This window comes from Actinomadura sp. NPDC023710 (assembly GCF_040639875.1).
GTDB lineage: Bacteria > Actinomycetota > Actinomycetes > Streptosporangiales > Streptosporangiaceae > Spirillospora > Spirillospora citrea.
In genome coordinates this window covers 1-56729 of record NZ_JBFAGB010000046.1, presented here as the reverse complement: position 1 = coordinate 56729, position 56729 = coordinate 1, and the positions used below count along the sequence as shown (strand labels likewise).

General features: G+C 72.3%; 50 protein-coding genes and 1 riboswitch (1 of these 51 running past the window's edge). Of the genes, 34 read left to right on the top strand and 16 right to left on the bottom strand.

What is annotated here, in order from left to right:
• Window positions 1-1301 carry the 5' portion of a hypothetical protein gene (locus tag AB0H37_RS37630; RefSeq protein ID WP_179837600.1) on the bottom strand. The gene continues 145 nt to the left of window position 1, outside the view, so 1301 of the gene's 1446 nt are visible here — the first part of the coding sequence; its start codon is at window positions 1299-1301; its stop codon lies beyond the left edge, outside the window.
• 365 nt (window positions 1302-1666) lie between these two features.
• On the opposite strand from AB0H37_RS37630, the gene pcrA reads away from it, so the two are divergent.
• Entirely contained in the window at window positions 1667-3922 is a 2256-nt protein-coding gene (gene pcrA, locus AB0H37_RS37625; RefSeq protein ID WP_360617387.1) for a DNA helicase PcrA, read from the top strand.
• Between the two features lie 157 nt (window positions 3923-4079).
• Window positions 4080-4700, top strand: a complete 621-nt coding sequence (locus AB0H37_RS37620; protein ID WP_360617386.1) for a dihydrofolate reductase family protein — start codon at window positions 4080-4082, stop codon at window positions 4698-4700.
• Between the two features lie 34 nt (window positions 4701-4734).
• Here AB0H37_RS37620 and AB0H37_RS37615 read toward each other — a convergent pair whose 3' ends face one another.
• Window positions 4735-5685, bottom strand: a complete 951-nt coding sequence (locus tag AB0H37_RS37615) for a helix-turn-helix domain-containing protein (protein ID WP_360617385.1) — start codon at window positions 5683-5685, stop codon at window positions 4735-4737.
• 71 nt (window positions 5686-5756) lie between these two features.
• Between AB0H37_RS37615 and AB0H37_RS37610 the strand changes: the two genes are divergently transcribed.
• Window positions 5757-6089, top strand: coding sequence for a cupin domain-containing protein (locus tag AB0H37_RS37610; RefSeq protein ID WP_179837597.1), 333 nt, complete (start codon window positions 5757-5759; stop codon window positions 6087-6089).
• A 78-nt stretch (window positions 6090-6167) separates the two neighbouring features.
• Here AB0H37_RS37610 and AB0H37_RS37605 read toward each other — a convergent pair whose 3' ends face one another.
• Window positions 6168-7004: a class I SAM-dependent methyltransferase gene (locus AB0H37_RS37605; protein ID WP_360617384.1), complete on the bottom strand. Its 837-nt coding sequence runs from the start codon at window positions 7002-7004 to the stop codon at window positions 6168-6170.
• A gap of 93 nt (window positions 7005-7097) precedes the next feature.
• Here AB0H37_RS37605 and AB0H37_RS37600 point away from each other — a divergent pair, with 93 nt between their 5' ends.
• Window positions 7098-7727, top strand: coding sequence for a helix-turn-helix domain-containing protein (locus AB0H37_RS37600; RefSeq protein WP_360617382.1), 630 nt, complete (start codon window positions 7098-7100; stop codon window positions 7725-7727).
• Between the two features lie 34 nt (window positions 7728-7761).
• On the opposite strand, the gene AB0H37_RS37595 is transcribed toward AB0H37_RS37600, so the two are convergent.
• Window positions 7762-8331 (bottom strand): DUF6817 domain-containing protein, encoded by a 570-nt coding sequence (locus AB0H37_RS37595; protein ID WP_360617381.1) that lies wholly within the window; start codon window positions 8329-8331, stop codon window positions 7762-7764.
• 347 nt (window positions 8332-8678) lie between these two features.
• On the opposite strand from AB0H37_RS37595, the gene AB0H37_RS37590 reads away from it, so the two are divergent.
• Window positions 8679-9506: an alpha/beta hydrolase gene (locus tag AB0H37_RS37590; RefSeq protein WP_179837594.1), complete on the top strand. Its 828-nt coding sequence runs from the start codon at window positions 8679-8681 to the stop codon at window positions 9504-9506.
• Window positions 9507-9524: 18 nt separating this feature from the next.
• Here the strand turns inward: AB0H37_RS37590 and AB0H37_RS37585 are convergent, their stop codons facing one another.
• Window positions 9525-10268, bottom strand: coding sequence for a helix-turn-helix transcriptional regulator (locus AB0H37_RS37585; protein ID WP_179837593.1), 744 nt, complete (start codon window positions 10266-10268; stop codon window positions 9525-9527).
• A 133-nt stretch (window positions 10269-10401) separates the two neighbouring features.
• On the opposite strand from AB0H37_RS37585, the gene AB0H37_RS37580 reads away from it, so the two are divergent.
• Window positions 10402-11532 (top strand): MFS transporter, encoded by a 1131-nt coding sequence (locus AB0H37_RS37580; RefSeq protein ID WP_360617379.1) that lies wholly within the window; start codon window positions 10402-10404, stop codon window positions 11530-11532.
• On the opposite strand, the gene AB0H37_RS37575 is transcribed toward AB0H37_RS37580, so the two are convergent.
• From AB0H37_RS37575 to AB0H37_RS37565, 3 genes are read right to left on the bottom strand one after another with little or no spacing between them, the layout of a single operon-like run.
• Window positions 11533-12027 (bottom strand): MaoC family dehydratase, encoded by a 495-nt coding sequence (locus AB0H37_RS37575; RefSeq protein ID WP_360617377.1) that lies wholly within the window; start codon window positions 12025-12027, stop codon window positions 11533-11535. It abuts the gene before it with no gap.
• Between the two features lie 4 nt (window positions 12028-12031).
• Complete coding sequence (locus tag AB0H37_RS37570; RefSeq protein WP_360617375.1) at window positions 12032-12553, bottom strand: PH domain-containing protein; 522 nt, start codon at window positions 12551-12553, stop codon at window positions 12032-12034.
• A 7-nt stretch (window positions 12554-12560) separates the two neighbouring features.
• The gene (locus AB0H37_RS37565) at window positions 12561-13181 is read right to left on the bottom strand and encodes a TetR/AcrR family transcriptional regulator (RefSeq protein WP_360617373.1); all 621 of its coding nucleotides are present in this window, start codon (window positions 13179-13181) and stop codon (window positions 12561-12563) included.
• A 51-nt stretch (window positions 13182-13232) separates the two neighbouring features.
• Here AB0H37_RS37565 and AB0H37_RS37560 point away from each other — a divergent pair, with 51 nt between their 5' ends.
• Window positions 13233-13778 (top strand): GNAT family protein, encoded by a 546-nt coding sequence (locus AB0H37_RS37560; RefSeq protein WP_179837588.1) that lies wholly within the window; start codon window positions 13233-13235, stop codon window positions 13776-13778.
• A 106-nt stretch (window positions 13779-13884) separates the two neighbouring features.
• A complete protein-coding gene (locus tag AB0H37_RS37555; protein WP_360617372.1) occupies window positions 13885-14652 on the top strand; it encodes a TSUP family transporter in 768 nt (255 codons plus the stop codon).
• A 10-nt stretch (window positions 14653-14662) separates the two neighbouring features.
• Here the strand turns inward: AB0H37_RS37555 and AB0H37_RS37550 are convergent, their stop codons facing one another.
• Complete coding sequence (locus AB0H37_RS37550; protein WP_360617371.1) at window positions 14663-16177, bottom strand: glycoside hydrolase family 15 protein; 1515 nt, start codon at window positions 16175-16177, stop codon at window positions 14663-14665.
• Between the two features lie 300 nt (window positions 16178-16477).
• Here AB0H37_RS37550 and sucC point away from each other — a divergent pair, with 300 nt between their 5' ends.
• The 3 genes from sucC to AB0H37_RS37535 all read left to right on the top strand — a co-directional run bounded on the left by sucC (window position 16478) and on the right by AB0H37_RS37535 (window position 20647).
• Window positions 16478-17659, top strand: a complete 1182-nt coding sequence (gene sucC, locus AB0H37_RS37545) for an ADP-forming succinate--CoA ligase subunit beta (protein WP_360617369.1) — start codon at window positions 16478-16480, stop codon at window positions 17657-17659.
• Between the two features lie 2 nt (window positions 17660-17661).
• Complete coding sequence (sucD, locus tag AB0H37_RS37540; RefSeq protein WP_179837585.1) at window positions 17662-18549, top strand: succinate--CoA ligase subunit alpha; 888 nt, start codon at window positions 17662-17664, stop codon at window positions 18547-18549.
• Window positions 18550-18727: 178 nt separating this feature from the next.
• Window positions 18728-20647, top strand: coding sequence for a DUF6350 family protein (locus tag AB0H37_RS37535; RefSeq protein WP_360617368.1), 1920 nt, complete (start codon window positions 18728-18730; stop codon window positions 20645-20647).
• A 25-nt stretch (window positions 20648-20672) separates the two neighbouring features.
• Here AB0H37_RS37535 and AB0H37_RS37530 read toward each other — a convergent pair whose 3' ends face one another.
• Window positions 20673-21173: a hypothetical protein gene (locus AB0H37_RS37530; RefSeq protein WP_360617367.1), complete on the bottom strand. Its 501-nt coding sequence runs from the start codon at window positions 21171-21173 to the stop codon at window positions 20673-20675.
• A gap of 173 nt (window positions 21174-21346) precedes the next feature.
• On the opposite strand from AB0H37_RS37530, the gene purN reads away from it, so the two are divergent.
• From purN to AB0H37_RS37510, 4 genes are all read left to right on the top strand, one after another.
• Window positions 21347-22075 (top strand): phosphoribosylglycinamide formyltransferase, encoded by a 729-nt coding sequence (purN, locus tag AB0H37_RS37525; protein ID WP_329085490.1) that lies wholly within the window; start codon window positions 21347-21349, stop codon window positions 22073-22075.
• The gene (gene purH / locus AB0H37_RS37520) at window positions 22056-23621 is read left to right on the top strand and encodes a bifunctional phosphoribosylaminoimidazolecarboxamide formyltransferase/IMP cyclohydrolase (RefSeq protein WP_360617366.1); all 1566 of its coding nucleotides are present in this window, start codon (window positions 22056-22058) and stop codon (window positions 23619-23621) included. The genes purN and purH overlap by 20 nt, the downstream gene beginning before the upstream one ends.
• A 285-nt stretch (window positions 23622-23906) precedes the next feature.
• The gene (locus AB0H37_RS37515; RefSeq protein ID WP_360617365.1) at window positions 23907-24533 is read left to right on the top strand and encodes a GAP family protein; all 627 of its coding nucleotides are present in this window, start codon (window positions 23907-23909) and stop codon (window positions 24531-24533) included.
• A 224-nt stretch (window positions 24534-24757) separates the two neighbouring features.
• A complete protein-coding gene (locus tag AB0H37_RS37510; protein ID WP_179837580.1) occupies window positions 24758-24934 on the top strand; it encodes a hypothetical protein in 177 nt (58 codons plus the stop codon).
• 30 nt (window positions 24935-24964) lie between these two features.
• On the opposite strand, the gene AB0H37_RS37505 is transcribed toward AB0H37_RS37510, so the two are convergent.
• Complete coding sequence (locus AB0H37_RS37505; RefSeq protein WP_329085495.1) at window positions 24965-25558, bottom strand: GNAT family protein; 594 nt, start codon at window positions 25556-25558, stop codon at window positions 24965-24967.
• Window positions 25559-25686: 128 nt separating this feature from the next.
• Window positions 25687-25772, top strand: a riboswitch (ZMP/ZTP riboswitch).
• 64 nt (window positions 25773-25836) lie between these two features.
• Here AB0H37_RS37505 and AB0H37_RS37500 point away from each other — a divergent pair.
• Window positions 25837-26709 (top strand): bifunctional methylenetetrahydrofolate dehydrogenase/methenyltetrahydrofolate cyclohydrolase, encoded by an 873-nt coding sequence (locus tag AB0H37_RS37500; protein WP_360617363.1) that lies wholly within the window; start codon window positions 25837-25839, stop codon window positions 26707-26709.
• Window positions 26710-26893: 184 nt separating this feature from the next.
• Here AB0H37_RS37500 and AB0H37_RS37495 read toward each other — a convergent pair whose 3' ends face one another.
• A complete protein-coding gene (locus tag AB0H37_RS37495) occupies window positions 26894-27625 on the bottom strand; it encodes an FHA domain-containing protein (RefSeq protein ID WP_179837577.1) in 732 nt (243 codons plus the stop codon).
• 295 nt (window positions 27626-27920) lie between these two features.
• Here AB0H37_RS37495 and AB0H37_RS37490 point away from each other — a divergent pair, with 295 nt between their 5' ends.
• The 5 genes from AB0H37_RS37490 to AB0H37_RS37470 all read left to right on the top strand — a co-directional run bounded on the left by AB0H37_RS37490 (window position 27921) and on the right by AB0H37_RS37470 (window position 35589).
• The gene (locus AB0H37_RS37490) at window positions 27921-28361 is read left to right on the top strand and encodes a DUF3017 domain-containing protein (protein ID WP_179837576.1); all 441 of its coding nucleotides are present in this window, start codon (window positions 27921-27923) and stop codon (window positions 28359-28361) included.
• Window positions 28362-28499: 138 nt separating this feature from the next.
• Complete coding sequence (locus tag AB0H37_RS37485; protein ID WP_179837575.1) at window positions 28500-29717, top strand: NADP-dependent isocitrate dehydrogenase; 1218 nt, start codon at window positions 28500-28502, stop codon at window positions 29715-29717.
• A gap of 254 nt (window positions 29718-29971) precedes the next feature.
• A complete protein-coding gene (locus AB0H37_RS37480) occupies window positions 29972-30961 on the top strand; it encodes a malate dehydrogenase (RefSeq protein ID WP_329085501.1) in 990 nt (329 codons plus the stop codon).
• 211 nt (window positions 30962-31172) lie between these two features.
• Entirely contained in the window at window positions 31173-32948 is a 1776-nt protein-coding gene (locus AB0H37_RS37475; protein WP_360617361.1) for an HSP90 family protein, read from the top strand.
• Entirely contained in the window at window positions 32935-35589 is a 2655-nt protein-coding gene (locus AB0H37_RS37470) for a hypothetical protein (protein WP_360617360.1), read from the top strand. The genes AB0H37_RS37475 and AB0H37_RS37470 overlap by 14 nt, the downstream gene beginning before the upstream one ends.
• On the opposite strand, the gene galK is transcribed toward AB0H37_RS37470, so the two are convergent.
• Both galK and galE read right to left on the bottom strand, forming a co-directional pair.
• Window positions 35582-36751 (bottom strand): galactokinase, encoded by a 1170-nt coding sequence (galK, locus tag AB0H37_RS37465; protein WP_360617358.1) that lies wholly within the window; start codon window positions 36749-36751, stop codon window positions 35582-35584. The genes AB0H37_RS37470 and galK overlap by 8 nt on opposite strands.
• Window positions 36727-37680 (bottom strand): UDP-glucose 4-epimerase GalE, encoded by a 954-nt coding sequence (gene galE, locus AB0H37_RS37460; RefSeq protein ID WP_179837571.1) that lies wholly within the window; start codon window positions 37678-37680, stop codon window positions 36727-36729. The genes galK and galE overlap by 25 nt, the downstream gene beginning before the upstream one ends.
• A 99-nt stretch (window positions 37681-37779) precedes the next feature.
• Here galE and AB0H37_RS37455 point away from each other — a divergent pair, with 99 nt between their 5' ends.
• The 4 genes from AB0H37_RS37455 to AB0H37_RS37440 all read left to right on the top strand — a co-directional run bounded on the left by AB0H37_RS37455 (window position 37780) and on the right by AB0H37_RS37440 (window position 41764).
• Window positions 37780-38802: a hemolysin family protein gene (locus AB0H37_RS37455; RefSeq protein ID WP_329085511.1), complete on the top strand. Its 1023-nt coding sequence runs from the start codon at window positions 37780-37782 to the stop codon at window positions 38800-38802.
• A gap of 18 nt (window positions 38803-38820) precedes the next feature.
• Entirely contained in the window at window positions 38821-39897 is a 1077-nt protein-coding gene (trpS, locus tag AB0H37_RS37450) for a tryptophan--tRNA ligase (protein ID WP_179839073.1), read from the top strand.
• A complete protein-coding gene (locus AB0H37_RS37445; protein WP_360617357.1) occupies window positions 39887-40537 on the top strand; it encodes a 2'-5' RNA ligase family protein in 651 nt (216 codons plus the stop codon). Before trpS ends, AB0H37_RS37445 begins: the two co-directional genes overlap by 11 nt.
• Before the next feature lie 93 nt (window positions 40538-40630).
• Window positions 40631-41764 (top strand): YihY/virulence factor BrkB family protein, encoded by a 1134-nt coding sequence (locus AB0H37_RS37440; protein ID WP_360617356.1) that lies wholly within the window; start codon window positions 40631-40633, stop codon window positions 41762-41764.
• Between the two features lie 39 nt (window positions 41765-41803).
• Here AB0H37_RS37440 and AB0H37_RS37435 read toward each other — a convergent pair whose 3' ends face one another.
• Together AB0H37_RS37435 and AB0H37_RS37430 are read right to left on the bottom strand one after the other, a co-directional pair.
• Window positions 41804-42256, bottom strand: a complete 453-nt coding sequence (locus tag AB0H37_RS37435) for a nuclear transport factor 2 family protein (protein ID WP_360617354.1) — start codon at window positions 42254-42256, stop codon at window positions 41804-41806.
• A 119-nt stretch (window positions 42257-42375) separates the two neighbouring features.
• A complete protein-coding gene (locus AB0H37_RS37430; protein WP_329085519.1) occupies window positions 42376-43650 on the bottom strand; it encodes a D-alanyl-D-alanine carboxypeptidase in 1275 nt (424 codons plus the stop codon).
• Between the two features lie 531 nt (window positions 43651-44181).
• Here AB0H37_RS37430 and AB0H37_RS37425 point away from each other — a divergent pair.
• From AB0H37_RS37425 to AB0H37_RS37385, 9 genes are all read left to right on the top strand, one after another.
• Window positions 44182-45348, top strand: a complete 1167-nt coding sequence (locus AB0H37_RS37425) for a glutamate--cysteine ligase (RefSeq protein ID WP_179837567.1) — start codon at window positions 44182-44184, stop codon at window positions 45346-45348.
• Window positions 45349-45718: 370 nt separating this feature from the next.
• The gene (locus AB0H37_RS37420) at window positions 45719-46981 is read left to right on the top strand and encodes a M20 family metallopeptidase (RefSeq protein ID WP_179839070.1); all 1263 of its coding nucleotides are present in this window, start codon (window positions 45719-45721) and stop codon (window positions 46979-46981) included.
• A 270-nt stretch (window positions 46982-47251) separates the two neighbouring features.
• Complete coding sequence (locus AB0H37_RS37415) at window positions 47252-48307, top strand: BMP family ABC transporter substrate-binding protein (protein WP_179837566.1); 1056 nt, start codon at window positions 47252-47254, stop codon at window positions 48305-48307.
• Window positions 48308-48471: 164 nt separating this feature from the next.
• Window positions 48472-50010, top strand: coding sequence for an ABC transporter ATP-binding protein (locus AB0H37_RS37410; protein ID WP_360617353.1), 1539 nt, complete (start codon window positions 48472-48474; stop codon window positions 50008-50010).
• Complete coding sequence (locus tag AB0H37_RS37405; protein ID WP_360617351.1) at window positions 50007-51407, top strand: ABC transporter permease; 1401 nt, start codon at window positions 50007-50009, stop codon at window positions 51405-51407. Before AB0H37_RS37410 ends, AB0H37_RS37405 begins: the two co-directional genes overlap by 4 nt.
• A complete protein-coding gene (locus tag AB0H37_RS37400) occupies window positions 51404-52762 on the top strand; it encodes an ABC transporter permease (protein ID WP_179837564.1) in 1359 nt (452 codons plus the stop codon). Before AB0H37_RS37405 ends, AB0H37_RS37400 begins: the two co-directional genes overlap by 4 nt.
• A gap of 83 nt (window positions 52763-52845) precedes the next feature.
• On the top strand, window positions 52846-53250 hold the full coding sequence (locus AB0H37_RS37395) for a cytidine deaminase (protein ID WP_179837563.1): 405 nt from the start codon (window positions 52846-52848) through the stop codon (window positions 53248-53250).
• 57 nt (window positions 53251-53307) lie between these two features.
• Complete coding sequence (locus tag AB0H37_RS37390) at window positions 53308-54582, top strand: thymidine phosphorylase (protein ID WP_360617349.1); 1275 nt, start codon at window positions 53308-53310, stop codon at window positions 54580-54582.
• A gap of 90 nt (window positions 54583-54672) precedes the next feature.
• Complete coding sequence (locus AB0H37_RS37385) at window positions 54673-56526, top strand: Xaa-Pro dipeptidyl-peptidase (RefSeq protein ID WP_329085530.1); 1854 nt, start codon at window positions 54673-54675, stop codon at window positions 56524-56526.
• Window positions 56527-56729: the final 203 nt, after the last annotated feature.

The following is a 56729-nucleotide window of genomic DNA, read 5'->3' as shown; positions in this document are numbered from 1 at the left end:
TGGGCTGCCAGCAGGCTCGCCGAGTTCTCGTCGTGCGGCTCGACCTCGGTGACGTCCTGCCCGTCCCCGGTGTAGGCGGCCTCGGTCATCGCCATCTGCCCGGTCATCAGGTCGCGCAGCGGCGTCGCCGCCGTCGTGACCTCCCGGACGGCGAACCGGTTGCGGATGAACGTCCGGTAGACGGCCGGGTCGCCGCGGTCCGCCGACGCCTGCAGCATCTTGTTCGCCACGTCCACGTACCGGGCGTCGGTCGCGGGGGACGCGACGATCGCGTCGAACACGAGCCTGCACAGTGCGGACGCCGTCTCGATCAGCACGACCGTGGCGTCCTTCGTGCGCTGCTGCCGGCTCAGCTCGAAGGTGTAGACGTCGGCGAGGATGTCGTAGATCGCGCCGGTGAACACCTGCGAGATCGAGTGCACCTCGTTGCCGACCTCGCTGAGCTTGAGGTCGTTGTCGGCGTTGCGGAGCCCGGACGGCATGCCGAGCGCCTTGCCGAACTGCTCCGCCATCTCCGCCAGGAACGACCTGTCGTGCAGGTTCGCCTTGGTGAGCGCGACGAGCGCCTCCGCCTGGTCCGGTTGCGCCAGGGCCAGGAAGATCGCCGTGATGTCGCCGAACGCCTCGTGCAGGCCGCCGGTCTGCGGCGGGGCGTCCGCCGAAAGCCAGCCGGGCTTGAGGCCGTCCAGGATCGCGTGGCCCGTCTCGTGCGCGACGATGTCGAAGGACTGGCACGTGAAGAGCACGTTCGACGCGGGCTGTCCCTTCGGCGTGAAGAAGAGGAACTTCAGCGCCTTGGCCGTCCGCGAGTAGAACGCGTTCGCGCCCTCGGCGGCGTGCGGGAACACCGTGACGCGCTCGGTGTTGCCCCCGACGTTCCACGCGAACGGGATCGGGACCCCGCCGTTGTGCCGCTCGTACATGGCCATCGTCTCCCTGACGACGGCGAAAGTGTGCGCGCAGTCGAACTCCGGGGTGCCGGCGGTGAACACGAAGTCGCCGCTGATGTTGCGCGCGATCGGGGTGACGCCCTGCAACTCGGTCTGGACGCGCACGTCCATGGGGCCGTTCAGCACCACGGTGGGGATGTAGGTGAGCCGCGAGCCCAGTTCGGCGACCGACGGGTCCTGCTTGTAGATCAGGAACCTGTGGCCGGGCTGCGCCGGTACCGGAACCGGCACCGGCCTCGGGACGGAACGCGGAAGCGGCGGCGGCGCCGCCTGGGACGCCCGTCCCGGCCACTGCGCGGGCACCACGACCTCGGCGTCGAACTGCGTCTGGAGTTCCTGCTGGTGGGTCATCAAAGCCACCTCCCCTGTGACAGTGCGCGAGTCCTGTTGACTCTGCGTCGCTGTACGCGGACATGCGGGCATGCAATACGGGGACTTGCATTCCGAGTACGGGCCGGGCCCGGGGCCCGACCGGCGTCCGCTCTACCTCCAACGTCAGTCGCGACGTGAGATCGAGTCAACCCACCGTGTCCAAAAGGCGCCCCATCTGTCCACATGCAGCCGCCGGGCCCCTGATCAAGCTCACAGGGGGTATCGGCCGGACGCGGAGGCGGCGCCCGCGGGGGGCGTCCGGCGCGCGGGCGGGCGGGGCCGGGACGCCCCCGGCTCGGCGGACGCGCCGAAAACGTCCGCGCAGCGCCGTAGACTCGCACGTGATGTCGAAGACCGAAGCTCACCCCCTGCTGGACGGCCTCAACCCGCAGCAGCGCGCCGCCGTCGTGCACTCCGGCAGCCCCCTGCTGATCGTCGCCGGCGCCGGCTCGGGCAAGACCCGGGTGCTCACCCACCGCATCGCCCACCTGCTCGGCGAGCGGGAGGTGCACCCCGGCCAGATCCTCGCGATCACCTTCACCAACAAGGCCGCCGCCGAGATGAAGGAGCGGGTGGACGCCCTCGTCGGGCCGCGCTCGCGGGCCATGTGGGTGATGACGTTCCACTCCGCGTGCGTCCGGATCCTGCGCCGCGAGGCCAAGCGCCTCGGGTTCCCCACGAGCTTCTCGATCTACGACCAGGCCGACGCGAACCGGCTGATGGCGCTCGTGTGCCGCGAGCTCGACCTCGACCCGAAGCGCTACCCGCCGAAGTCGTTCAGCGCGCAGGTCTCCAACCTGAAGAACGAGCTGATCGACTACGAGTCGTTCAAGACGCGGGCGTCCACGCACATGGAGCAGACGCTCGCCGAGGCCTACGAGATGTACCAGGCGCGCCTGCAGCAGGCCGGCGCCATGGACTTCGACGACCTGATCATGATGACGGTCAACCTGCTGCAGGTGTTCCCCGAGGCCGCCGAGCACTACCGGCGCCGCTTCCGGCACGTCCTGGTGGACGAGTACCAGGACACCAACCACGCGCAGTACGAGCTCGTCCGCGAGCTGACCGCGCCCGTGGAGGGCGTCGGGGCCGCCGAGCTGTGCGTCGTCGGCGACGCCGACCAGTCGATCTACGCGTTCCGCGGGGCGACCATCCGCAACATCCTCGAGTTCGAGCGCGACTACACCGACGCCACCACGATCCTGCTGGAGCAGAACTACCGCTCCACGCAGACGATCCTGTCCGCCGCGAACGCCGTCATCGAGCGCAACGCCGACCGCAAGCCCAAGAAGCTCTGGTCCGACCAGGGCGAGGGCCACAAGATCATCGGCTATGTGGCCGACAACGAGCACGACGAGGCCGCGTTCGTCGCCCGCGAGGTCGACCGGCTCACCGACGACGGCGAGGCCCGTCCCGGCGACGTCGCCATCTTCTACCGCACCAACGCGCAGTCCCGTGTCTTCGAAGAGGTCTTCATCCGGGTCGGGCTGCCGTACAAGGTCGTCGGAGGCGTCCGGTTCTACGAGCGCAAGGAGATCCGCGACGCGCTCGCCTACCTGCGCTGCCTCGCCAACCCCGAGGACACCGTCTCCCTGCGCCGCATCCTGAACGTCCCCAAGCGGGGCATCGGCGACCGCGCGGAGGCCTGCGTCGAGGCGTACGCGTCCCGCGAGCGCATCTCGTTCTGGCAGGCCCTCCGGACGCCCGAGGACGTCCCCGGCATGGCGACCCGCTCGCTCAACGCCGTCCGCGACTTCGTCGCCCTGCTGGACGAGCTGCGCGCCGCCGCCGAGTCGCTCGCCCCCGCCGACCTCGTCGCCGAGGTGCTGAAGGCCAGCGGCTACCTCGCCGAGCTCCAGGCGTCCAAGGACCCGCAGGACGAGACCCGCATCGAGAACCTCCAGGAACTCGAAGCCGTCGCCCGCGAATTCGAAGAGCGCCTCGACGGCGAGTCCGCCGAGGGCCGCCTCCCCGAGTTCCTGGAACAGGTCGCCCTGGTCGCCGACGCCGACTCCATTCCCGGGGGCGCGAAGGGCGCGCCCGTCCCGCCGGGAGAGCAGCCCGAAGAAAGCGAGCACGGCGTCGTCACCCTGATGACGCTGCACACCGCGAAGGGCCTCGAGTTCCCGGTCGTCTTCCTCACCGGCATGGAGGACGGCGTCTTCCCGCACCTGCGCGCCATGAGCAACCCCAAGGAACTCGAAGAGGAACGCCGCCTCGCCTACGTCGGCATCACGCGCGCCCGGCAACGCCTGTACGTCTCCCGGGCCACGATGCGCAGCTCGTGGGGAGCGCCGCAGGTCAACCCGCCGTCGCGCTTCCTCGGGGAGGTCCCGAAATCCCTCGTCGAATGGGAACGCGAGGCGTCCTCCACGTCCGGCTCCGCCATGTCGCGGATGGCGGAACGCCCGGGGACCCGCTCACCGGGCAACCGCCCCGTCCCGTCCTTGTCCCCGGGCGACAAGGTCACCCACGACGCCTTCGGACTGGGCACCGTCGTCTCCGTCTACGACAAGGGCGAGAAGGCCAGCGTGGATTTCGGCGGCGACTACGGCGTCCGCACCCTGGTCCTCCGCTTCGCCACCATCGAGAAACTCTGACGCTCACCCGAGCGCAGACCTGACGGGCCCGGTGGCACCGGGGCTCAGGGGCACCACCGGCGCGGCATGGGTTATGGCCAGAACGATGAGTTCCGGTGGCGGCGCCGGTCGAACCTGGTGAGCACCATGGTCGTCAGGCTATCGAAGGAGTCTCAGGATGCGGAAGATCACCGCAGGGTTGTTCATCTCGCTCGACGGAGTCGTCGAAGACCCGCAGGACTGGCATTTCCCGTACTTCAACGAGGAGATGGGTCAGGCCGTCGACGCCCAGATGGGGTCGGCCGACACCCTCCTGCTCGGCCGCAGGACCTACGACAGCTTCGCGGGCGCGTGGCCGGACCGTGAGAAGGCCGGCGGCGAGGACGCCGGCTTCGCCAAGAAGCTCGGAGACGCCCGCAAGATCGTGGTGTCCGGCCAGGACCTCGCCTTCACCTGGCGCAACTCCGAACGGCTCCAGGGCGATCTCATCGAGGCCGTGACCGCGCTGAAGAAGGAGCCGTCCACGTCGGACATCGCGATGAGCGGTTCGGTCTCGGTCGTCCGCCGGCTTCTGGCGGCAGGTCTTCTGGACGAGCTGCACCTGCTCGTCCACCCGATCGCCGTGCGCAAGGGAATGCGGTTGTTCGAGGACGCCGACGCGCCGCTGCCGCTGAAGCTCGTCTCCTCCAAGACCTTCACGACCGGTGTCGTCCACCTCGTCTACCGCCTGGATGACGAGGCTCCGGTCGGCGACTACGAGAAGGCCAAGGCGAGCCTCCCGCAATCCGACGACGACTAGTGTTCCGCGCCCGTGCGAGGGGCGGGGAGCCCTGTCATCGTGGCTTCGCGCGGAAGGTGCGGCGGTAGGCGCCCGGCGTCGTGCCCAGGGTGTTGAGGAAGCGTCTGCGCAGGTTGGTGGCCGAGGAGAGGCCGACGCGGCGGGCGATGGCGTCCAAGGGGAGGTCGGAGGACTCCAGCAGGTCCTGGGCCGCGGCGATTCGCTGGGTGAGCAGCCACTGGCCCGGGCTCGTGCCGAGCTGCTCGGCGAACCGGCGGGCGAGGGTGCGCGTGGAGACGCGTGCGTGCGCGGCCATGCTCTCGATGGTCACCGGCTCGCCGAGCCGCTCGGCGAGCCAGTCCAGCAGCGGCGCCAGGGTGCCGTCGATCTGGGCGGGGTGCGGCGGCGCCGAGTACTGCAGTTGGCCGCCCTCGCGGTGGGGCGGCATGACCATGGTCCGTGCGACGTGGGCGGCGTACCGGGCGCCCTGGTCGGTGCGGACCAGGTGCATGCACAGGTCGATGCCGGCTCCGGCCCCGGCGCTGGTGGCCACGTCACCGTGGTCCACGTACAGCACGTCCGGGTCGACCTGGATGTGCGGGAAGCGTGCGGCGAGCTCGTCCGCCAGGGCCCAGTGGGTGGTCGCCTTCCGTCCGTCCAGCAGACCGGCGTGCGCCAGGGCGAAGGCGCCGGAGCAGATGCTGACCACTCGGGCGCCGCGGGAGTGCGCGCGGCGGAGGGCCTGGACCACCGCGGGGGACGGGGGCTTCCTGGCGGGAAGCCAACCCGGGACGACCACGGTGTCGGCCCCGTCGAGCACGTCCAGCCCGTCGGTCACGAGCATGTCGTACCCGGCCAGCGTCGCGACGGGGCCGGGGCGCTCCGTGCACACGCCGAAGGTGTACCGGTCCGGGAGCCCGGCTCGCTCGATCCCGAACATCTGGGCCGCGCAGCCGAGCTCGAAGGTCGACTGAGGAGGGCGCACGAGCGCCGCGACGCGATGCATGGCATGAAAGTACCGCATCATGTCTTTCCTGACACTCGGCCGGCTGGGGCGCCGGTCGTCAGGCTGGTCCCATGACGACGGAACAGAGCACGCCCGGCTATGTGTGGTCCACCGTTCAGGACGCCCCGGTCCGCGAACTCTTCCCGGGCATCCGCCTCCGGCCGCTGTGGAACGGGGACAGCGGCGCGAAGGCCTTCGTCCTGGAGATGGACGCGAACACATGCTGGGAGGGAGTCGACGTCCACGAACCGGGCCCTGAGGAGGTTTTCGTGGTCTCCGGGACCTTCAACGACGGCGACCGGGACTACCCGGCCGGCTCGTTCATTCACGCCCCCGCGGGCTCTTCCCACGTCCCGCAGACGTCGACCGGCTGCACCCTGTTCCTCTTCTTCCCGGAAGGCTGACTTCGCCTGGGACTTGTTGGCTGGACGTTCCCCACACGTCTCCGGGGGTGTGTTCGCGTAACGGGCCAGGGCCCGGGGTCAAGGACGGATGGCGCTCACCAGCCATACGGAGCCGCGGATCCGGACGCCGCCCGGAGTCTCGAAGGCCGCGAGTGCGGCCTGGAGGTCGCGCTGGACGCGGGTGGCGGTGGCCTGGTCCGCGTCTTGGAGGTTGTAGCGGACCGGGCCCTGGCTGAGGATGAAGTTCGCGGCGTCGCCGGCGTCGCGGCCGTAGTCCATCGGCGCATGGACCGGGGTCGCGTTCACCTGCGTCAGGCCCGCTTGGTGCAGTACCTGGCGGACACGGTCGGGGTCGGACAGCGAGCCCATGCCACGGGCCGCGGGTGAGGGACGGCGCATCAGCGGCGCGAGAGCGGCGGTGGCCTTGGCGTACTCGCTGTCGGGGGCACCGGCCTGCGGGACGATGAACACCATCCGGCCGCCGGGCCGCAGCGCGCGGGCGATGTTGGCGAACGCGGCCGTGGGGTCGGAGAAGAACATGACGCCGCCGCGACTGACGACGACGTCGAAGCCGCTCTCCTCGAAGGGGTGGACCTCCGCGTCGGCCTGGTCGAACCGCGCGTTGGCGATGCCCTGCTCGGCCGCGTCGGCGCGGGCGCGGGTCAGCATGGGTTCGGAGATGTCGACGCCGACCGCCTGCGCTCGGACCGTCCGGCGTGCGGCCAGCAGGGTGAGTTGTCCGGTGCCGCATCCGACGTCCAGGACGGTCTCGTTCTCGCCGATCGCGGCGCGGTCCAGGAGCGGCCGGTTGAAACCGCCCATCATCGCGTCGTACCGCGGGGCGTTGTCGGCCCAGGCCGTCCCCTCCCATCCGTTCCATGCTTCGGCCTGCTGGACGTTGACGACTTTGTGCATCCCATCTCCTTTGCCGGGGGTGCGGCCGGGCGGCCCACCCATCGGTTTTTAGAGGTGAACTCTAGTGATGAACTCTAGAGATATACTCCCGCCATGGACACCGTCAAGCGGCCGGACAAGCGGGCCGAGCGCTCGCGCCGCACTCGTGGGAAGGTCATCGAGGCGGCGCGGGAGCTGTTCGTCGCGCAGGGCTATGGGGCGACGAGCCTGCAGGAGGTCGCCGACCGGGCGGGGGTGGCCGTCCAGACGGTCTACTTCGTCTTCGGCAACAAGCGCACGCTGTTCAAGGACGTCGTGGACTCGTCCGTCGCCGGGGACGTCGAGCCGGTCGCCACCATGGACCGGGAGTGGTTCCGCGCCGCATGCGCCGCGCCCACCGCGGCCCGCCAGCTGCGCGCGCACGTGCGCGGCACCGGCGAGATCCTCGGCCGGGTCGCCCCGATCGTGCCGATGATCGCGGCCGCCGGTGCCACCGACCCGCAGATCGCCGCGCAGTGGCCCGACGGCCCCGATCCGCGCTACACCGTGCAGCACGCCGCGGCCGAAGTGCTGGTCGGCAAGCCCGGCGCGCGCCCCGGCGTCTCGGCCGCGATGGCCGCGGACGTCCTGTTCGGCCTGCTCAGCCCCCAGCTGTACCTGCTCTTCGTGCAGGACCGCGGCTGGTCGCCGGACGCCTGGGAAGAGTGGGCCTACACCACCTTGGCCGCTCAGCTGTGCAACTGACTCTGAGCGGTGAGGACCGCCGGCGGAACGGCGATCAGGCGAGGAGCGTGCTCCGGCGGGCGTCTTCGACGGCGTGGAAGGCGGGGGCGCTCAGCAGGGATTTCCAGGTGACGAACAGGTCCAGAAGTCCGGTGATCTGGGATCTGTCCAGGTTGGCCGTGCGCACGACGTCCAGTTCGTTGGCGACGGTGAGTTCGGCGAGGTCCCGGCGTCGGCCTGGTGGGGCGGGAGACGACCTCCCGGTGAAGCGGTCGGCAATGGCGCCGTCGGGCCGGTGGAGGGCAGGGTACGTGCGGGCGCGGTCGCAACTGGCGTACATGTAGACGAGGTCCTCGGCCTCGGTCCCGATGGCCCCGCTCAGTTCCTCGCGCCGGTGAACGGAGCCGAGCGCGACGGGGAAACCGTCGGTTCCGTAGAAGGCGTGGCACAGTCCCGCAAGACGAAGTGTGCGCCGCGCGCCCCAGGCGTCCAGCAGACCGTGCACCCGGTGGAGGTGCTCCAGCAGAGTGCCACCGGGATGCCGAATCAGGTCGGCGCGTTTGGCGCGTAGCCATTCGGTGGCCTCGGCCTCGTCGTTCACATGGTCGTCCCGCCCTGCCGTCACGGCCGCTCCTTCGTCGCCACGCTCCGTCCCCGGGCCTCCGTGGACAGGCTGCGCGCCAGAACGGACCCTCGTCAATCCATGGGTTTGGTTCGCTCTACCCAAGGTCGAGCTTGGGAGTAGGCCGGCGGTCGTGATCACCAGTGGACGGGCTCGATGGTGCTCGCGCCCCGCGTGGCCCGAGCCGGCCCTGCCGGAGATGAGGAGGTAAAGACACTTCGACTGGTCATTGGGCGTTTCGGGCGGTAGCCGGGGTATCGGTGCGGCTGGTTGCTGAACGGCCGTTCTGTCGCTGCGTGGCACGGCCGTCCCGGCCATCGTGTCCACAGGAGCGCTACGGGGGTTCGAGCATGGGATTCGTCACCACTCGCGACGGCAACGAGATCTTCTACAAGGACTGGGGCAGCGGGCACACCGTGGTCTTCATCCACGGCTGGCCGCTCAACGCCGACGCGTGGGAGGACCAGCTGAAGATGGTGGCCGACAACGGCTACCGCGGCATCGCCCACGACCGCCGGGGGCACGGACGCTCCAGCCAGCCCTTCGACGGCTACGACTTCGACACCTTCGCCGACGACCTCAACGATCTGATCAACCGGCTCGACCTGCGGGACGTCACGCTGGTCGCGCACTCGATGGGCGGCGGCGAGCTGGCCCGCTACATCGGGCGCCACGGCACCGGGCGGGTCCGCAAGGTCGTCCTGCTGTCGGCGATCACGCCGCTCATGCTCCAGACCGAGGACAACCCCGAGGGCGTGCCCGAGCAGGCGTTCGAGGAGATCAAGAACGGCATCCTGCGTGAACGCTCGCAGTACTGGAAGGACGCCTCGGAGGCGTTCTTCTCCGCGAACCGTCCGGGCGCCAAGGCCACCCAGGGCAACCGCGACGCGTTCTGGTTCATGGGCATGCACGAGACCATCCAGGCCGGCGTGAAGTGCGTGGACGCCTTCGCCCGCACCGACTTCCACGAGGATCTGCGCAGGTTCGACATCCCGACGCTGATCGTGCACGGCGACGACGACCAGATCGTGCCGATCGACGCCACCGCCCGCAAGGCCGCCAAGATCATTCCGAACGCCGTCCTGAAGGTGTACGAGGGGTCTTCCCACGGGATCGCGCTCGTGCCGGGCGACAAGGAGAGGTTCAACGCCGACCTGCTGGACTTCCTGAAGAACTGACCCCTCCCACCGGCCCGCTCATGCGGGGTGGTGGGTGCCCGGGGTGTGGCCGAAGGCTCGGCGGAAGACGTCGATGAAGCTGCTGGCGGACGACCAGCCGCACTGGTGGGCCACGGTGGTCACCGGTGTGTTCTCGGCCAGGAGGATCAGCGCGTGGTACAGGCGCAGTTGGGTGCGCCATTGCGGGAACGTCATCCCGAGATCGCTCCTGAAGAGCCGGGAGAGGGTGCGGTCGCTCGCGCCGACCTCCCTGCCCAGTTCGGCGAGGGTCCGGTCGTCGGCGGGGTCGGCGTGCAGGATGCCGCACAGCGCCCTGAGGTGCGGCACGGTCGGGGCGGGTAGATGCAGCGGCTGCTGGGCAGAGACGCGCAACTGGTCCAGCAGGACGGCGCGCAGCCGGGTCCGGGCGGGGGTGTCGTCGTCCGGATCGCGGGTGTAGGCGAGGATCAGTTCGCGCAACAGGGGGCTGACGCCGAGTACCGCCGGCTCGTTCAGCCCGAGCGGATTGGCGGTCGCGGGCAGGCCGACCAGGTGCAGTTCGAGCTCGCCGTGGGCCTGGTGGGCGTGGACGGCCCCGGCCGGGATCCAGATGGCGCGGTCGGCGGGCGCCACCCAGGAGCCCGCGTCGGTGGTGACGGCCACCACGCCCCGTCCGGCGTAGGTGATCTGGTGGTCGTCGTGGCGGTGGGCGTCGATGGCGGCGCCCGGCGCGAGCGAGCGCGCTCGGGTCGGTGCGATCGATTGATGGCGGGTTTCCTGCATCGGTTGGCAGATTATCGGAAGTCCGACACCGGTCCGCGGCGCGAGCATGAGGGACGTGTCGACGAGTTCACGAGAAGCCACGAGTCCCCGAGAAACAGGGCCGGTTCTCCTGCTGTCCGCCGGGCATGCGTGCGTGGACGTCTACCAGGGGTCCGTGACGGCCCTCGTCCCGTTCTTCGTGGCCGAGCGCGCCTACACCTACGCCGCCGCCTCGGGGATCGTGCTCGCCGCGTCGTTGCTGTCCTCGGTGGCGCAGCCGCTGTTCGGCGCGCTCACCGACCGGTGGGCGATGCCCTGGTTGCTCCCGCTGAGCACGCTTCTGGCGGGAGTGGGAATCGCCCTGAGCGGCCTCAGCGGCGACTACGCCCTCACCCTGGCGTTCGTGGCGATCTCCGGGATCGGGGTCGCGGCCTACCACCCCGAGTCCGCCCGGGTCGCGCGGAAGGCGAGCAAGGGAAGCCACACGGCGATGAGCTGGTTCTCCGTCGGCGGCAACCTCGGGTTCGCGCTCGCGCCGCTCCTGGTCGCGGCGGTCGTCGCGACGGGCGGCCTGCGGTGCACGCCGTTCCTCGCGGTGCCGGCGCTCGCGGGCAGCGTCGTCTGCCTGCCCGTCCTGCGCGCCCTCGCGGGGACGGCCTCCGGCGGGCGCGCCGGCACGACGACCGGGGTGGACGACGCACGCTCCTTCATCAAGCTGTCGCTTGCCGTGATCTGCCGGTCGATCGTGTTCGTGGGGCTGAGCACGTTCATCTCGTTCTACGCGCGGCAGCGCACGGGAGGGGGAGTGGCGGCGGGCACGGCGGCGCTGTTCGTCCTGTACATCGGGGGCGCGGTCGGCACCGTGGCGGGCGGTTCCCTTGCCGCCCGCTGGGACCGGGTCACCGTCGTGCGCCGGTCGTACCTGCTGACCGTGGTCGCCGTCGCGGGCATCGTGTTCGTGCCCGGCCCGGCGCTCTACCTGTTCGTCGCGCTGACCTCAGCCGGCCTCTACGTCCCGTTCTCGCTGCAGGTCACCCTCGGGCAGGACTACCTGCCCACGCGGGTCGGCACCGCCGGCGGCGTCACCCTCGGCCTGACGGTCAGCGTCGGCGGCCTCGCGAGCCCCGTCCTCGGCGCCGTCGCCGACGCCGCGTCGCTGCGCGTCGCCCTCGCCCCGCTGATCGCGCTGCCCGCGCTGGCCTGGCTGCTGTTCCGGACGCTGCCCGAGCCCGCCGTCCTCGTGCCGGCCGCCGGGCCGCGGCCGGTGCGGGAGGGCGCGCGCTGATCAGGCCGGGCGGCGGCGCAGGAGGTTCGCGGGCAGGGTGTGCAGGACGACCTGGTCGTCCTGGTTGAGGAGTTCGGCGCGGGTGCTGACGATGCCGCGGTCCGGCTTGGAGCGGGACGGGCGGGCCTCCAGGACGGAGACGCGCAGGCGCAGGGTGTCGCCGGGACGGACGGGAGCGGGCCAGCGCAGCTCGTCCACGCCGGGGGAGGCGAGGCTGGCGACCCGGGACAGGAAGTGGTCGGCGAACAGCCGCATCATGATCGAGCCGGTGTGCCAGCCGCTGGCGATGATGCCCTTGAACGGCCCGGACACGGCGAAGTCCGGGTCCACGTGGATGGGCTGCGGGTCGAAGCGGCGGGCGAACTCGATGATCTCCGCCTCGTCCACGGTGACGTGGCCGTACTCGTAGGTGGTGCCGGCGGTGTAGTCCTCGAGGTAGCGGTCGTCGATGGGGGCGGCGAAGTCGTCACCGAGGGCGCGCGTCCTGATCGTCATGGGATCAGGATGACCCAGCGGCGTCCGCCCCGTCGCCGTGGCCTTGGGGCAGGGGCGAGGCGTGGCGCCGCCACTCCTCCCAGAGTTCGGCGTGCAGGCGGTAGAGGCCGTAGGGAGTGTCGCCGGACGGTTCCCTGAAGCGGGTGCCCTGGTCCACCGGCATCGCCGCCAGCCTGACGGGGAAGAAGGCGGCCTGGCGCTCGCGTTCCTCGGATCGCACCTGGAGCAGCCAGAAGCCGTGGTGGGCGTCCGCGCTGATCTCGATGATCTCCGTCCACGCGAACCGGCGGCGGCCGTACCCCGAGACGAGGGTGAGGCCCTCCGCGTCCAGGATCATGCGTGTCCGCAGCTGGGGGACGACGCCTAGCGCGAGGGCGAAGCAGGCGATGCCGGCGGCGAGAGCCGGGGCGCCCGCGCCGTCGCGGGCCTTCTCGGTCGCCACGACGCCGAAGAGGGCGGCGATGGCGACTCCGGCGAGGATCATGCCGAGGTGGCGCGGGCAGCGCAGTGTGCGCGGCTTGGTCATCGGGACATTATGCGTCCGCGCCGGGCGCCGTGGGCATGGGGCGACCCGTGGTCAGGGCGGCGAGGAAGGCGTCCAGCATCGCGGTCTGGCGGGCGGCCGGGTAGGCGTCCGGGTCGAACAGGGCGTGCACGACGAGGCCATGCGTGAACGCGGCGGCGGCCGCGACGGTGTCGTCCGCGCCGGGCCCGGCGGGCAGTTCACCGCGCTCGACGGCGGCGGCGACGTGGGGGCGGAGGCGCGCGCGCCAGTTCTCGTAGCGGCGCCGCTGGCGCTCGCCGAGCCCGGGATCGGCGAGCGCGACGTCCCACGAGCTCACCCAGATGCGGTTCATGGCCGACGCGGCGGGGGTCAGCGGCAGGACGTCCAGGAGCGCGGCGCGCAGGGACGCCAGGCCGGGCGGGGCCTCGCGGAGCGCGCGGCTCGCGGTGCGCTCGTCGGCGAGGTCCAGGGCGTACGCGACGAGGGCCTGCTTGTTCGGGAAGTAGTGGGTGAGCAGTCCGGTGGACGCGTCCATCTCCGCCGCGACCGCGCGCAGGGTCAGGCCGCCGAAGCCGCGGCCGGCCAGGACGCGCCAGACGGCCTCGGTCACGTCCCGGCGCCGGGCGTCGTGATCACCTCGGGCAGGCATTCCCGTAGAGTACATAACAAACGTTCGGTACGTACTCCCCGGGGAGGCCCCATGTTCGCTCGCACGCTCGCCGAGGGCGCTGAGCTGCGCCCGTTCGAGCCCTGGCAGGCGGCCGAGTTCGCCGAGCACGCCGACCGGGTCCGCAAGGACATCGACCGGTACATCCCCTGGGCCCGGACCGTGGTGGACGAGGAGACGGCCCGTGAGCTGCTCCAGGCCTACGCCTACAAGCAGGCCAGGGACGAGGGCCGCCTCTACGGCATCTGGGTGGACGGCGTCCTCCAGGGCGGCACGGTCTTCCGGACGTTCGACGCCGCGCAGGGCGTCTGCGAGGCGGGTGTCTGGCTCGCGGCCGAGGCCCGGGGGCGCGGGCTGATCACCAAGGCCGTCCGCATCATGATCGACTGGGCGATCGGCACGCGGGGGATGCACCGGGTGGAGTGGCTGTGCGACCCGCGCAACACCGCGAGCGCCGCCGTGGCGGAACGGCTCGGGATGACGTGCGAGGGCGTCCTGCGGCAGGCGTTCGTCCTCGACGGCGACCGCCGCGACGTCCAGGTGTGGGCGGTACTCGCCGACGAATGGAAGGCCCGCTGAGAGAGCGACCCCCTCCCTGAGGAGTGGGCGGGCGGAGGGGCGGTGGAGGCGGCCCGCTAGGGTAATTGGTGATCCGTCTTTTACTCCTTACCTCCCGGGAGCCCCCGTGCACGCCGAGCAGGTCGTCTTGCTGTTGGCCGCCGCCGTCGCGGCGGGCTGGGTCGATGCCGTGGTCGGGGGCGGCGGGCTGATCCAGCTGCCCGCGCTGCTGCTGCTCAACCCGGGGCAGCCGGTCGCGACCGCGCTCGCCACCAACAAGCTGGGCTCGATCGCGGGCACCACGTCGGCCGCCATCGCCTACGCGCGCAAGGCCAAGCCGGACGTCCGGGTGGCCGTCCCGGCGGGGCTGCTCGCGGTGTGCTGCGCCGCCGGCGGCGCCCTCTGCGCGGCGGCGATCTCCTCGGACGTGCTGAAACCCGTCATCATGGTCGTCCTGCTGGCGGTGGCCGCGATCGTGGTGCTCAAACCGGATCTCGGCCGGCTCCCGCAGCCGGTGCTGCGGACGCGCCGCCGGGTCGCCGCCGCCGTCCTCGTCCCGGGCGTCGCGATCGCCTTCTACGACGGGCTCCTCGGTCCGGGGACCGGGACGTTCCTGGTGATCGCGTTCACCATGCTGCTCGGCATGGACTTCGTCAACGCCTCCGCCACCTCGAAGATCATCAACGCGGGCACCAACCTGGGCGCGCTCGCCGTGTTCGCGGCGCAGGGGCACGTGCTGTGGGCCATCGGATTGGCCATGGCGGTCTGCAACAGCGTCGGAGCGCGGCTCGGCGCCCACATGGCGATCAACCGCGGTGCCGGTTTCGTCCGTGCCGTCCTGCTCTGTGTCGTCACCGCCCTCGTGCTGAAGCTCGGTTACGAGCAGGTCGGCTAGATCCTCCCCGTCACGGGACGGGAAGCGGCCGGTCCAGCGCGGAGAGGCTCAGCAGGACCAGCGACGCCGTCCAGCCCAGGGGCGCCGGGCCCGCGGGCCTGCCCGTCACGCCGACCTTCTCCGGCAGGACGCCCAGGGACGTGCGGTGCGCGGAGAGCCAGTCGAGCCGCTCCAGCGCCTCGTCCTTGCGGCCCGACGCGGCCGCGTTCAGCCCGAACAGCGCGGTCTCCGGGGTCCAGGCGACGTCGGGGTCGCCCGACCAGCGCTCGCCCGGCAGAACGCCGCCGTTCGGCAGCGCCTGCTTGCGCGCGGCGTCCCCGATCGCGGTGGTCACGCCCGGATCGGCCGGTGCGAACGGCGGCGCGAGGAACGTCACCGAGGTGTCCATCAGCCCGCCGGGGATGGGGGAGCGCGGGTAGCCGTAGGGGGCGAACTGCCTGGCCACCGCGTCCGAGACCCGCTGCGCCGCGTGCCGCCACTCCGCCGCCTTCGCGTCCTCGCCGCGCATCCGCGCGAGGTCGGCCGCCGCGCGCAGCCCCGCCAGCGCGGGGCCGACCACGCCGAGCGTCGGGCGCCGCGGGTCCTGCTCGCGCCGGTGATCGCGTTCCCAGTAGTCGGACGAGGCGGGCGGCAGCCCCTCGGCGTCCAGGGAGCGTGCCAGATGGTCGGCGGCGCGCTGCACCATCGGCCACAGCGTGGGCAGTTCGTCCTGGTCCGCGGCCCGGACGCGGTAGAACCACGTCGACCACAGCACCCAGCCGAGCGAGTCGAGCTGCGGGGCGCGGCCGTCGGCGACGGCCGTCCCGTCGGCGTTGTACCGCGCGGCCCACATGCCGTTGTCGTGCTGCGCCCGGGCGAGGAAGTACAGGATGCGGCGCGCCTCGGCCGGATGCCCGGTCACGGTGAACGCGGCCACGGCGAACGCGGAGTCGCGGGGCCAGCAGTACCGCCACTTGGAGTACCAGGACGCGAGGGACGCGCCGTTCGGGCGGGTGAGGAGCCGGAGGTCGAGCAGGGCGCGCGTCGCCATGTCGCGGTAGGCCTCGTTCGTCCCGCCTCCCGGGACGGTGCCCTGCGCCAGCCACGCGCCGTCGGACCGGACCGCCCGGCCCACCCGCGGGTCGGAGGCGTCCACGGTGATCGGCGCCTCGCCGCCGGACGGGACGAACCGGACCTGCCCGTCCGCGAGCCTGACGACCGAGCTGCCCGGCAGGTAGGAGGCCCCCTCGGCCTGGTCGGGGGCCAGCGGGACGCCCGCGAACGGCCATCCGCCGCCGCCGACGAGCCCGGGGCTCGCCCAGCCGGGGTCGGGCGGCTCGGGGACGGTGGCGCCGCCGGTCGCGACGAGCGCCGCCACGATGAGCAGGCCCGCGGTGCGCCGCACCTTGCGGGCGCCCGAGCGCCCGCGCGCCGCGACGCGCCTGCGCGGAGTGGTGGGCCCGCCCGCGGGCGGCGGGACGGATATGACGGGCGCGACGGGCACGGGTGCCGCGACGGACGTGTCCCGTCTCTCCGCCATCGCCATGCGTTCGCCCCCTGTCCGCCTGGCCGTCTCGCCGAATTAGTACATCAAACTATGTCAATCGGTTCATCCTCCTCACGAGCCACTCGTGCCCTCCCTTGAGGATGAGCACACCTACCGCCCCGCGCGCTCCCGTTCAAGGGAAGTCCGCGTGACATATGGACCCGGCGGCGTCACCATCAAGACGGGTTGACTAGGCTGCTTCGACGGAGCGGACCGCAGAGTGCCGGCCGCACGGACACCCGTGTAACCCCCACTCGTGTGGTCGCACATTCGGCTGTCGATCCGTAAAAGGACGCCCTCGTGGACCTGTTCGAACATCAGGCGAAGGAACTCTTCGCCGAGTACGGGGTACCGGTGCCCACCGGCAAGGTCGCCCATACTCCCCAGGAAGCCCGGGCCATCGCGGCGGAGCTGTTCGCCGCGGGGAGCTCGAAGGTCGTCGTCAAGGCCCAGGTGAAGACCGGCGGCCGCGGCAAGGCCGGCGGCGTGAAGCTGGCCGACTCCGCCGACGAGGCCGAGCAGCTCGCCGGCCAGATCCTCGGCATGGACATCAAGGGCCACACGGTCCACAAGGTCCTGGTCGAGGAGGGCAGCGCGATCGCGCAGGAGTACTACTTCTCCTTCCTGCTCGACCGCGCCAACCGGACCTTCCTGTCCATCTGCTCCGTCGAGGGCGGCGTGGAGATCGAGGAGGTGCCGCACGACCGGCTGGCGATGGTGCCGGTCTCGCCGCTGGAGGGCGTCGACCGCGCCCGGGCCCGCGAGATCGCCGAGAAGGGCCGCCTCCCGCAGGAGGCCCTCGACGGCGCCGCCGAGCTGATCGAGCGGCTGTGGGCCGTCTTCCTCGACGAGGACGCCTCCCTCGTCGAGGTGAACCCGATGATCCTCACCGCCGACGGCCAGGTGAAGGCCCTCGACGGCAAGGTCTCCCTGGACGACAACGCCTCGTTCCGCCAGGACGACCACGAGAGGCTGGAGGACAAGGCCGCGGCCGACCCCCTGGAGGCGGCGGCGAAGGCCAAGGACCTCAACTACGTCAAGCTGGACGGCAGCGTCGGCATCATCGGCAACGGCGCCGGGCTCGTCATGTCCACCCTCGACGTCGTCGCCTACGCGGGCGAGCAGTTCGACGGCCAGAAGCCCGCGAACTTCCTCGACATCGGCGGCGGCGCGTCCGCCGAGGTGATGGCGAACGGGCTGGAGATCGTCCTGTCCGACGCCGACGTCAGGTCCGTCTTCGTCAACGTCTTCGGCGGCATCACCGCCTGCGACGCCGTCGCCAACGGCATCGTGTCGGCCTACAAGCTGCTGGCCGACCGCGGCGAGACCGTCAACCGCCCGCTCGTCGTCCGGCTGGACGGCAACAACGCCGAGCTCGGGCGAAAGATCCTCAACGATGCGGCGCTGCCCGGCGTCCAGCAGGTCGACACCATGGACGACGCGGCCAGGCGCGCCGCCGAACTCGCAGCGGCAGGTGCATGACAATGGCCATCTGGCTCACCGAGAACAGCAAGATCATCGTCCAGGGCATCACGGGCTCCGAGGGCACCAAGCACGGCCGCCGGATGCTCGCCTCCGGCGCCCAGGTCGTCGGCGGCGTGAACGCCCGCAAGGCCGGCCAGTCGGTCGACTTCGACGGCACGACCCTCCCGGTGTTCGGCACCGTGGCCGAGGCCATGCGGGAGACCGGCGCGGACGTCTCCGTCGTGTTCGTGCCGCCGAAGTTCACCAAGGACGCCGTGGTCGAGGCGATCGACGCCGAGATCCCCCTCTGCGTCGTCATCACCGAGGGCATCCCGGTGCACGACACCGCCTACTTCTGGGCGTACGCGGAGTCGAAGGGGAACAAGACCCGCATCATCGGGCCGAACTGCCCCGGCATCGCGTCCCCCGGCAAGTCCAACGCCGGCATCATCCCGGCCGACATCACGACCCCCGGCCGCATCGGCCTGGTGTCCAAGTCGGGCACGCTGACCTACCAGATGATGTACGAGCTGCGCGACATCGGCTTCTCCACCTGCGTCGGCATCGGCGGCGACCCCGTCATCGGGACGACCCACATCGACGCGCTCCAGGCGTTCCAGGACGACCCGGAGACCGACGCCATCGTGATGATCGGTGAGATCGGGGGCGACGCCGAGGAGCGCGCCGCCGCCTACATCGAGCAGCACGTGACCAAGCCGGTCGTCGGCTACGTCGCCGGGTTCACCGCCCCCGAGGGCAAGACCATGGGCCACGCCGGCGCCATCGTGTCCGGCTCCGCCGGCACCGCGCAGGCGAAGAAGGAGGCCCTGGAGAAGGTCGGCGTCCGGGTCGGCAAGACCCCGAGCGAGACCGCCGTCCTCATGCGGGAGATCATGCAGAAGAGCTGATCCCCCCGGACCACCCGAAAGACGCCCGAGCCGCCCTGCGGCCCGGGCGTCTTTCGCGTCCCGGCCGCGCGGCGCGCCGGCGGCGGGGCGCGACCGCGAAGCCGCGGGGAGTGATCACAAAGGCGACACGCCGGGCGGGCGGGCCGTGCGGGGGCGGGCGCGGTGCCAGCATGGACCGGTGAGCGACAAGACCCCCGGGCAGCGTGCGAAGCGGGAGCCGTCCAAGGCCGCACCGTCGAAGGGCGCACCGTCGAAGGGCGCCCCGAAGGCCGCGCCGCCTCCGGGCGAAGCGGGCCGGGCCGCCGCGCCGCCGGGCGCGGATTCCGGGCGCGGGCGCCCGCCGTCCGCGCCCGCCAGGCCGCTGTACGTGACGGGGCTCGTCGCGGCGCTGTGGTGCATCGGCATCGGGCTCGCCGTGCTCACCACGATCACGCTGATCGGCTGGATCGCCGCGCCGAAGACCGCGCTCGGCCACGGCCTGGCCGGCGTGTTCCGGACGGCCGTGAACTTCTGGCTGGTCTCGCACCACGCGGGCTTCTCCTACGGGCAGGGGCGGTTCGGGCTCCTTCCGCTCGGCGTCCTCGTCCTGCCCGGTGTCCTGCTGTACCGGGGCGGCGGCTGGATGATCCGGGTGGCCGGGCTGCCGCACCGGCAGCGCACCGCGGTCCTGCACGTGGCCGTCGCGCTGGCCGCCCCGTACGCGGCGCTGGCCGGGCTGCTCGCGCTCGCGGCGGCGTCCGCGGAGGTGCGGCCGTCGGCGTGGCAGGCGCTCGTCGGGTGCTTCCTCGTCGCCGCCGTCGCGGGCGGGCTCGGCGCGGCGCGGGCGGTGGTGGCGGCGGAGGCGCGGGGGCGGCGGGTCCGGTCCGGGCTGGGCGCCCTGCTGCGGCTGCTGCCCGAACGGCCGCGCTCCCTGGTGATCGGCGTGGCGGGGTCGCTGAGCGTGCTGCTCGCGTCGGGGGCGCTGCTCGTCGGCGGATCCCTCGCCACGCACCTGTCGGACGCCGGCGACCTCTACGACATGCTCGCCCCCGGAGCCGTCGGCGGCGTCCTCCTGCTGCTGGTCGAGCTGGCGTTCCTGCCGAACGCGGCGATCTGGGGCATGGCGTACGCGGTCGGGCCCGGTTTCTCCGTCGGCGCCGGGACGAGCGTCTCCCCGACCGGGGTGTTCCTGGACGCCGTGCCCGCGTTCCCGCCGCTCGCCGCCCTTCCCCAGCCGGGCCCGGCGCCCGCGATCTCACTGCTGGCGCTGGCGGCGCCGTTCGTCGCGGGTGCGGTGGGCGGCGTCCTGACGATCCGGTCGCTGCCGAGCCCGGTGTCGGAGGGCGCGCCGCTGTGGGGTTTCGTGTCCGGCGCCCTGACCGGGGCCGTCGCGGCGCTGCTGAGCGCGCTGGCCGGGGGCCCGCTGGGCGGCGGACGGATGGCGACCGTGGGCCCGTCCGCGTGGCAGGTGGGGCTGCTGGCCGCCCTTGAGGTGGGGATCTCGGCGGCGATCGCGGCGTGGGTGGCGAACTGGATGGTGCTGCGGCGTCCGGCGGGCGCCCCGTCCAGGAAGCCGGGCACCAAGAAGCGGGCGGCCAAGAAGGGGGCGTCCAAGAAGCGGGGGGCCGAGAAACGGGCGGCTGAGAAGGCCCCTGCCGCGAAGGCGCCCTCCACGAAGGGGGCGGCGAAGAAGCCCGCCAAGCCGAAGAAGCCGGTGCGGGCGGTTCCGGAGCCCGCCATGCCGCTGTCCGCGCCCGTCCCCGGGGATGACGACCTGCGCCTGGAAGGCCCGCCCAAACCGGCGCCGAAGGCCCCGCACGCTCCGGACCCGCTGGAGTTCGAGGAGGCCGAGCCCGTCCTCGCGCCCCGGCGGCCCCGCCGCCGGACGGAACCGGCCCCCGGCCCCGTCGAGGACGAACCCCAGCCGCCGGGCGACGGCACGATCGTCGTCGAGGGGCACCTGGAGCCCGAGGAGCCCGGCGGACCGCACGAGCCCGGCGGGCGGAAGCCCGCGGAGGAGCGGCGTCCCGTCCCCCCGCCCCGCGAGGACTCGGGCCGCACCGAGAACCGGGGCGGCGCCATCTACGTCCTCCGCGACGACCCCGACCAGGACGCCTAGCCGGGCGGCTCCGGGGGACGGCCGGTCAGAGCAGGTCGCCGTACTTGTCCATGCTGCCGGCGGGCAGGTCGAGCTTCTTCTCGATCTTCGGGTAGAACTCCGTGCGGCACGCCTGCTTGTCGGCGGTGGTGTTGGACGCGCTGACGCAGCTCTGGTAGCCGCTCAGCTCCGTCCAGAGGAACGCCGTCAGGGAGACCGACAGCAGCGAGAACACCAGCCCGATCGACCCGAGCACGATGCCGGGGACGGCGCCCGGGGCGGCGTCGTGCGTGCGGCGCGCGCCCCGGCGGGCCCTGATGCCGACGACGAGCGCGGCGACGCCGAGCACCAGGCCGAGCGGATAGAAGAAGAACGCGGTCAGCAGGGCGATGCCGCCGAGCCACAGGGCCCGCCAGCCGGTGCCCCGCCCGCCCTGGCGCGGCTCCGCGGGCGGCTCTCCCGCCGGCCGCCCGTCCGGGCGGTCTTCGGGCTGGGCCGGACGGTCCGGCTGGTCGCTCACGTTCTTCTCCTCCTTGGCCGTGCGCATCTCGGTTCCATGCGGGTGTGTTCGTACGGTCTGCGTTCGTACGGTCTGCGTTCGTACCGTCTGCGTTCGTACTGTCTGGCTCGTTCGGGCTCCGGTTCGGGCGGTCTGGGGTGAGGCGGCGCCGAGGTCGCCCGATAGGCTTCGTGTGTCCCAGCAACGTCCACCGGGGAGAAATGGTGTCCGCCCGGCTCGTCGTCCTCGTCTCCGGCGCGGGGACCAACCTACAAGCGCTGCTCGACGCGTGCGCGGATCCAGCCTACGGGGCGAAAGTGGTGGCCGTGGGGGCGGACCGCCCCGATATCGCCGGAACCGAGCGCGCCGAACGGGCGGGATTGCCCGCTTTTACCCTCTGTATACCGGATTTCCCGTCTCGGGACGACTGGGACGCGGCGCTCGCCGAGACGGTGGCCGAGTACGAGCCCGACCTCGTGGTGTCCGCCGGCTTCATGAAGATCCTCGGCCCGCGGTTCCTGGCGCGCTTCGGCGGCCGGACGGTCAACACCCACCCCGCGCTGCTGCCGTCCTTCCCCGGCGCGCACGCCGTACGGGACGCCCTGGCGTACGGGGTGAAGGTCACGGGCTGTACGGTTCACTTCGTCGACGAAGGCGTGGACACCGGACCCGTCATCGCCCAGGAGACCGTCCCCGTGGGCTGGCATGACGACGAAGACTCCCTGCATGAGCGGATCAAGCAGGTGGAGCGCCGGCTCCTCGTCGACGTCGTCGGACGGCTGGCCCGCGACGGGTGGACCGCGCGCGGCAGGCGGGTCTCGATGAAGTGCCGGACCTGCGCGGACCCGCCCGGCGGCGAGGCCTCCGCGACGGGTCCTTCCGACAGCGGTTCTGACAGGGGTTCGTCCGATCAAGAGGGGAGCTCGGCCGGTGAGTCGGGTGGCGATTAAGCGCGCGCTGATCAGTGTGTACGACAAGTCCGGGCTGGAGGAGCTGGCCCGCGGCCTGCACGAGGCGGGAGTGGAGATCGTCTCGACCGGGTCGACGGCGGGCCGGATCTCCGCCGCCGGCGTCCCGGTGATGAGGGTGGAGAAGCTCACCGGGTTCCCCGAGTGCCTGGACGGGCGGGTCAAGACCCTGCACCCGAAGGTGCACGCGGGCCTGCTCGCCGACCGGCGCAAGGAGGACCACCTCCAGCAGCTCGACGATCTGGCCGTCGAGCCGTTCGACCTCGTGGTCGTGAACCTGTACCCGTTCGCCGACACGGTGGACTCGGGCGCGACGCCGGACGAGTGCGTCGAGCAGATCGACATCGGCGGGCCCACGATGGTCCGCGCCGGCGCGAAGAACCACGCGAGCGTCTCCGTCGTGGTGGACCCGTCCGCCTACGGGACCGTCCTGGACGCCGTGAGGGCCGGCGGGTTCACCCTGGACGAGCGCCGCCGCCTGGCCGCGCGGGCGTTCGCGCACACCGCGTCCTACGACGTGGCCGTGGCCTCCTGGTTCGCCGGCGACTACGCGCCCGACGAGACCGCCGCCGAGACGCGGTGGCCCGACTTCCTCGGCGCCACCTGGGAGCGCTCGAACACCCTGCGGTACGGCGAGAACCCGCACCAGCGGGCCGCCCTGTACCGCTCGCCGGGCGAGAAGGGCCTGGCCGGGGCCGAGCAGCTCTACGGCAAGGAGATGTCCTACAACAACTACGTCGACACCGACGCCGCGCGCCGCGCCGCCTACGACTTCACCGAGCCGTGCGTCGCGATCATCAAGCACGCCAACCCGTGCGGCATCGCGGTCGGCGCGGACATCGCCGAGGCGCACCGCCGGGCGCACGCCTGCGACCCGGTGTCGGCGTACGGCGGCGTGATCGCGGTGAACCGGCCGGTCACCGCCGACCTGGCCCGCCAGGTCACCGAGAGCTTCGCCGAGGTGCTGGTCGCCCCGTCCTTCGAGGACGAGGCCGTGACCGTCCTGAAGGATCGCTTCAAGAACATCCGCCTGCTGGTCTGCCCGGACGCCCCCGCGGGCGGCGTCGAGTACCGGCGCGTCGACGGCGGCGTGCTGCTGCAGGACGTGGACGGCGTGGACGCGGACGGCGACGACCCGTCCGCCTGGGAGCTCAAGACCGGCGCCGCCGCGGACGAGGCGACCCTGCGCGACCTGGTGTTCGCGTGGCGGGCGATCCGCTCGGTGAAGTCCAACGCGATCCTGCTGGCCGCGGACGGCGCCACCGTCGGCGTCGGCATGGGGCAGGTCAACCGGGTCGACTCCGCCAAGCTCGCCGTCGCGCGGGCCGGGCAGGAGCGGGCCGCGGCGTCGGTGGGCGCGTCCGACGCGTTCTTCCCGTTCCCGGACGGCCTGGAGGTGCTGGCCGAGGCGGGCGTCCGCGCGATCGTCGAGCCCGGCGGGTCCGTCAACGACGACAAGGTGATCGCCGCGGCGGAGAAGGCCGGCATCACCCTGTACTTCACCGGGGTCCGGCACTTCTTCCACTGAGGGTTCACGAGGCACGCCGCCCCAGGCGCGCCGGCGGGGGAAGGTCCCGCCGGCGCGCCTGTGCGCCTCTCGGCCCGAGAGGACGCGGGACGCCGCGTCCGTGCCCCTTCAGCGGCGGGTCAGCCGCGCCCCAGGTGCGGGCCATCGGGCGCACGCTCGGGCAGAGGAAAGGATCAACCCCGGTCAAGAACGCGTCGACCTGCGGGTCGGGCCCCGATCGCTCCTCTACCGTGAGTCCCGACGAGGGCGGTTCCCGTGCTGCGGGAGTCACGGCGGGGAGGGGCCATGAGTCTTCAGGTGCTCCCGCTGGCCATCACGATGATGGCGGGACCCCAGATCATGTCCGCGATCATCCTGGTGACGACCCCGAGGCCGGTGCGGGCCTCCCTGGCGTTCCTGGCCGGTGTGGCCATCTCGGCGACCGTGGGCGTCTCCGTCGCGCGGGGCATCTTCGCGCTGGTGGGCAGCAACGTGTCGATCGGCGAGGCGTCCGACGACAGCTCGGTGGGAAAGATCGTCCAGTACGTGCTGATCGCGCTGCTGCTGCTCGCCATCCTGCGCAACTACGTGAAACGGGCCACGATCGAGCCCCCCAAATGGCTCGGGTCGCTGATGAACGCCGGACCCGGACAGGCGTTCAAGACCGGGCTGCTGCTGATCATTCTGATGCCCTCCGACATCATCGTGATGCTCACGGTGGGGGCCAACCTGGAGCAGCACCACGAGGGCGTGGCGGCGGCGGCCGTCTTCATCGGGGCCACCCTCCTGGTCGCGGCGCTGCCACTGCTGGGCCTGCTGCTGTTCCACAAGCGCGCGGAACGCGCCATGCCCCGCGCGCGGACGTGGATGACGAACAACAGCTGGATGGTCAACATCCTCTGCTGCCTGATCTTCATCGCGATCATCCACTGACGGCGGACCGGCCCGGCGCCGCGTCCCTGCGTCCGCGGCCCGTCCTTCCGCGGCCCGTCCTTCCGCGGCCCGTCCTTCCGCGGCCCGTCCTTCCGCGACTCGTGCTTTCGCAACCTGTTTCCCGCCGCGGGACCGCGCACCGCCGCCGGACGGGTACCCTCAGGCTGCCGCGCCCCCCTGACCCTCCCTTGACCTCGGCGCGGGCGTTCCGTGGTGGAGGCGGGATGAATCTGCTGATGTCCCTCATGCTCGGCGTGGTCTACCAGGCCGACCTGCTGCTGATGGAGTCCCGGCAGGTGATCGGGCTGGTCGCCGCGTTCCTGGCCGCGGTGCTCGCCGCCCAGCTCGGCTGGCACGGCACCGACCGCCTCATCGGCTGGCGCCAGCGTTCCGAGGACTGAGCGGCCGGGGGCCGGCCGTACCGGTACCGCTCAGCGCAGTCTCGCGCGCAGGGCGCGTTCGGCGGCGGGCCAGTCGTCGTCCGTCATCGCGTAGGCGGCGGTGTCGCGGATCGAACCGTCCGCGCGGATCCGGTGCTTGCGGTGGACGCCCTCGAACGACGCCCCGAGCCGCTCGATCGCCGCACGCGACCGCTCGTTGCGGGCGTGCGTGTGCCAGCCGACCCTGATCGCCCCGAGGTCGCCGAACGCGCGCCCCATGAGGAGCAGTTTCGCCTCGGTGTTGAGGCCCGTCCGGTGCCACCGCGCCCCGATCCAGGTGTGGCCGATGCACAGGCCGCGGTCGGACGGGGAGATCTCGTAGTACGACGTCGTCCCGGCCACCTCGCCGGTCGCCGCGTCGATCTGGACCCAGGGCACGCGCAGCCCGCGCTCGCAGGCCGCCAGCGCCTTGTCGACCTGGGCGCGCATGTCCCCGGCGCTCTCCGGCTGCCGCTGGCTCATCCACGTCCACAGGTCCGGGTCCTTGGACGCCTCGAACAGGCCCGCGGCGTGCTCGGCGGACAGCGGCTCCAACCGCACGTATCGCCCGGTCAGGACGGGTCGCTCGAACCATTCGTCGCTCATGGGGAGCACGTTAGGAGCCTCGGGACGGCATCCGGCAGAGCCACTTGACGCCCTTTTCCGCAAGCCACTCGTGCGGCCTCCTCCCGTGAGGCCGCGTCGCCGCCGTCTCCAGGCGGCCGGTTAGCATGGGGGGCCTACGCGACTGGCGCGGTCAAGGTGGATCACCACCGGGGAGCGAACGACAGTCCGGACACCGCGCGCCTGGGTGGACGGGACCCCTTCCGGCCGGGCTCTGGGCCCGGAGCCCGGTCCCGCCCGAGATCCACGCGGAGGAACGCATGACGGCACAGATTCTGGACGGCAAGGCCACGGCCGCCGAGATCCGCTCGAACCTCAAGGTCCGCGTCGAGGCGCTGCGCGACCGCGGCGTCTCCGTCGGGCTCGGCACCGTCCTCGTCGGCGACGACCCCGGCAGCCACTCGTACGTGAACATGAAGCACCGCGACTGCGCCGAGGTCGGCATCGAGAGCATCCGCCGCGACCTGCCCGCCACCGCCTCGCAGGACGAGGTGGAGCGCGCCGTCGCCGAGCTGAACGCCGACCCCGCCTGCACCGGCTACATCGTCCAGCTGCCGCTCCCGAAGGGCCTGGACGAGCAGCGCGTGCTGGAGCGCATCGACCCGGCCAAGGACGCCGACGGCCTGCACCCGGTCAACCTCGGCCGGCTCGTCCTGATGCAGCCCGGCCCGCTGCCGTGCACGCCGAAGGGCATCGTCGAGCTGCTGCGCCACTTCGACGTCCCGCTGAGGGGCGCCGAGGTCACCGTCGTCGGCCGCGGCATCACCGTCGGCCGCTCCCTCGGCCTGCTGCTGACGCGCCGCACCGAGAACGCGACCGTCACCCTCTGCCACACCGCCACCCGCGACCTCGCCGAGCACACCCGCAAGGCCGACATCGTCGTGGCGGCCGCCGGGGTGCCCGGCCTCATCACCGCCGACATGGTCAAGCCCGGCGCGGCCGTCCTCGACGTGGGCGTGTCCCGCGTGGACGGCAAGCTCGCCGGGGACGTCGCCGCCGACGTCCGCGACGTCGCCGGCTGGGTCGCGCCCAACCCCGGCGGCGTCGGCCCGATGACCCGCGCCATGCTCCTCGCCAACGTCGTCGAGGCCGCCGAGCAGGCCGCCGAGCAGGCCGCCGAGCCGACCGCCTGATCAGGCGCCGCCCTCAGACGGGACCGCCCGGAGACGGACGCGCTGCGGGGGCCGCCACCAGCACCGAGGTGGCGGCCCCCGCCCGCGTCGCCCTGGGCCGCGCCGTCACTTACGCGGCCGCATCGGGGGCTGAGCGATCGCCCTCTGGTTGCGCTGCCGGGGGAGGGCGACCGCAGGTCTCACATCAGCTGGCCCTCCGTCCCGCGGCCGTGCTGTGCGCCGGGCGGCCCGGGGCGTGAGCGTGACCGGTAGTGCCCGGCCGGCGCGTCTCGGTGGTGCCGCGCACCCCGGGGACGCGCCCGTCGACCGGCGGACGGCCCTGCTGGGGCACGTGCACCGGCGGCAGCGGGCGGACGAGGCCCATCGCGATGACCTCGTTGGCGAGCCGAGTGCGCCGGTTGGCGCCCTCGGGGATCCGGAACTTCTGATAGAGGCGCAGCAGGTGCTGCTTGACCGCGGCCTCCGTGACGACCAGCTCGCCGGCGATGTCGCGTGCCGTGGCCGGGGCCACGAACGCCTCGTCGGACAGGGCGGGCCGGCACAGCGAGGTCAGCACGTCGACCTCCCGGCGGGTGAGCTCGGGCGCGACGGCGCGCCGCAGTTCGACGTCCGGGTCGACCTCCTCACGGGGGATGCCCCCCAACCGGCAGCGCGCCGTGCCGAAGCTCACGACGTCACCGTCCTCCAGCACGCGACGGGCGATCGGCCGGCCGTTGACGCGCGTCCCGTTGCGGGACAGGCCCATGTCCACCACGTAGACGTACGGGCCACGACGGACGATCTCTGCGTGCAAACGGGACACACTCGGGTCGTCGAGGCGGATGTCCACTCCTCTCCCTCTCCCGACCGTCGTCACGTCGGGGCGCAGCGGCACCACCAGCCCGCTGTCCTCGATCCGCATGAACGGCCCCTCCACGGCAGTCCTCCCAGCTAGTTAGCGACCCCTGTCTGCCGGGTTACCCGGGTGCCATGCCGTCACACCCTCCTACTGGCGAGTAGGACCGATGGCGCAGGGGATTCCGGGCTCTCGGTCATCACCTTGAGCACATAGGTCCCATCCGCATTTCGGCGGCGGGCGACAAGCCGGACTCTTCCCCCGCCGCCCCCCTTGCGTCTCCGTCCCGACTCATTCGCGTCCCCTCGCGGCCCACTCCCGCCGGAGGGGGTGCGCGATGTCGTGCCGGGACCCGATTGCCTATACCGTGAGGGCCATGAGCACCCAGGTGCACCGGCGCAGGCGCAAGGCGCCGCGTCGGAGGAGCGCCGCCCCGCACTGGCTCGCGCGGCTGCCGTACCTCCTCGTGCTCAGCGGCGTCGGCGCGGGGCTCACGCTGTGCGCCTTCAACTACTTCCGCAAGGGCTCGGGCCTGATGGCCGCCGCGCTGCTCATCGGCGCGCTCGCCCGGCTGCTGCTGCCCGAGTCGCAGCTCGGCCCGCTCGCCGTCCGGAGCCGGTCGGTCGACTGCTGGACCCTCGTGATCCTCGGCGAGATGGTCGCGTTCGTGTCGCTGAGCGTCCCGCCGATGAACAAGACCGGGCTCGTCCTCGCCGGCGCGTTCGGCGTCCTGATCGCGCTCACGATGCTGGTGCGCGGTGTGCGGCTGCTCATCGCCGGGCGCTCGTCCCGGACGGTCGAAGAGCCGCCCGGCTAGCGCGTCGGCGCAGGTCGGGGCGGAGACGGTGGGCCGCGGGGCAAGGCCAGGTCTAGACCTCATGACCGCCTCGGCTAGCCTAGCCAGTTGAGCCTTACAAGGACTGCTGGCCAGGTGTAGGAAAGGGACAGCAACAGCATGCCCAAGATCAAAGTAGCGGGCCCGGTCGTCGAACTCGACGGCGACGAAATGACGCGGATCATCTGGAAATTCATCAAGGACCAGTTGATCCTGCCCTACCTCGATGTTGACCTGAAGTACTACGACCTCGGGATCGAGCACCGTGACGCCACGGACGACCAGGTCACCGTCGACGCCGCCAGGGCCATCCTGGAGCACGGCGTCGGCGTCAAGTGCGCGACCATCACCCCCGACGAGGCGCGCGTCGAGGAGTTCGGCCTGAAGAAGATGTGGCGGTCCCCGAACGGGACGATCCGCAACATCCTGGGCGGCGTGATCTTCCGTGAGCCGATCATCGCCTCCAACATCCCCCGCCTGGTCCCCGGTTGGACGAAGCCGATCATCATCGGCCGCCACGCCCACGGCGACCAGTACAAGGCCACCGACTTCGTCGTGCCGGGCCCGGGCAAGGTGACGATCACCTACACCCCCGACAACGGCGACGAGCCGATGGAGTTCGAGGTCGCCTCGTTCCCCGGTGGCGGCGTGGCCATGGGCATGTACAACTACGACGACTCGATCCGCGACTTCGCCCGGACGAGCATGCGGTACGCGCTGAGCCGCGAGATGCCGCTGTACATGTCCACGAAGAACACGATCCTCAAGGCCTACGACGGCCGGTTCAAGGACCTCTTCCAGGAGATCTACGAGTCCGAGTTCAAGTCGGACTTCGAGTCCAAGGGCCTCACCTACGAGCACCGGCTGATCGACGACATGGTCGCGGCGGCGCTGAAGTGGGAGGGCGGCTTCGTCTGGGCCGCCAAGAACTACGACGGCGACGTCCAGTCCGACACCCTCGCGCAGGGCTTCGGCTCCCTCGGCCTCATGACGTCCGTCCTCATGACCCCCGACGGCAAGACCGTCGAGGCCGAGGCCGCGCACGGCACGGTGACCCGGCACTACCGGCAGCACCAGCAGGGCAAGCCGACGTCGACCAACCCCATCGCGTCGATCTTCGCCTGGACGCGCGGGCTGGAGCACCGCGGCAAGCTCGACGGCCAGCCCGAGGTCGTCGACTTCGCCCGCAAGCTGGAGCAGGTCTGCATCGAGACCGTCGAGAGCGGCCAGATGACCAAGGACCTGGCCCTGCTCGTCGGCGCCCAGACGCCGTGGCTGACGACGCAGGACTTCCTGGAGGCGCTCGACACCAACCTCCAGAAGAAGATCAACGGCTAGTGTCCCCGCGCACGCGGGGACAGAAGGCCGTCCCGGAATGTTCTGGGACGGCCTTCCGCCTGTTCGGGCCGGGGTGGCATGCCGGGAGGCGCACCTGGGCGGTGGCGGGCGGGACGTGCGCGATAGCCTGGCACCGCAACTATCTCGACGGCGAGAGAACCCGCGCGACGCAGCGCAGGCGGGCGGCCTCTCGGGCGGTCGGGTTCCCAAGGATGGCCGCCTGAGCCCGTCAGGTCACAGCAGGAGAAGGACGCATGACTCGCACCCCAGTCACCGTTACCGTTACCGGCGCCGCAGGCCAGATCGGCTACGCGCTGCTGTTCCGCATCGCGTCCGGGCACCTCCTCGGCGCCGACGTGCCCGTACGCCTGCGCCTGCTGGAGATTCCGCAGGCGGTGAAGGCCGCCGAGGGCACCGCGATGGAACTGGACGACTGCGCGTTCCCGCTGCTGTCCGGCATCGACATCTTCGACGACGCCGGCCGGGCGTTCGAGGGGACGAACGTCGCGCTGCTGGTCGGCGCCCGCCCGCGCACGAAGGGCATGGAGCGCGGCGACCTGCTGGAGGCCAACGGCGGCATCTTCAAGCCGCAGGGCGAGGCGATCAACGCCGGTGCCGCCGACGACGTCAGGATCCTGGTGGTCGGCAACCCGGCGAACACCAACGCGCTGATCGCGCAGCAGCACGCGCCGGACGTGCCGGCCGAGCGGTTCACCGCGATGACGCGCCTGGACCACAACCGCGCCCTCGCGCAGCTGTCGAAGAAGGCGGGCGCCTCGGTGGCCGACATCCGGAAGATGACGATCTGGGGCAACCACTCCGCCACGCAGTACCCGGACGTGTTCCACGCCGAGATCGCCGGCCGGAACGCCGCCGAGACGGTGAACGACCAGGCCTGGCTGGAGAACGACTTCATCCCGACCGTCGCCAAGCGCGGCGCCGCGATCATCGAGGCGCGGGGCGCGTCGTCGGCGGCGTCGGCCGCCTCCGCCGCGATCGACCACGTGCACACCTGGGTGAACGGCACCGCCGACGGCGACTGGACGTCCATGGCGGTCGTGTCGGACGGCTCCTACGGCGTCCCCGAGGGCCTGATCTCCTCCTTCCCGGTCACCACCGGGAACGGCAAGTGGGAGATCGTCCAGGGCCTGGAGATCGACGACTTCTCCCGCGCCCGGATCGACGCGTCCGTCGCGGAGCTGTCGGAGGAGCGCGAGGCCGTCCGCAAGCTCGGCCTCATCTGAACCCGCACCTGAGCGAGCCCCTGAGCGGGCGTGCGACACGAGCCCCGGACCGCACCTGGTCCGGGGCTCGTCCGCGTCCCGGCCCTGGCGGGTCCGGGACCGCGGCGGAGCCGCTGCGGACCGAATGATCTGCGGACGAATATTCTGAAGGCGTCGGTATCGGTCGCTAGGGTGTGTGATCGCTCTAAAAGTGATCGGGGGAGGCGTGCCGGTGGCCGAACAGGCGTTCCAGGTGGACCTGCGGGGCGTGGTGGACCTGCTGAGCCGCCATCTCTACGCGAGCCCGCGCGTCTACCTGCGGGAGCTGCTGCAGAACGCGGTGGACGCGATCACGGCGCGCGGCGCCGGCGGCCGCGTCGAGATCGAGACGGGCGGCGGCGTCCTGCGCGTCCACGACGACGGCGTGGGCCTGACCGAGGACGAGGTGCACACGCTGCTGGCGACGATCGGGCGGTCGTCCAAGCGGGACGAACTGGGCTTCGCGCGCCACGACTTCCTCGGCCAGTTCGGGATCGGGCTGCTGTCGGCGTTCCTCGTCGCGGACGAGATCGAGGTCGTGACGCGGTCCGCGCGGGGCGGCGGCGCCGTCCGGTGGACGGGACGCTCCGAGGGCAGCTACCGGGTCGAGCCCGGCGAGCGGGACGAGCCGGGCACGACGGTGACGCTGCGGGCGCGGCCGGGCGCGTCGGAGCTGCTGAGCCCCCCGGTCGTCGCCGAGCTGGCCGCCTCGTACGGGTCGCTCCTCCCGGTCGAGCTGGTCGTGGACGGCGTCGCCGTCACCGGCGACGGGCCGCCGTGGCGGGGGTCCTACCGCGATCCCGCCGACCGCAGGCGCGCGCTGGAGCGGTACTGCGAGGAGGTCTGCGGGTTCACCCCGTTCGACGTCGTGGACCTCGACGTGCCGGAGGCCGGGCTGACGGGCGTCGCGTTCGTCCTGCCCGAGCCGGTGTCGCCGTCCGCGCGCGCCGCGCACCGCGTCTACCTGAAGCGGATGCTGCTGGCCGAGCACGTCGAGGGGCTCCTTCCCGACTGGGCGTTCTTCGCGCGCTGCGTCGTGGACGCGGGGGAGCTGCGGCCCACCGCGAGCCGCGAGGCCCTGTACGAGGACGAGCTGCTCGAATCGACGCGGCACGGCCTCGGCGAGGTGCTGCGGCAATGGCTGGTGAGGCTCGCCGAGACCGACCCGGCGCGGCTGCGCGCGTTCCTCCGGCTGCACCAGCTCGGCGTCAAGGCGATGGCCCTGCACGACGACGACATGCTGCGGATCGTCGACCGGTGGCTGGAGTACGAGACGTCCTCCGGGCCGATGACCCTGCACGAGTTCCGCCGCCGCCATCCGGACGGCCGGTTCACCGCGGACGTGGACGAGTTCCGGCGGCTCGCGGCCGTCGCGGGCGCCCAGGGCGTGGGCCTGGTCAACGGCGGCTACGTCCACGACACCGAGATCATCGAGCGGCTGCCGGACCTGGACCCGGACATCCGGCTCGCGCGGCTGGACGCGGCCGAGCTGACCACGACGTTCGGCGTCCTCGACCCGGCGGCGGAGCTGGCGCTGCGACCGTTCCTGGCGGCGGCGCAGCGGGCGGTGGAGCGGCTCGGCTGCGAGGTCGTCGTCCGCGACTTCGATCCCGCCTCGCTGCCCGCGCTCTACCTGACGAGCCGGGACGCGCAGTTCCGCGAGGAGCTGGCGCGTGCGCGGGAGGAGGCGGGCGAGCTGTGGGCGGACGTGCTCGGCGCGGTCGGCGCCACCACGAGTGCCGACCGTCCCCAGCTGGTGCTCAACTACCGCAACCCGCTGGCCCGGCGCGTCACCTCGCTCGGTGACGGCGGGCCGGTCGAGGCGGCCGTCCAGGCCCTGTACGGGCAGGCGCTGCTGCTCGGCCACCATCCGCTGCGGCCCGTCGACACGGCGGTCCTGAACCGTTCCTTCATCGGCCTGCTGGAGTGGGCCGTCCACTCCCCGGAGGGCCCTGATGACCACGGATGACGTCTACGCGCTGATGGCGCGGTCGCAGGAGCTGCCCTACGGGGAGGCCCGCACCGTCCTGATCGAGGACGCGCTGCGCCGCGCCGAGGCGACCGGCGACGAGGTGCTGGCGTTCCACGTGCGGGTCAGGCTGACCGACGCCTACCGGTACGGCGGCGAGCCCGTGAAGGCGTTCGCGACGTTCAGCCGCACGCTGGCCGACCACGACCGCGACCCCGCCCGGTTCGACGAGACGCACAGCCTGCTGTGGCAGATGAAGGCGGTGGTCAGCTCCCTGACCTCGTTCCCGGAGATCCCGCTGGACCGGGCCTACGCCGTCCTGGACGACATGGAGCGGCGCTACAAGGCGGGCGGGCACAGCCTCCAGGCGGTGTACCACTACCGCAACGTGGTGGCGCGGCACATCGGCGACGGTTCGGCGCACGAGTGGTTCGTGAAGTGGCGCGCGGCCGAGCGGGACGAGCTGTCCGACTGCGAGGGCTGCGACCCGACCGGCATGGCCCGCCACCTGGTCGAGGCCGGACGGCACGAGGAGGCGTTCGAGATCGCCGCGCCGGTGCTGAGCGCGCAGCTGTCCTGCAACGAGCAGCCGCAGTCGATCCAGACGGCGCTGCTGCCGGTGTACCTGCGCATGGGCCGCCTTGAGGAGGCCGCCGGCGCGCACCGCCGCGCCTACCGGGTGCACCGGGCGCGCCTCGCCGATCTCGGCGACATCGCCGAGCACCTGGTGTTCTGCGCGGTCACGGGCAACGGGGCGCGCGGCCTGGAGATCTTGCAGCGGCATCTCGGCTGGCTCGACCGGGCCCCGAGCGCGCACGCCGACATGGAGTTCTCGGCCGCGGCGGCCTCGCTGCTGCGGGTGGTCGAGGCGGCCGGTCACGGCGCGGCGACCCTCCGCCGCCCGGCGGCGGACGACCGCCCGGCGGCGGACGTGCCGCTGCCCGAGCTCCGCGCCGAACTGGCCGGACGCGCGACGGCGCTGGCGGCCCGGTTCGACGCCCGCAACGGCACGTCCCACCAGGGCGACCTGGTACGCGCCACGCTGGAGGCCGAGCCGGTCGTCGACTTCCTGCCGCTCGCCGCCCACCACCGCCGTCCGGCGCCCGCGCCCGCCCCGCGCGGGGACTCGGCCCCCGGAGACGATCTCGCGTCCGTGGACGATCTCGGCGACCTGCTCGACCTGGTGGAGCGGCGCCGCGGGGACGGCGACCTGCCCGGCATGCTGGCGGCCTTCCGGCGGTTCGACGCCGTCGCCGGGACCACCGAGCCGACGCCCCTCCAGAAGGCCCGCCGCCTGGACGGCCGGGGCGTCGAACTCGCCGTCGAGGGCGACGGCGAGGGCGCCGCGCGTTGCTGGGAGGAGGCGTCCCGGCTGTATGCGGAGCTGGGCGACGAGACGCGCCGGCACCGCGCGCTCGGCCGCCTCGGCGCGATGCGCGTCGACCTCGGCGACGAGGACGGCCTGGAGCAGGTGACCGCGTCCGCCGAGTACCTCACCGCGCATCCGGGGGAGGACGGCGACGCCACGGCCGCGCTGCTCCGCCTCGCCACCGCGCGGCTCGGGCTGGAGCAGCCGGCCGAGGCCCTCGCGGCGCTGGACCGGGTGGATCCGGACGACGCGCCCGACCGCGCCGGTGAGCTGTGGTTCCTCCAGGGGCGGGCGCTCCTGCTGACCGGCGACACGGACGGGGCGGCGGCGGCGCTGCGCCGTTCCGCCGCCACGGCGCGCGCCTCCGGCGAGCCGGCGACGGTCGCCTCGCCCGGCCTGCTGCTCGCCCGCATCCTGTCCCGCCGCGAGACCGGCCCGGACGAGGAGGCGCTCGCCCTGCTCGACGAGGTGGTCGCCGTGCTGCCCCCGTCGCCGATGCGCGCGGCGGCGCACTGCGACCGCGGCCTGGCCCTCCTCGCGGCCGACCGGCCGGCCGACGCCGTCGCCGACCTCGCGGAGGCCATCGCGGCCTGGACGGCCGAGGGCATGCACGAGCAGGCCGTCCACCTCCGCTTGGACCTCGCCGCCGCGTACCTGGCCGCGGGCCGCCACCTGGAGGCCGCCGAGGCCGCCGAGGAGGCGCTGCCCGGCCTGGACGGCGACGCCGCCCGGCGCTGCCGCCTGATCCTCGCGCACGCGCAGAAGGAGATGGGCGAGGAGGACGCCGCCGCGACGTTCGCCGACCTCGCCGAGGACGCCGCGCGGGACGGCCGGCACGACGCCGTCGCGCACTTCCTGGAGGAGGCCGGGGGCGTGCTGACCGCCCTCGACAGGGACGCCCTGGCGGCGGCCCGGTTCGCCGAGGCCGCCGAGGCCAACGAGAAGGCGGGCGACCCCTACGGGGTGGTCCGTACCCGCCGCCGCGCCGCGATGTGCCTGCTCTGGAGCGGCGACGCCGACGAGGCCGTCGCCGTCATGGACACGGCCCGTGCGGCCCTGGCCGGGCTCCCACCGGACAACGAGCCCGCCCGCGTCTGGGAGACCGCCCTCGTCTCCTACGACCAGGCCCGCATCCTCGCCCAGGCCGGCCGCCTCCCCGAGGCCGTCGCACATGCCTCGGCCGCCGCCGACGGCTTCACCACCCTGGACGAGACCGGCGCCGCCGAGGAGGCCACCCGCCTCCACGACGACCTGAAGTCGGCCCTCAACTGACGCGGTGGGCGCCCTCGGAGGGGGGCGCCTCCAGGAACTCGGGGGGCGTCCAGCCGCGCCTGGCGTAGGCGGCCGTGACCGCGTCCCGCACCTTCTGGGCGCGCGCGGCCGGGGCGAGGACGATGGCGGAGCCGCCGAAGCCGCCGCCCACCATGCGGCCGCCCCGGGCGCCCGCGCGCACGGCGGCGTCGACGGTGGCGTCGGCCTCGGGCCAGGAGACCTCGAACTGGTCGCGCAGGGACAGGTGCGAGGCGTTCAGCATGGCGCCGAGCTCGGGGAGGGCACCGGCGCGCAGCAGCCCGACGGCGGCCTCGACGCGGTGGTTCTCGGTGACGACGTGCTGGACGCGGCGGCGCAGGACGGGGTCGCGCAGCGCTGCCAGGGCGGCGGCGAGGTCCTTGACGTCGCGCAGGGCGTCGACGCCGAGAAGGGACGCGGCCTCCTCGCACTCCGCGCGGCGGCGGCCGTAGTCGCCGCCCGTCAGCGCGTGCGAGGCCCGCGTGTCGACCACCAGCAGGACCATGCCCGAGGCCGCCGGGTCGAACGGGACCTGCGACGACAGCCCGCTGCGGCAGTCGAGCATCAGCGCGCGGCCGGGCGTGCACAGCAGGGACGCCGACTGGTCCATGAGGCCGCACGGCATGCCGACCTGCTCGTTCTCGGCGCGCTGCGCCAGCCGGGCCAGCGCGGGACGGTCGATCTCCACGCCGTGCAGGTCGCACAGCGCCAGCGCGGTCGCGCATTCCAGGGCGGCGGACGAGGAGAGGCCCGCGCCCTGCGGGAGGTCGGAGTCGATCAGCAGGGACGCGCCGCCCGTCCCGTGCTCGCGCAGCACGCGCGCGACGCCGACCGGGTACGCGGCCCACTCCTGGTCGGCGGGCCAGCGCTCGGAGGCGACCGTCCCGCCGTCCACGGGCGCGGTGACGGTGCCGGCGGCCTGCAGTGAGCGGACCTCCACCACGCCGTCGTCGCGGCGGGCGGCGGCGATCGAGACGCCGCGCGGGAGCGCGAACGGCAGGACGAAGCCGTCGTTGTAGTCGGTGTGCTCGCCGATCAGGTTGACCCGGCCCGGCGCGTGCCACACGCCCTGCGGGGCCCGCCCGAAAGCCTCGGCGAAGCTCTGGCTGAGCGCGCCGGTCATCGGGAGCGCAGGAAGGTCCACGCGTCGCCGACCATGGTGCGCAGATCGCGTTCGGGCTTCCAGCCGAGCCGCTCCTGGATCTTCTCCGAGGAGGCGACCAGCACGGCCGGGTCGCCGGGGCGGCGCGGTGCCACCTCGGCGGGGATGTCGCGGCCGGTGACCTCGCGGCAGACCTCGACGACCTCGCGGACGGAGTTGCCGGTGCCGCTGCCCAGGTTGAAGATCTCGTGGCGGCCGGGCTCGCAGGCGTCCAGCGCGAGCAGGTGGGCGCGGCCGAGGTCGGTCACGTGGATGTAGTCGCGGACGCAGGTGCCGTCCGGCGTCGGGTAGTCGTCGCCGAACATCTTCACGGCGTCGCCGCCGCCCTGCGCGATCCTCAGCACGTTCGGGATCAGGTGGGTCTCGACCGTGTGCCGCTCGCCGAGGCGCCCGTAGGCGCCCGCCACGTTGAAGTACCGCAGCGACACCCCGCCGATGCCGTGCAGCCGCGCGTACTCGGTGAGGGCCGTGTCGATCGCCAGCTTGGACGCCCCGTAGGGGTTGGTCGGACGGGTCGGGTCGGTCTCCAGGATCGGCGTCGACTCCGGCTCGCCGTAGGTCGCGGCGGTCGAGGAGAACACGATCCGCGGCACGCCCGCGACGCGCATCGCCTCCAGCAGGGCGAGGGACTCGCCGAGGTTCTTGTCCCAGTACAGGCCGGGCTTCTCGACGGACTCCCCGACGAGCGAGCGGGCCGCGAAGTGCAGCACGGCGTCGAACCCGGCGCCGCCGAGCACCTCCGGCGCCGCGTCGCGCAGGGTGCCGCGCACCAGACGCGCGCCCTCGGGCACCGCGTCCGCGTGCCCGGTGGACAGATCGTCCAGGACGACGACCTCGTGCCCCGCCTCCAGCAGCAGAGCGGAGACGACGCTGCCGACATAGCCGGCTCCTCCGGTGACGAGCAGCTTCACTGACGGACCTCCACGACGAGGGTCTGGGACGACGGGATGTGTCCAGGCTATGGGGTCCGCCCAGGCTATCCGGAACGCCGAACGGGGAAGGCTGAACCCATGGACCGGACGCCGTTCCAGCCGCCCGTGGGGCCCGCGGGAGCGCTCGCCCGCCCCCTGGTGTGGCTGCTGTCGAGCTCGACCCACCTCGTCGTGCGGCTGTCGGGCGGCGACCCGGGCGCGCTCCGCGAGGAGCTCACCGCGGAGCGGATGCGGGCGCTGGTCGCGCAGAACACGCAGCTCACCGCGGACGAGCGGACACTGATCGGGGAGGTGTTCGCGGCGGGGGAGCGGCCACTGCGCGAGGTCCTCGTCCCGCGCACCGAGGTGGAGTTCCTGGACGCCTCGCTCCCGCTGACCGCCGCCGCGCGGATCGCCGCGGGCAGCCCGCACTCGCGGTTCCCCGTCTGCCGCGACTCCCACGACGAGGTGATCGGCTTCGTGCACATCCGCGACCTGCTGGCGCCCGTCCTGCCGGACGGGTCCGCCCGGGATCTCCGGGGCGACGGCCCGGTGGGCGATCTGGTGCGTCCGGTGAAGTTCCTGCCGTCCTCCAAGCGGGTGCTGCCGGCGCTGTCGGAGATGCGCCGCGAGGGCTGCCACCTGGCGATCGTCATGGACGAGTACGGCGGCGTCGCCGGCATCGTCACGCTGGAGGACCTCCTGGAGGAGCTCATCGGCGACATCCGCGACGAATATGATGTTCAGGACGCGCAGGCACGGCGCCTGCACGGCGGGGTGGTCGAGGTCGACGGCCTGCTCAACCTGGACGACTTCGCCGCCGAGACCGGCATCCGGCTGCCGGCCGGGCCGTACGAGACGGTCGCCGGGCACATCATGGCGATGCTGCGCCGCGTGCCCGCGGAGGGCGACTCGGTGGAGGCCGGCGGACGCCGGCTCGCGGTGGCCCGGATGGAGGGCCGGCGGGTGGCCCGCGTGCGCGTCATGCCGCGAGCGTCGCCGCAGGCCGCACCGGCGCCGCCCGGCACGCCGTCCGCGACCCCGCGGGCGGCGATCGGCGACGCCGCCGCCGGCTCCGGCACCCGGCAGGCCACCGGCGGCGAAGCCTCAAGCGACACCTGAGAGAATCGGTCCGTGCACATGCCCGAAGCGCCCAGCCCCGAAGCGTCCGCCGGAACGGCCGCGGCACCGCCGCGCGTGCTGTCCGGCATCCAGCCCACCGCCGACTCGTTCCACCTCGGCAACTATCTGGGGGCGCTGCGGCAGTGGGTCTCGATGCAGGACACCCATGACGCCTTCTACTGCGTGGTGGACCTGCACGCGATCACCGTCGAGCACGACCCCGCGCTGCTGCGCCGCCGGACCAAGGTCGCCGTCGCCCAGCTCCTCGCGATGGGCCTGGACCCCGAGCGTGCCACGGTGTTCGTGCAGAGCCACGTCCCCGAGCACGCCGAGCTGGCCTGGGTGCTCGGCTGCCTCACCGGGTTCGGCGAGGCCCAGCGGATGACGCAGTTCAAGGACAAGTCGTCCAAGCAGGGCACCGGCGGGACGAGCGTCGGGCTGTTCACCTACCCGGTCCTGCAGGCCGCCGACATCCTGCTCTACTCGCCCGACCCCACCGCCGAGGGCGGCCGGGCGCTGCGCGTCCCCGTCGGCGAGGACCAGCGGCAGCACCTGGAGCTGACCCGCACCCTCGCGCAGCGGTTCAATCACCGGTTCGGCGACACGTTCGTCCTGCCGGACGCGCACATCCCCGAGGGCGCCGCGAAGATCACCGACCTGCAGGAGCCGGACGCCAAGATGAGCAAGTCGGCGTCCTCGCCGCAGGGGATCATCGACGTGCTGGAGGAGCCCGGCCCGATGCGCAAGAAGATCATGCGCGCGGTCACCGACACCGGCTCCGAGGTCGTCTACGACGAGGAGAAGAAGGCCGGCGTCACCAACCTCCTGCGGATCTTCTCCGCGCTGGAGGGCGTCTCCGTCCCCGACCTGGAGAGCCGCTACGCGGGCTCGGGGTACGGGCAGTTCAAGAAGGACCTCGCGCAGGTCGTCCTCGACACGTTCACACCGATCAGGGAGCGCACCCTCAAGCTGCTGGACGACGAGGAGCGGCTCGACCGGGTGCTCGCGCTCGGCGCCGAGCGCGCCTCCAGGGTCGCCACCGCGACGATGGAGACCGTGCGCGAGCGGGTGGGATTCGTGGGACGTGGTCGCTGACGACCCCGCTCCCGACGCGGAGGGCCCCGGGAGGGCGCCCTCCGCCGCCGGGGGCGTGACCCCCGGCGGGGACGGCGGCGTGCGCACGATCGGCGTCGCCATCCCCATCCCCGACCCGTACGGCGCCTTCCTCCAGGCGCGGCGCGCCTCGTTCGGCGACCCGCTCGCCCACGCGATCCCGACGCACATCACGCTGCTGCCGCCGACCGAGGTCCCCGAGTCCGAGATCGACGCCATCGAGGATCATCTGCGCGACGTCGCGAGTACCGAGACCCCGTTCCCGATCAGGTTGCGAGGCAGCGGAACGTTCCGTCCGGTGTCGCCGGTCGTGTTCGTGGCACTCGCCGAAGGCATCGGTGGTTGTGAGCGGGTTCAGGCGAAGGTCCTGTCGGGTCCGCTCGCCCGGCCGCTGCCCTTCCCCTACCACCCGCACGTCACCATCGCCCACCACCTCCCCGAGAGCGTCATGGACCAGGCGTTCAAGGAGCTCTCCGGTTACAGCGCCGACTTCGAGGCGTGGGGCTTCTCCCTGTACGAGCACGGGCGGGACGGCGTGTGGCGCCCGCAGTGCGACTTCATCTTCGGGGACGGCGCCGTACCGTCCCCAGGCGGCGACCGCGGCGGGCCCGTGCCCGGCTGAGCCGTCCGTGGTGAGCGGCGCCACAAGACGCTGCGTTGACCGTTCGATTACCGTCTGCGGCATCGAGTGGCCCGCGTTGGGTACGTTGCGTGCATGCGGCAGGTGATCGGCAGGGTCCGACGACGGAGCGAGTCCCTGTTCGGCGACGGGAAGGCCCTGCTGCGACGCTCCCGGGAAAGATCTCCGTGGTTCGACCACCAGGCGCGCGCGTTCGAGCGGTACCAGGAACGCCGCGGCGACCGGCTCGCGGCCGCCCTCACCAGCTACGCGTTCCTGTCGTTCTTCCCGCTGATGGCGCTCGCGTACGCGCTGATGGGCTATCTCGTCGGGGTCAGCGACGAGGCCCGCGCCTACTTCGTCCGGGCGATCAACTCGCAGCTGCCGGGCCTCGCGGGCCAGCTGGACGTCGAGCAGATCGCCCAGTCCAAGACCGCCGTCGGCGTCCTCGGGCTGGTCGCGCTGCTGTTCACCGGGATCGGCTGGGTGCAGGTGCTGCGCGAGTCCCTGCGCGACATCTGGGGCAACGAGCCGGGCGGCGGCGGCAACTTCTTCCTGAAGCGGCTCTGGGACGCGTCCGTGCTGGCGTTCCTCGGCCTGATCCTGGTCTGCGGCATGGCGGTCACGACGATCACGACGTCCGCCACCCACACCGTCCTCGGCTGGCTCGGCCTGGAGGACGTCCCCGGCGCCGGGACCGGGCTGCGGCTGCTGTCCCTCGCCTGCGCCATCTTCTTCGACACCGTGGTCTTCCTGGTGCTGTTCACCCGGCTGTCCGGCACCCGGGCGCCCTGGCGCCGGATCATCCGGGGCGCGGTCTTCGGCGCGGTCGGTTTCGAGATCCTCAAGCAGATCGCGGCGTTCCTCGTCGGGCGGACGACGCAGAACCCCGTCTACGGCACGTTCGCCGTCCTGGTCGGACTGATGGTGTGGATCAACGTCGCGACCCGGTTCGCCCTGTTCGTCGCCGCCTGGACGGCCACGCGCCGCGTCGTCCTCACCGCCGACGCCGCCAACCCGGAGAACAGCGCCGACCGAGCGGAGGTCGAGGCACTCCAGGAACGCGCCGGCGAGAAGCCGGGCAGGCACGAGAAGCCGGGCGAGGACGAGAACCCGTTACAGGACGAGCGCCCGGACCGCCGAGGTGAGCCGGGCCGCCACGAGAAACCGATCGAGGCCGGAAAGCCGGTGGAAGACGAGAAACCGGTCGAGACCGGGAAGCCGGCCTAGGCTCGGAAGCCGGCGGCAGGGACGGGATGACAAGGCCGCTCAGGACCAGAAGGCGTCGTCGGCGTACTGGTCTTCGGCCAGGGTCCGGATCTCTGTGATCCTTCCGTCGCGGATGCGGAACAGGTCGACGGCGCGGCCGTCCAGGATCCGGCCGGGGCGCTCGGCGTAGGTCTGCACGAGGGCCGCGCCGTGCTCGTCGTTGGCCATGACGGAGTAGGGCTCGGTGTGGAACGTCCCGCCGGACAGCTCGAACAGCCGGACGTAGAAGCCCAGGACCTCCTCGGGCGTCCGGTACTCGCCGCAGATGGGCCCGCGCCCGGGGACGCGGTGCACGACGTCGTCGGCGAGCAGTCCGCGGATGTGGTCCACGTCGCCCTTGGCGAAGGCCGTGTAGCCCTCCTTCAGGAGCGTCACGTTCGGATGCTCGTACGTCGCCGGCGGCTCCGGTGCGAGGGAGGGGGCGCCGGGCATGGGGACATACAAGTCGGACATGGCGAATTTCCTCCCCGCGGCGCCGTCCCCCGGCGGTGACGCGATCACCGGCGCCACCGCGAGCGTAAGCCCGCCGGTCGCGGGGGTGCCAGGCCCGTGGGAAGGGGTGGGAGAAAGCTTTACCGGTCGCCGCGGAAGCGGGCCGCCTCCAGGCGCCGCCTGCGGCGCAGCACCACGAACAGCACCGCGATCGCGAGCAGGGCGCCCACCGTGCCGCCGCCGACGAGCAGCCACATGCGGGACGAGTCGTCGGAGGCGAGCGGCGCGTCGGGCAGCACGCCCGAGCCGCCGTTCTTGCGCGTCTGCTCGATGTCGCCGGGCGGGACGAGCGCGCCCACCGGCTGGACCTTGCCGCGGGCGGCGAAGCCCCAGTTCAGCAGCTTGGTCGCGTAGGCCGACGGCGGCATGTCGGCCCGCATCAGCGAGATCACGATCGTGTGCCCGCCGCGGCGCGCCTGGGCGACGAAGGTCTGCTCGGCGGCGATCGTGTAGCCGTTCTTGCCGCCGAGCATCCCGGGGTAGGCCAGCCGCTCGCCCGGAAGCATGTGGTTGTGCGTGTGGATCGGGTACCCGCCGACCTTCTTGCCCTTCTTGCGCTCCTTCTTGGTCGGGGGCGCCGGGAACTGGAAGTCGATCGCCTGCATGTAGGCGCGGTACTCGGGGTTCTTCATGCCCTCGCGCAGGATGAGCGCGAGGTCGTAGGCCGAGGTGTGCTGCGTCCGGACGTTCAGCCCGAGGTCCTTGTCCAGCCCGTTGGGGGACCCGGCGAGCGTGTCGCGCGCGTTGATCCGCCTGGCCTCGGCGTTCATGTCGGCGAGGGTCCTGCGCATCCCGCCGTCGGCCTCGGCCAGCGTCACCGCCGCGTCGTTGGCCGACATCATCAGCAGCGCGTGGAACAGGTCGGAGACCTTGTACTGCATCTTCGGGGTCAGCCCGACCTTGGTGCCCTCGGTGTCGCACGCCTTCTGGGACGGCCGGACGAGCCGGTTCGGGTCCAGCTTCGGGACGAGCGTCAGCGCGGTGAGGGTCTTGAGGGTGCTGGCGGGCAGGTAGTGCCCGTGCGGGTCCTTGGCGGCCAGGACCTGGCCGGTGTCGGCGTCCGCGATCATGTACGAGGCCGCCTTGATCTTCGGCGGGGCCGGGACGCCCGGGGCGGTGCCCGCGACGACGCCGCGGCTCGCGAGCCGGGGCCCGCCCACGGTCTGCGCGGACGGCGACGCGGCGGGCGACGCCTCGGCGCGCGCTCCCGCGCCCGGGGGACCTCCGGCGCGGGCCGCGCCGGCCGGGGCGGCGGCGAAGGCGGGGGCCGCCGCCAGCGAGGCGGCCGTGACCGGCACGGTGATCAACGTCAGGGCGCGGCGGACGCCGGCCGGCCCTCGTCGCTGTCCTGGCAAGCTCCCGACGCTCCTCAATCCCATGGGAGCGCGATCGCTCCCGGCGCGCAGGCGCCCAATGCCCATGACTCCCCCCGAAGACTAGGCGACCTATCCGGCGAAGAGGTACCCGATCGCGAATCCGGCAAGCGCGGGACGGAGGCGACGGACGCGACAGAGGCGACGGACGTGACAGAGGGCGCAGCGGTCATATCACGGTACGTATGGGGCGGGGCCGATCGGTTACCATCCGTCATGGACGGGATTTTGAGACGGGCTGACGGTATTTTGGGACGGACTGACTAGTTCGATCTAGTGGTGCGCAGACCGAGATCGATGACCGAAAAGTAGGGCGTCCGCCCCCCATCCGACGGCTCGCATGAGTCAATTGATCCGCAAAGGGCATGGACGCCCGGCAGGGGGCGGGCACGGACGCCATCATGGAACGAACACGTGACCTGGACCGGCGCTTGTCCAGGCTTAGGGACCCGCTGGCTGAATTGCGCCACGTGCCACGCAACGACCTGCAAGGATTGTGGACGGAGGTTGGCCGTGGCCATTGACTTCAACGCATCGCACGGGTCGACGCTGGGCGTCGAGTGGGAGATCCAGCTCGTCGATGCGGAGACCAGGCACCTGCGGCAGGACGCGCGCGAGGTGCTCGCCGCGCTGCCTTGGCTCAGCGAGGACGGCGACAACCCCCGCGTCCGGCACGAACTGATGGAGTCCACCATCGAGGTGGTGACCGGGATCAGCGACACCGTGGGTGAGGCCAAGGCCGACCTGTCCGGCACCCTCACCGCCCTGCGCACCGCCGCCGCCGACCGCGGCCTCGCCCTGGCCTGCACGGGCACCCACCCGATCAGCGACTGGCGCGAGGCGGTGATGGCGCCCATGGGGCGCTACGCCCAGCTGATCGAGGAGATGCAGTGGCTGGCCCGGCGCATCCAGACGTTCGGCGTTCACGTCCACGTCGGCATCTCCGACGGCGCCAAGGCGATCCCGATCGTCAACGCGCTCTCGTCCTACCTTCCGCACTTCCTCGCGCTCACCGCGTCCAGCCCGTTCTGGAGCGGCAGCGACACCGGCCTCGCGTCCTGCCGGGCGGTCGTGTTCGGCCAGATGCCCACGGCCGGGCCGCCCCACTTGCTAGACGACTGGGCGGCCTTCGAGGATTACATGGACACGCTGATGCGTTCCGGAACCATAAGGAGCATCAAGGAGGTCTGGTGGGACATCCGGCCGCATCCTGACTTCGGCACCGTCGAGATCAGGATGTTCGACGGGATTCCCACGCTGCGTGAGGTGGGGATGGCCGCCGCTCTGTGCCAGAGCCTCGTCACGCTGTTCGAGCAGCAGATGGACCGCGGGTACACGCTGCCGCGGCCGGCCGCCTGGGTGGTGCGCGACAACAAGTGGCGCGCCACCAGGTACGGGCTCGACGCCATCGTGATCACCGATGACACGGGGAACACCGCTCCGCTCCGCGACGACCTGTACGAGCTGATCAGGGAGCTGGAGCCGGTCGCCGACCGGCTCGGCTGCGCCGAGGAGCTCAAGGTCGCCGGCGAGGTGCTGGAACACGGCGCCCCGTACGAGCGCCAGCGCGCGATCCGCGCAGGCGGCGGGACGCTGGAGAACATCGTCGACGCGGCGATCGCCGAGCTCGCGGAGGACAGGTTCGTCACACTGGGGGAGGTCGCACATGCCGGAGCCTGAGCAACCGGACCGCACCGGGAACCCCGCGAACACCGAGCCCGCGAGCACGGATCCCGCGAGCAGACCCGAGAACCACACCGCTTCCACCAACGAGAACTTCACCCGGCGGGCGCCGTTCGGCCCCGCCATCGCGCAGGGGGCGCACATGACACATTCGGGACCCGGGGTGATGCCCGGCCTTGAACCACCCGCCGCCCCGGGACATGAAGGTCCCGAGGGCCGGGAGGACCGCGGCGCCGTCCCCGGCGCCGCCGGAGCGAACGCCGTGCCGCCCGGCGGGCCCGCACCGCGCGACGCCGAGGGCGCCGTGCAGCGGCGGGACGCCTCCGCCGCGGCCGCCGGCGTCCCCGCGGCGACCGGCGCCCACGTGGTGTCCGGCGTCCCGGCGGTGCTCGGCGGCGCCGTGCTGCAGCCGCAGCTCGACGCGTTCCTCGCCGGGCACGAGGCCGAGCTGATCGAGTTCCGCCGCGACCTGCACATGCACCCCGAGCTCGGCTACGCCGAGCACCGCACGACCCGCAGGCTCGCCGAGCGGCTCCGCGCGGCCGGCCTGGAGCCGGTGATCCTGCCGAAGGGCACCGGGCTGTTCTGCGACATCGGCCCCGCCGACGGCACGACCGTGGCGCTGCGGGCCGACATCGACGCGCTCCCGCTCCAGGACGAGAAGGAGGGCGTCGCCTACCGGTCGACCGTCCCCGGCGTCGCGCACGCGTGCGGCCACGACGTGCACACCACGATGGTGCTGGGCGCGGGCCTGTTCCTGGCCCAGCAGGCGGAGGCGGGGCTGCTGCCCGGCCGTGTCCGGCTGCTGTTCCAGCCCGCCGAGGAGACGCCCGGCGGCGCGCTGGACGTGATGGCCGCCGGCGGCATCGCGGGCGTCGACCGCGCGTTCGCGCTGCACTGCGACCCCCGCATCGAGGTCGGCCAGCTCGGGCTGCGCACCGGCCCGATCACCGCGGCCTGCGACAAGGTCTACGTGAAGGTCACCGGGCCCGGCGGGCACACCGCCCGGCCGCACCTGACCGCCGACCTGGTCTACGCGCTCGCCAAGATCGTCACCGAGCTGCCGTCCGCGCTGTCGCGGCGTGTCGACCCGCGTTCCAGCCTGTCGCTGGTGTGGGGGCGCGTCTCGGCCGGGTCCGTCGCCAACGCCATCCCCGACGACGGGATCGCCGAGGGCACCGTCCGCTGCCTGGACGACGAGGCGTGGCACCGGGCGCCGGAGATGATGAAGGCCCTGCTGCAGTCGGTCGCCGCCGCCTACGACGTGGAGGCGTCGCTGGACTACGTCCGGGGCGTCCCGCCGACCGTGAACGAGGCGGCCAGCGTGCAGATGTTCCGCGACGCCGCCGCCCAGGTCATGGACGAGGACGGCGTCGTGCCGACCCCGCAGAGCCTCGGCGGCGAGGACTTCGGCTGGTACCTGGAGTCGATCCCCGGCGCTCTGGCCCGGCTCGGCGTCCGCACCCCCGGCTCGCCCGGCGAGTACGACCTCCACCGCGGCGACTTCGACGTCGACGAGCGGTGCATCGCCGTCGGCATGAAGGTGCTGAGCGCCACCGCGCTGACCGCGCTGTGGGACGGCGGTCGTCCCGGCGACGCCGAGTCGATCGAGGGGGTCGCGCTGGCCTAGCCCCCCGTCGGCCGGGTTTGATCACCAGGGGTGATCACCCGGCCTGTCGCTCTCCCTCCTCTCGGACGCCCGCGCACGAGGGCTTCGCGTGCCGGTCAGCGCCGTCCATGGCGGCGCTGACCTGTGGCGATATGCGTACGCATTGGTAACGGACCTGTTGCGAAACCGTGCAAGCGGGAAGTTTGCCCGCATTCGCGAGGTAGCGTCCCAACGATTTCGGTGACCGGATCGGTCACCGGACCGTGGGTGGGGAACGGAAGGAGCGCTACCTTGCGCCGTGGACTGAAGATAACGCTCGTCACCGTGACGGGTGCGGCGCTGACGCTCAGCGCTTCCGCGTGCGGTGGCAAGAAGGCCGACAGCGGTGACGGCGACGACGGCAAGAAGACCCTCAAGATCGGTTTGGCCTTCGACATCGGCGGCCGCGGTGACCAGTCCTTCAACGACTCGGCCGCCGCGGGCCTCGACAAGGCCAAGAAGGACCTGGACGTCAAGACCGAGGAGATCTCCGCCAAGCCGGACGAGCCGGACTCCGACAAGGAGTCGCGCCTGCGGCTGCTGGCCAACAAGGGCTACAACCCGGTCATCGGCGTCGGCTTCGCCTACACGGCCTCGATCAACAAGGTCGCCAAGGACTTCCCGAACACCAAGTTCCTCGTCGTCGACGCCGACCAGTGCAAGGTCGAGGGCGCGAACGTCAGCGGCGCCTGCTTCTCCGAGGAGCAGGGGTCCTACCTGGTCGGCGCCGCGGCCGCGCTGAAGTCCAAGACCGGCACGATCGGGTTCATCGGCGGCGTCAACGTCCCGCTGATCAACAAGTTCTTCGCCGGGTACCAGGCGGGCGCGAAGAAGGCCAAGCCGGGCATCAAGGTGCTGCCCGCCAAGTACCTCACGCAGCCCCCGAACTTCAACGGCTTCAAGGACGCCGGCCTCGGCAACGAGGCGGCCAAGGGCCAGCTCGACGAGAACGCCGACGTGATCTACCACGCGGCGGGCGGCGCGGGCATCGGCGTCATCAAGACGGTCGGCGCGGCCAAGAAGTGGGCGATCGGCGTCGACTCCGACCAGTACAACCAGCCCGCGGTCGCCGGGGTGAAGGCCCAGATCCTGACGTCGATGGAGAAGCACGTGGACGTCGCGGTCTACGACTTCGTCGAGAGCGTCGCCAAGGGCACCTTCAAGGCCGGCACCACGCAGTACAACCTGAGCAACGACGGCATCGGCTACGCCACCTCCGGCGGCAACGTCGACGACATCAAGGCCAAGCTGGACGAACTGAAGGCCGACATCGTCAGCGGCAAGATCACCGTTCCGACCAAGGCCTGACATCGCGGCCGGGGCACGGGAGCCCGCTCCCGTGCGGCGACGTGCCGGCCGGTTCCGCCGGCCGCAAGCGCCGCACCGGGGCGCCACCGCGAGGTGGCGCCCCGGTGCGGCGGCACGTTTCCCGGTCCAGTCCTCTCTCGTTCTAGGCAGGAGGAGGGGCACTCGTGCCTGACCAGGTGCCGGCCGTGCGGCTGACATCGATCACCAAGCGGTTCCCCGGAGTGGTGGCCAACCGCGACATCAACCTCACCATCGAGCGCGGCGAGGTGCACGCGCTCTGCGGTGAGAACGGCGCCGGCAAGTCCACGCTGATGAAGATCCTTTACGGGATGCAGCGGCCGGACGAGGGCGCCATCGAGGTCGACGGCGAGCAGGTGGCCTTCCGGACGCCGGCCGACGCGATCGCCCGCGGCATCGGCATGGTGCACCAGCACTTCAAGCTGGCCGACAACCTCACCGTCCTGGAGAACGTGATCCTCGGCGCCGAGCCCCGCGCCAGGGGCCGGCGGCGCGGCCGCATCGACTTCGCCGCCGCGCGCGCCAAGATCAAGGAGATGTCGCGGGCGTACGGGCTGCGCGTCGACCCCGACGTGCTGGTCGAGGCGCTCGGCGTCGGCGAGCGGCAGCGCGTGGAGATCCTCAAGGTGCTCTACCGCGGCGCCCGCGTGCTCATCCTGGACGAGCCGACCGCGGTGCTCGTCCCGCAGGAGGTCGAGGAGCTGTTCGGCAACCTGCGCGAGCTGCGCGCCGAGGGCCTGACCGTGCTGTTCATCTCGCACAAGCTGGACGAGGTGCTGACCGTCGCCGACACGATCTCGGTGATCCGGCGCGGCACGACGGTCGCGACCCGGCTCGATCCCCGGGAGGTGACGTCCCGGCGGCTGGCCGAGCTGATGGTCGGGTCCGAGCTGCCCGTCCCGGAGCTGCGCGAGTCGACCGTCACCGAGGACGTCCAGCTGGACGTGGCCGGGCTCACCGTGCTGACCCCCGAGGGCCGTCCCGTGGTGGACGGCGTGTCGCTGCGCATCCGCCGCGGCGAGATCGTCGGGCTGGCCGGGGTCGAGGGCAACGGGCAGACCGAGCTCATCGAAGCGATCATGGGGATCCGCGGCGCCGACGCCGGGACCATCGGCCACGGCGGCGAGGACATCACCTCGTGGGCGACGCGGCGGCGCCGCGAGGCCGGCATCGCCTACATCCCCGAGGACCGGCACCGGCACGGGCTCATCCTGGAGGGGACCCTCTGGGAGAACCGCATGCTGGGCCACCAGACCCGGCCCCCGAACGTGCGCGGCCCGTGGGTCGACCGGCGCGGCGCCCGCCGCGACACCACCCGGATCGTCCAGGCCTACGACGTGCGGACGCCGGGGATCGACGTGCCCGCCGCCGCGCTGTCGGGCGGCAACCAGCAGAAGCTCATCGTCGGGCGGGAGATGTCCGGCGACCCGCGGCTGCTGATCGCGGCGCATCCGACGCGCGGCATCGACGTCGGCGCCCAGGCCGCCATCTGGGAGTACCTGCGGCAGGCCCGCGCGGACGGGCTGGCCGTGCTGCTGATCAGCGCCGATCTTGAGGAACTCATCGGTATGTCCGACACCCTGCACGTGATCCTGCGGGGACGGCTGGTCGCGGAGGTCGATCCGCGGACCGTCACCCCCGAGGAGCTCGGCTCCGCCATGACCGGCGCCGGAGCGCCCGCATGAGCGACGAGCGCAAGGACCTGGACCCGGCGGGCGAGGAGCCCGCGGGCGGCGAGCCGGCGGGCGCGGCGCCGCAGGGTGACAAGCCGTCGGGTGAGAAGCCGTCGGGCGGCGAGCCCGCGGGCGCGGCGCCGCCGGCGGAAGTCCCCGCGCCCCGGCCGGGCGAGGCCCCCGAATCTGAGCCTGCCGGCGCGAAGGCTCCCGACGCGAAGGCGTCCGGTCCGGTGGAGCCGGAGACGGTGCCGTCGTGGAAGGCGATGCTGCGCGGTCTCGGCCCGCGGGGTCTCGGCCTGAAGATCGGCGCGCCGGTGCTGGCGCTGCTGATCTCCCTCGGCATCACGATGATCCTGCTGCGGATCACCGGCGCCGACCCGGTCAGCTCGATCCAGAGCATGGTCGACTACGGCACGACCGAGAACTCGATCGTCGACATCCTCAACCGCGCCACCCGCTACTACCTGTCGGCCGTGGCCGTGGCGATCGGGTTCCGGATGGCGCTGCTGAACATCGGCGTGGACGGCCAGTACCGGCTCGCCGCGTTCCTCGCCGCCGCGCTCGGTGGCGCGCTGGCCCTGCCCGCCCCGCTCGGCCAGATGCTGACGATCATCGCGGCGATGGTGGTCGGCGGGCTGTGGGCGGCGATCGCGGGCGTGCTGAAGGTGACCCGCGGGGTCAGCGAGGTGCTGTCCACGATCATGCTGAACGCGATCGCGACCGGCCTGATCGCCTACCTGCTGAACGACAAGCGGCTCGCCGAGGTGCGGCCGGGCAGCAACAACGTCGCGACGCCGCAGATCCCCGAGTCGGGACGGGTCGGCGGCCTGAACGGCCTCCTGTCCTCGATCGGCATCGACCTGCCCGGCGACGTGTACGGGCTGCTGCCGCTGGCGATCCTGGTCGGCGTCGTGTTCTGGGTCGTCATCAACCACACGAGGTTCGGGTTCGACCTGAAGGTGTCGGGACTGTCGCCGTCGGCGGCACAGGCCAGCGGCGTCAACGCCCGCCGCATGATCGTCTACACGATGGTCGCGTCCGGCGTGGTGGCGGGCCTGATCGGCATGCCGGAGCTGCTCGGCGCGTCCTACGAGTACTCGCTGAACTTCCCGGCCGGTCTCGGCTTCACCGGCATCACGGTCGCGCTGCTCGGCCGCAATCATCCGGCCGGCATCGCGCTCGCCGCGCTGCTGTTCGCGTTCCTCGACCAGACCTCCGACGTCCTCCAGGAGGTCGACGTGCCGAAGGAGATCGTCGGGGTCATGCAGGGCGTGGTCGTGCTGACCGTCGTCATCGTGTACGAGCTCGTCCGGCGCTGGGAGATCCGGCGGCAGCAGCGGGCCGTCGCCGCCGAGCTGGCCACCGGCCACGACCTGGCCCGCGAGGCCGCTGGGAGTGCCTCATGAGCACCGCCACCGAGACGGCCCCCGCCAGGAAGGCCGCGAACGGCAAGCGCCGGCTGCGCTGGCCGCACTACCTGCTCATCGCGTCCGGCCTGCTGGTGCTGCTGTCGCTGGTCCGGGTGATCGACGACGCCGACCCGGTGACCTCCAGCGGGACCGTCAGCGCCGCGCTGCGCCTCGCCGTGCCGATCTTCCTGGCCGGCCTCGGCGGGCTGTGGTCCGAGCGGTCGGGCGTGATCAACATCGGCCTTGAGGGCATGATGATCCTCGGCACCTGGACGGGCGCCTGGGCCGGCTTCCAGTGGGGCCCGTGGATCGGCGTCCTCGCCGGGATCATCGGCGGCGCGCTCGGCGGGCTGCTGCACGCCGTCGCGACCGTGTCGTTCGGCGTCGACCACATCGTGTCCGGCGTCGCGATCAACATCCTCGGGCTGGGGCTCACCCAGTTCCTCGCCGGGCTGATCTTCGACAAGGGCGAGGCGAAGGCGCTCGGCGGCGGCCCCCGGCAGTCGCCCCCCGTCGATCCGGTCCAGACGCTGACGCTTCCGGTGCTGTCCGGCGGCAAGATCGGCGGCTGGCAGAGCCCCGACTGGCTCGGCTCGCTGGAGAAGCACCACTGGTTCCTGGTGTCGGACCTCGCGGGCATCGTGCGCGGCCTGACCAGCGACATGTCGCTGCTGACGCTGGTGGCGCTGCTGCTCGTCCCGGCCAGCTTCTTCGTGCTGTGGCGGACGGCGTTCGGGCTGCGGATCCGCTCGTGCGGCGAGGACCCGTACGCGGCCGAGTCGCTCGGCGTGCAGGTCTACCGGATGAAGTACGCGGCCGTGATGATCTCGGGCGGGTTCGCGGGCCTGGCGGGCGCGTTCCTCGTCACCGTCGCCGCGCCGTTCTACCAGGACGGCCAGACCAACGGCCGCGGCTTCATCGGCCTCGCCGCCATGATCTTCGGCAACTGGCGCCCGGGCGGCCTCGCCGCGGGCTCGCTGCTGTTCGGCTACACCGACGCGATGAACGTGCGCGGCGGCGGCCAGTCGGTGCACGCGCTGCTGCTGTTCGTGGCGATCCTGCTGATCGGCGTGGCCGTCTGGCAGGGCGTCCGCGCGAACCGCCTGTCCCCACAGGCGGCGCTGGACGTGGCGCACCGCCGCGACATGCGCGCCGCCGTCGTCGGCTCGGTGCTGTCGCTGGTCGCGGCCGCCGCGCTGCTGGCGTGGTTCCTGCTGAGCGACATCGTCCCCGGCGAGCTGGTCTCCTTCACGCCGCACCTGACGACGCTGCTCGTCCTGGCCCTGGCCAGCCAGCGCCTCCGCATGCCCGCCGCCAACGGACTCCGCTACCGGCGCGGTGAAGCCCGCTGACCGGCGACTGGGGCGGAGCGGGGGGCGGGTCAGCAGCCTGTTCGGGGGTTTGGGGGGTCGTCCTCCCAGAAAGGTAGGGCCTTGTGGAGATTGATTGGCCTGCTCTGCGCTCTGCGGCGCGGGAGGCGATGAGCCGTGCGTACTGCCCGTACTCCGGGTTTCCGGTCGGTGCCGCCGCGCTGGTGGACGACGGCCGGGTGATCACCGGATGCAATGTGGAGAACGCCTCGTACGGCGTCGGCCTGTGCGCGGAATGCGCCGTCGTGTCGGCGCTGCACGGGCCCGGCAAGTCCGAGCGGCCCCGGCTGGTCGCCATGGCGGTGGTCGACCGGCACGGGAACCCGCTGATGCCGTGCGGGCGCTGCCGGCAGCTGCTGTGGGAGCACGGCGGCGCCCCGATGCTGCTGGAGACGACGCGCGGCATCCTGCCCATGTCGGACGTCCTGCCGGACGCGTTCGGTCCCGACGACCTCGTGGACCGGGCCTGACGACACCCCCCGGTCGGTACACCCTGGCCGACCCGGCTTGACCATTGAGAGGATTCCGTGGACGCCACCGATGTCATCCGCGCCAAGCGGGACGGCGGGTCGCTGACCCCCGAGCAGATCGACTGGGCGGTGGACGCCTACACCCGGGGCGTGATCGCCGAGGAGCAGATGTCGGCCCTGGCGATGGCGATCCTGCTGAACGGCATGTCGCGGGCCGAGGTGGCCCGGTGGACCGAGGCGATGATCCGGTCCGGCGAGCGGATGGACTGGTCGGCGCTGGACCGTCCGACCACCGACAAGCACTCCACCGGGGGCGTCGGCGACAAGATCACCCTGCCGCTGGCGCCGCTGGTGGCGGCGTGCGGCGCGGCCGTCCCGCAGCTGTCGGGGCGCGGGCTCGGCCACACCGGCGGGACGCTCGACAAGCTGGAGTCGATCCCGGGCTGGCGGGCGTCGCTGTCGAACACCGAGATGCTGGACGTGCTGCGCTCGGCGGGCGCGGTCATTTGCGCGGCGGGCAGCGGCCTCGCGCCCGCCGACCGCAAGCTCTACGCGCTGCGCGACGTGACCGGCACGGTGGAGTCGATCCCGCTGATCGCCTCCTCGATCATGTCGAAGAAGATCGCCGAGGGCACGGGCGCGCTGGTGCTGGACGTCAAGGTCGGCTCGGGCGCGTTCATGAAGACGGTGGACAGCGCCCGGGAGCTGGCCGAGACGATGGTCGCGATCGGCTCCGACCACGGGCTGCGCACGGTCGCGCTGCTGACCGCGATGGACCGTCCGCTCGGCAACGCGGTGGGCAACGCCGTCGAGGTGGCCGAGTCGGTCGAGGTGCTCGCCGGGGGAGGCCCGTCCGACGTGGTCGAGCTGACGCTGACCTTGGCGCGGGAGATGCTCGCCGCCGCCGGGATCTCCGGGAGGGACCCGGCCGACGCGCTGAAGGACGGCTCCGCCATGGACGCCTGGCGCCGCATGATCACCGCGCAGGGCGGCGACCCCGACGCGCCGCTGCCGGCCGCCCGCGAGACCCATGTGGTCACCGCTCCGTCCTCGGGCGTGCTGACCAGGCTGGACGCCTACGGGGTGGGCGTCGCGGCCTGGCGCCTCGGCGCCGGCCGGGCCCGCAAGGAGGACTCGGTCTCGTTCGGCGCGGGCGTCATCTGCCACGCCAAGCCGGGCGACGCGGTCGAGGCGGGCCGGCCGCTGCTGACGTTGCACGCCGACGACGAGGCCAGGTTCGGCCGTGCCCTGGAGGCCCTCGACGGCGCCTTCGACATCGAGGCAGGCGGCACCGTGCCCGCGCTCCCGCTGGTCATCGACCGGATCGCGTGAACCGGCCGATTTGTTAACAATCACCGTTGACGGGCGTTGTGTCCGCTCTGGAAGCTGATCAGGTTTCTCTCAGCAGCCAAGGAGCGGACGTTGCGACTCTCACTCCTGCCCGTCGTGGCGCTCGCGGGCACGCTCGGCCTCGTGGCCGGCACGGTGCCCGCGTACGCCGACGCGGAACGTCCTCACATCGTGGTGAAGGACGGCAAGACGCAGCCCACGTTCTCGTTCGAGGACGCCATCCGCGAGAAGGTGTTCGTCGAGACGACGGTGGACAGCGACCGGGACGGCGAACGCGACCGCGTCTCCGTCTACATCACCCGTCCCAAGGAGACGGGCGGCGGCCTGAAGGTCGCCTCGATCCTTGAGGGCAGCCCCTACTACGCCGGCCTCCAGGACCCGCCCTACCACCCGGCCGACGTCACCGACTACCCGCGCCTCGCGCCCTGGATCCCGCCGCCCGGCCCGCCCGGCGCGACGAGCTACTCGCGGGTTTACTACGACAACTACTTCGTTTCCCGCGGCTACGCCGTCCTCGCGGCCGACACCCTCGGCACGGGCGACTCCGACGGCTGCCCGACCGCCGTCGGCCCGAACGAGGCGCAGGGCATGAAGTCGGTCATCGAGTGGCTCACCGGCAAGGCGACCGCGTACGACGCCCAGGGCAACAGGATCCGCGCGGGCTGGTCGACCGGGAACGTCGCCATGGCCGGCAAGTCCTACGACGGCACGCTGCCTCTGGCGGCCGCCGCGACCGGGGTGTCCGGCCTCAAGACGGTCGTGTCCATCTCCGGCGTGTCCAACTGGTACGACGAGTACCGCGCCAACGGCGGCGTCGTCGCACCGGACGGCTGGGAGGGCGAGGACCTCGACCTGCACGCCAAGGCGGTGCTGACGCGCCGCGACCCCGAGGTGTGCGCGCCCGTCATGCACGATCTCGAGAAGAAGATGGACCGGGTCACCGGCGACTACAACCGGACCTGGGACGAGCGGAACTTCGCCAAGTCCGCGCCCCACTTCAAGGCCAGCGTGTTCATGACCAGCGGCCTCGCCGACTGGAACGTCAAGCCGATCCAGATGTCCCTTCTGTGGGAGGGGCTGAAGAAGGCCGGCGTCGACCGCAAGCTCTGGATCCACCAGGCCGCGCACGACGAGCCCCTGGACGTCCGCCAGAGCGTGTGGCTCGAATCGCTGAACCTGTGGTTCGCGCACGAGCTCTACGACGTCCGCAACGACGTCATGCGCCGGCCCAAGGTCGACCTGGAGCGCACGCCGGGCCAGTGGGAGACGCACAAGGACTGGCCGGAAGCCTCGGCCCGTCCCGTGTCGCTCGGCCTGTCGGCCAAGGGCCTCGGCGAACGCGGCCGCGGCACCCGGCAGCTGGTGGACGACCCGTCCCGCAAGGCCGAGGAACTGGCGGCGACCCCGGACGCGGCGGACCCGAACCGCCTGATCTACCTCACGCCGAAGCTGACCAAGGCCGCCAGGCTCAGCGGCACGGCGCAGATCAGGCTGCGCGCCTCCGTGGACGGCCGCTCGCCCTACCTGTCGGCCCTCCTGGTCGACTACGGCTCCGACGAACGCGTCTCCGGCTTCGTCCCGACATCCGACCGGTGGTGCTACGGCGACTCGATCCCCGGTGACGAGGGCTGCCGGACCGTCCGCAGGTACACCACCGCCGTCACCCCGTTCAAGATCGTGACGCGCGGCTGGACGGACGTCCGCAACCGCGGCTCGATCTGGCGCAGCACCCCGGTGAAGCCCGGCAAGGACTACACCTTCAGTTGGCCCATGCAGCCCTACGACTACGTCTTCAAGCCCGGCCACCGGATCGGCCTCATGGTGCTGGCCACCGACCACGCCTACACGCTCCGCTACCCGGCGGGCACCAAGGTCAAGGTCGACCTGCACGGCAGCACCCTGACCCTCCCCCTCACGACCGGCTGACGCCCGACGGCCCCGCCGCGCCTCCACGGGCGGCGGGGCCGTCGTTGCGTGAGTGCCCCTGCCCTTCCTGGATTGTCGGAAGAGTGCATCGCGGGCACGAAGAAAAGAATCACCGCACCAAACGGCCGCGGCTCTCATCAGATACGGGCATAAGGGAGCACGGGCTCACGGGCTGAAAGTCGAGTAAGCCGCCGTGTCGATAT

What these genes read in the sequence shown, in the direction of transcription:
- pcrA (WP_360617387.1), top strand. Translation starts at nt 1,667, where the DNA reads ATGTCGAAGACCGAAGCTCACCCCCTGCTGGACGGCCTCAACCCGCAG.
- AB0H37_RS37620 (WP_360617386.1), top strand. Translation starts at nt 4,080, where the DNA reads ATGCGGAAGATCACCGCAGGGTTGTTCATCTCGCTCGACGGAGTCGTC.
- AB0H37_RS37615 (WP_360617385.1), bottom strand. Translation starts at nt 5,685, where the DNA reads ATGCATCGCGTCGCGGCGCTCGTGCGCCCTCCTCAGTCGACCTTCGAG.
- AB0H37_RS37610 (WP_179837597.1), top strand. Translation starts at nt 5,757, where the DNA reads ATGACGACGGAACAGAGCACGCCCGGCTATGTGTGGTCCACCGTTCAG.
- AB0H37_RS37605 (WP_360617384.1), bottom strand. Translation starts at nt 7,004, where the DNA reads ATGCACAAAGTCGTCAACGTCCAGCAGGCCGAAGCATGGAACGGATGG.
- AB0H37_RS37600 (WP_360617382.1), top strand. Translation starts at nt 7,098, where the DNA reads ATGGACACCGTCAAGCGGCCGGACAAGCGGGCCGAGCGCTCGCGCCGC.
- AB0H37_RS37590 (WP_179837594.1), top strand. Translation starts at nt 8,679, where the DNA reads ATGGGATTCGTCACCACTCGCGACGGCAACGAGATCTTCTACAAGGAC.
- AB0H37_RS37585 (WP_179837593.1), bottom strand. Translation starts at nt 10,268, where the DNA reads ATGCAGGAAACCCGCCATCAATCGATCGCACCGACCCGAGCGCGCTCG.
- AB0H37_RS37575 (WP_360617377.1), bottom strand. Translation starts at nt 12,027, where the DNA reads ATGACGATCAGGACGCGCGCCCTCGGTGACGACTTCGCCGCCCCCATC.
- AB0H37_RS37570 (WP_360617375.1), bottom strand. Translation starts at nt 12,553, where the DNA reads ATGACCAAGCCGCGCACACTGCGCTGCCCGCGCCACCTCGGCATGATC.
- AB0H37_RS37565 (WP_360617373.1), bottom strand. Translation starts at nt 13,181, where the DNA reads ATGCCTGCCCGAGGTGATCACGACGCCCGGCGCCGGGACGTGACCGAG.
- AB0H37_RS37560 (WP_179837588.1), top strand. Translation starts at nt 13,233, where the DNA reads ATGTTCGCTCGCACGCTCGCCGAGGGCGCTGAGCTGCGCCCGTTCGAG.
- AB0H37_RS37550 (WP_360617371.1), bottom strand. Translation starts at nt 16,177, where the DNA reads ATGGCGATGGCGGAGAGACGGGACACGTCCGTCGCGGCACCCGTGCCC.
- sucD (WP_179837585.1), top strand. Translation starts at nt 17,662, where the DNA reads ATGGCCATCTGGCTCACCGAGAACAGCAAGATCATCGTCCAGGGCATC.
- AB0H37_RS37530 (WP_360617367.1), bottom strand. Translation starts at nt 21,173, where the DNA reads ATGCGCACGGCCAAGGAGGAGAAGAACGTGAGCGACCAGCCGGACCGT.
- purN (WP_329085490.1), top strand. Translation starts at nt 21,347, where the DNA reads ATGGTGTCCGCCCGGCTCGTCGTCCTCGTCTCCGGCGCGGGGACCAAC.
- AB0H37_RS37515 (WP_360617365.1), top strand. Translation starts at nt 23,907, where the DNA reads ATGAGTCTTCAGGTGCTCCCGCTGGCCATCACGATGATGGCGGGACCC.
- AB0H37_RS37510 (WP_179837580.1), top strand. Translation starts at nt 24,758, where the DNA reads ATGAATCTGCTGATGTCCCTCATGCTCGGCGTGGTCTACCAGGCCGAC.
- AB0H37_RS37505 (WP_329085495.1), bottom strand. Translation starts at nt 25,558, where the DNA reads ATGAGCGACGAATGGTTCGAGCGACCCGTCCTGACCGGGCGATACGTG.
- AB0H37_RS37500 (WP_360617363.1), top strand. Translation starts at nt 25,837, where the DNA reads ATGACGGCACAGATTCTGGACGGCAAGGCCACGGCCGCCGAGATCCGC.
- AB0H37_RS37490 (WP_179837576.1), top strand. Translation starts at nt 27,921, where the DNA reads ATGAGCACCCAGGTGCACCGGCGCAGGCGCAAGGCGCCGCGTCGGAGG.
- AB0H37_RS37485 (WP_179837575.1), top strand. Translation starts at nt 28,500, where the DNA reads ATGCCCAAGATCAAAGTAGCGGGCCCGGTCGTCGAACTCGACGGCGAC.
- AB0H37_RS37480 (WP_329085501.1), top strand. Translation starts at nt 29,972, where the DNA reads ATGACTCGCACCCCAGTCACCGTTACCGTTACCGGCGCCGCAGGCCAG.
- AB0H37_RS37470 (WP_360617360.1), top strand. Translation starts at nt 32,935, where the DNA reads ATGACCACGGATGACGTCTACGCGCTGATGGCGCGGTCGCAGGAGCTG.
- AB0H37_RS37455 (WP_329085511.1), top strand. Translation starts at nt 37,780, where the DNA reads ATGGACCGGACGCCGTTCCAGCCGCCCGTGGGGCCCGCGGGAGCGCTC.
- trpS (WP_179839073.1), top strand. Translation starts at nt 38,821, where the DNA reads ATGCCCGAAGCGCCCAGCCCCGAAGCGTCCGCCGGAACGGCCGCGGCA.
- AB0H37_RS37440 (WP_360617356.1), top strand. Translation starts at nt 40,631, where the DNA reads ATGCGGCAGGTGATCGGCAGGGTCCGACGACGGAGCGAGTCCCTGTTC.
- AB0H37_RS37435 (WP_360617354.1), bottom strand. Translation starts at nt 42,256, where the DNA reads ATGTCCGACTTGTATGTCCCCATGCCCGGCGCCCCCTCCCTCGCACCG.
- AB0H37_RS37405 (WP_360617351.1), top strand. Translation starts at nt 50,007, where the DNA reads ATGAGCGACGAGCGCAAGGACCTGGACCCGGCGGGCGAGGAGCCCGCG.
- AB0H37_RS37400 (WP_179837564.1), top strand. Translation starts at nt 51,404, where the DNA reads ATGAGCACCGCCACCGAGACGGCCCCCGCCAGGAAGGCCGCGAACGGC.